53 protein-coding genes (1 of these 53 running past the window's edge) are annotated in these 57,671 nt (G+C 65.7%); 28 read left to right on the forward strand and 25 right to left on the reverse strand.

The genetic code is table 11. The annotated features are described in order from the left end of the window. Positions 1-290 precede the first annotated feature (290 nt). The 5 genes from MWU77_RS00005 to MWU77_RS00025 all read left to right on the forward strand — a co-directional run bounded on the left by MWU77_RS00005 (position 291) and on the right by MWU77_RS00025 (position 5,276). Positions 291-1,103, forward strand: a complete 813-nt coding sequence (locus MWU77_RS00005) for a MaoC/PaaZ C-terminal domain-containing protein (protein ID WP_169688144.1) — start codon at positions 291-293, stop codon at positions 1,101-1,103. 39 nt (positions 1,104-1,142) lie between these two features. Then, positions 1,143-2,816, forward strand: a complete 1,674-nt coding sequence (locus MWU77_RS00010; protein WP_169688145.1) for an AMP-binding protein — start codon at positions 1,143-1,145, stop codon at positions 2,814-2,816. Between the two features lie 176 nt (positions 2,817-2,992). Next, positions 2,993-4,174, forward strand: coding sequence for a Rieske 2Fe-2S domain-containing protein (locus MWU77_RS00015; protein ID WP_169688146.1), 1,182 nt, complete (start codon positions 2,993-2,995; stop codon positions 4,172-4,174). Continuing rightward, positions 4,155-4,424: a hypothetical protein gene (locus tag MWU77_RS00020; RefSeq protein WP_169688147.1), complete on the forward strand. Its 270-nt coding sequence runs from the start codon at positions 4,155-4,157 to the stop codon at positions 4,422-4,424. The genes MWU77_RS00015 and MWU77_RS00020 overlap by 20 nt, the downstream gene beginning before the upstream one ends. A 48-nt stretch (positions 4,425-4,472) precedes the next feature. After that, on the forward strand, positions 4,473-5,276 hold the full coding sequence (locus tag MWU77_RS00025; protein WP_169688148.1) for an SDR family oxidoreductase: 804 nt from the start codon (positions 4,473-4,475) through the stop codon (positions 5,274-5,276). Between the two features lie 72 nt (positions 5,277-5,348). Here the strand turns inward: MWU77_RS00025 and MWU77_RS00030 are convergent, their stop codons facing one another. The 3 genes from MWU77_RS00030 to MWU77_RS00040 form a co-directional block, all read right to left on the reverse strand. Then, positions 5,349-6,398, reverse strand: a complete 1,050-nt coding sequence (locus MWU77_RS00030; RefSeq protein WP_169688149.1) for a ferredoxin--NADP reductase — start codon at positions 6,396-6,398, stop codon at positions 5,349-5,351. A 134-nt stretch (positions 6,399-6,532) separates the two neighbouring features. Beyond that, a complete protein-coding gene (locus tag MWU77_RS00035; RefSeq protein WP_247272654.1) occupies positions 6,533-7,678 on the reverse strand; it encodes an NADH:flavin oxidoreductase in 1,146 nt (381 codons plus the stop codon). Continuing rightward, positions 7,675-8,586, reverse strand: coding sequence for an LLM class F420-dependent oxidoreductase (locus tag MWU77_RS00040; protein WP_247272655.1), 912 nt, complete (start codon positions 8,584-8,586; stop codon positions 7,675-7,677). Before MWU77_RS00040 ends, MWU77_RS00035 begins: the two co-directional genes overlap by 4 nt. Before the next feature lie 321 nt (positions 8,587-8,907). Here MWU77_RS00040 and MWU77_RS00045 point away from each other — a divergent pair, with 321 nt between their 5' ends. The 6 genes from MWU77_RS00045 to MWU77_RS00070 all read left to right on the forward strand — a co-directional run bounded on the left by MWU77_RS00045 (position 8,908) and on the right by MWU77_RS00070 (position 15,830). Further along, positions 8,908-9,807 (forward strand): IclR family transcriptional regulator, encoded by a 900-nt coding sequence (locus tag MWU77_RS00045; RefSeq protein ID WP_247273033.1) that lies wholly within the window; start codon positions 8,908-8,910, stop codon positions 9,805-9,807. An 85-nt stretch (positions 9,808-9,892) separates the two neighbouring features. Continuing rightward, positions 9,893-10,759, forward strand: a complete 867-nt coding sequence (locus MWU77_RS00050) for an alpha/beta fold hydrolase (protein WP_169688152.1) — start codon at positions 9,893-9,895, stop codon at positions 10,757-10,759. A gap of 169 nt (positions 10,760-10,928) precedes the next feature. Then, entirely contained in the window at positions 10,929-12,107 is a 1,179-nt protein-coding gene (locus MWU77_RS00055; RefSeq protein WP_169688153.1) for an acyl-CoA dehydrogenase family protein, read from the forward strand. 39 nt (positions 12,108-12,146) lie between these two features. Beyond that, positions 12,147-13,073: a biphenyl-2,3-diol 1,2-dioxygenase gene (gene bphC / locus MWU77_RS00060; protein WP_169688154.1), complete on the forward strand. Its 927-nt coding sequence runs from the start codon at positions 12,147-12,149 to the stop codon at positions 13,071-13,073. An 85-nt stretch (positions 13,074-13,158) separates the two neighbouring features. Further along, positions 13,159-14,325, forward strand: coding sequence for a 3-hydroxy-9,10-secoandrosta-1,3,5(10)-triene-9,17-dione monooxygenase oxygenase subunit (gene hsaA / locus MWU77_RS00065; RefSeq protein ID WP_169688155.1), 1,167 nt, complete (start codon positions 13,159-13,161; stop codon positions 14,323-14,325). Positions 14,326-14,363: 38 nt separating this feature from the next. After that, positions 14,364-15,830 (forward strand): FAD-dependent oxidoreductase, encoded by a 1,467-nt coding sequence (locus tag MWU77_RS00070; protein ID WP_247272656.1) that lies wholly within the window; start codon positions 14,364-14,366, stop codon positions 15,828-15,830. A gap of 65 nt (positions 15,831-15,895) precedes the next feature. Here MWU77_RS00070 and MWU77_RS00075 read toward each other — a convergent pair whose 3' ends face one another. After that, entirely contained in the window at positions 15,896-16,411 is a 516-nt protein-coding gene (locus MWU77_RS00075; RefSeq protein WP_247272657.1) for a flavin reductase family protein, read from the reverse strand. A gap of 238 nt (positions 16,412-16,649) precedes the next feature. Between MWU77_RS00075 and MWU77_RS00080 the strand changes: the two genes are divergently transcribed. From MWU77_RS00080 to MWU77_RS00090, 3 genes are all read left to right on the forward strand, one after another. Continuing rightward, on the forward strand, positions 16,650-17,264 hold the full coding sequence (locus MWU77_RS00080; RefSeq protein ID WP_169688158.1) for a TetR/AcrR family transcriptional regulator: 615 nt from the start codon (positions 16,650-16,652) through the stop codon (positions 17,262-17,264). A 174-nt stretch (positions 17,265-17,438) separates the two neighbouring features. Beyond that, complete coding sequence (locus MWU77_RS00085; protein WP_169688159.1) at positions 17,439-18,215, forward strand: SDR family oxidoreductase; 777 nt, start codon at positions 17,439-17,441, stop codon at positions 18,213-18,215. Further along, a complete protein-coding gene (locus MWU77_RS00090; RefSeq protein ID WP_169688160.1) occupies positions 18,212-19,126 on the forward strand; it encodes an SDR family oxidoreductase in 915 nt (304 codons plus the stop codon). Before MWU77_RS00085 ends, MWU77_RS00090 begins: the two co-directional genes overlap by 4 nt. Positions 19,127-19,176: 50 nt before the next feature. Here MWU77_RS00090 and MWU77_RS00095 read toward each other — a convergent pair whose 3' ends face one another. From MWU77_RS00095 to MWU77_RS00110, 4 genes are all read right to left on the reverse strand, one after another. Next, positions 19,177-20,370 (reverse strand): low temperature requirement protein A, encoded by a 1,194-nt coding sequence (locus tag MWU77_RS00095; RefSeq protein ID WP_247272658.1) that lies wholly within the window; start codon positions 20,368-20,370, stop codon positions 19,177-19,179. A 67-nt stretch (positions 20,371-20,437) separates the two neighbouring features. Then, on the reverse strand, positions 20,438-21,097 hold the full coding sequence (locus tag MWU77_RS00100; RefSeq protein ID WP_247272659.1) for a GNAT family N-acetyltransferase: 660 nt from the start codon (positions 21,095-21,097) through the stop codon (positions 20,438-20,440). A gap of 78 nt (positions 21,098-21,175) precedes the next feature. After that, positions 21,176-21,649, reverse strand: a complete 474-nt coding sequence (locus MWU77_RS00105) for a nitroreductase family deazaflavin-dependent oxidoreductase (protein WP_169688163.1) — start codon at positions 21,647-21,649, stop codon at positions 21,176-21,178. 2 nt (positions 21,650-21,651) lie between these two features. Then, positions 21,652-22,815: a steroid 3-ketoacyl-CoA thiolase gene (locus tag MWU77_RS00110; protein ID WP_247272660.1), complete on the reverse strand. Its 1,164-nt coding sequence runs from the start codon at positions 22,813-22,815 to the stop codon at positions 21,652-21,654. 201 nt (positions 22,816-23,016) lie between these two features. On the opposite strand from MWU77_RS00110, the gene MWU77_RS00115 reads away from it, so the two are divergent. Beyond that, the gene (locus MWU77_RS00115) at positions 23,017-24,270 is read left to right on the forward strand and encodes a cytochrome P450 (protein WP_247272661.1); all 1,254 of its coding nucleotides are present in this window, start codon (positions 23,017-23,019) and stop codon (positions 24,268-24,270) included. 67 nt (positions 24,271-24,337) lie between these two features. On the opposite strand, the gene MWU77_RS00120 is transcribed toward MWU77_RS00115, so the two are convergent. From MWU77_RS00120 to MWU77_RS00160, 9 genes are all read right to left on the reverse strand, one after another. Beyond that, positions 24,338-25,282: a DUF1214 domain-containing protein gene (locus MWU77_RS00120; RefSeq protein WP_206039901.1), complete on the reverse strand. Its 945-nt coding sequence runs from the start codon at positions 25,280-25,282 to the stop codon at positions 24,338-24,340. A 54-nt stretch (positions 25,283-25,336) separates the two neighbouring features. Further along, positions 25,337-26,023 (reverse strand): hypothetical protein, encoded by a 687-nt coding sequence (locus tag MWU77_RS00125; RefSeq protein ID WP_169688166.1) that lies wholly within the window; start codon positions 26,021-26,023, stop codon positions 25,337-25,339. Next, positions 26,007-26,618, reverse strand: coding sequence for a TetR/AcrR family transcriptional regulator (locus tag MWU77_RS00130; RefSeq protein WP_169688167.1), 612 nt, complete (start codon positions 26,616-26,618; stop codon positions 26,007-26,009). The genes MWU77_RS00125 and MWU77_RS00130 overlap by 17 nt, the downstream gene beginning before the upstream one ends. Positions 26,619-26,686: 68 nt before the next feature. After that, positions 26,687-27,259, reverse strand: a complete 573-nt coding sequence (locus MWU77_RS00135; protein WP_169688168.1) for a nucleotidyltransferase family protein — start codon at positions 27,257-27,259, stop codon at positions 26,687-26,689. A gap of 9 nt (positions 27,260-27,268) precedes the next feature. Beyond that, positions 27,269-27,682: a nuclear transport factor 2 family protein gene (locus MWU77_RS00140; RefSeq protein WP_169688169.1), complete on the reverse strand. Its 414-nt coding sequence runs from the start codon at positions 27,680-27,682 to the stop codon at positions 27,269-27,271. Beyond that, entirely contained in the window at positions 27,679-28,575 is an 897-nt protein-coding gene (locus MWU77_RS00145) for a TIGR03619 family F420-dependent LLM class oxidoreductase (RefSeq protein WP_247273034.1), read from the reverse strand. Before MWU77_RS00145 ends, MWU77_RS00140 begins: the two co-directional genes overlap by 4 nt. Positions 28,576-28,587: 12 nt before the next feature. Continuing rightward, on the reverse strand, positions 28,588-29,763 hold the full coding sequence (locus MWU77_RS00150) for a thiolase domain-containing protein (RefSeq protein WP_247272662.1): 1,176 nt from the start codon (positions 29,761-29,763) through the stop codon (positions 28,588-28,590). Continuing rightward, a complete protein-coding gene (locus MWU77_RS00155) occupies positions 29,763-30,824 on the reverse strand; it encodes a thiolase domain-containing protein (RefSeq protein ID WP_247272663.1) in 1,062 nt (353 codons plus the stop codon). The genes MWU77_RS00150 and MWU77_RS00155 overlap by 1 nt, the downstream gene beginning before the upstream one ends. Positions 30,825-30,837: 13 nt before the next feature. Continuing rightward, the gene (locus tag MWU77_RS00160) at positions 30,838-31,812 is read right to left on the reverse strand and encodes an OB-fold nucleic acid binding domain-containing protein (RefSeq protein WP_169688173.1); all 975 of its coding nucleotides are present in this window, start codon (positions 31,810-31,812) and stop codon (positions 30,838-30,840) included. Positions 31,813-31,902: 90 nt separating this feature from the next. Here MWU77_RS00160 and MWU77_RS00165 point away from each other — a divergent pair, with 90 nt between their 5' ends. Together MWU77_RS00165 and MWU77_RS00170 are read left to right on the forward strand one after the other, a co-directional pair. Beyond that, positions 31,903-32,940 (forward strand): LLM class F420-dependent oxidoreductase, encoded by a 1,038-nt coding sequence (locus tag MWU77_RS00165; RefSeq protein WP_247272664.1) that lies wholly within the window; start codon positions 31,903-31,905, stop codon positions 32,938-32,940. A gap of 87 nt (positions 32,941-33,027) precedes the next feature. Continuing rightward, the gene (locus MWU77_RS00170) at positions 33,028-33,897 is read left to right on the forward strand and encodes a class II glutamine amidotransferase (RefSeq protein ID WP_169688175.1); all 870 of its coding nucleotides are present in this window, start codon (positions 33,028-33,030) and stop codon (positions 33,895-33,897) included. Positions 33,898-33,903: 6 nt separating this feature from the next. Here MWU77_RS00170 and MWU77_RS00175 read toward each other — a convergent pair whose 3' ends face one another. Beyond that, a complete protein-coding gene (locus MWU77_RS00175) occupies positions 33,904-34,761 on the reverse strand; it encodes a crotonase/enoyl-CoA hydratase family protein (protein ID WP_169688176.1) in 858 nt (285 codons plus the stop codon). A gap of 77 nt (positions 34,762-34,838) precedes the next feature. On the opposite strand from MWU77_RS00175, the gene MWU77_RS00180 reads away from it, so the two are divergent. Together MWU77_RS00180 and MWU77_RS00185 are read left to right on the forward strand one after the other, a co-directional pair. Next, positions 34,839-36,497: an acyl-CoA synthetase gene (locus MWU77_RS00180; RefSeq protein ID WP_169688177.1), complete on the forward strand. Its 1,659-nt coding sequence runs from the start codon at positions 34,839-34,841 to the stop codon at positions 36,495-36,497. A 10-nt stretch (positions 36,498-36,507) separates the two neighbouring features. Next, complete coding sequence (locus tag MWU77_RS00185; protein WP_247272665.1) at positions 36,508-37,620, forward strand: nitronate monooxygenase family protein; 1,113 nt, start codon at positions 36,508-36,510, stop codon at positions 37,618-37,620. A 7-nt stretch (positions 37,621-37,627) separates the two neighbouring features. On the opposite strand, the gene MWU77_RS00190 is transcribed toward MWU77_RS00185, so the two are convergent. Together MWU77_RS00190 and MWU77_RS00195 are read right to left on the reverse strand one after the other, a co-directional pair. Further along, positions 37,628-40,162, reverse strand: coding sequence for a multicopper oxidase domain-containing protein (locus tag MWU77_RS00190; RefSeq protein ID WP_247273035.1), 2,535 nt, complete (start codon positions 40,160-40,162; stop codon positions 37,628-37,630). 32 nt (positions 40,163-40,194) lie between these two features. Continuing rightward, entirely contained in the window at positions 40,195-40,917 is a 723-nt protein-coding gene (locus MWU77_RS00195; RefSeq protein ID WP_247272666.1) for a metalloregulator ArsR/SmtB family transcription factor, read from the reverse strand. A 77-nt stretch (positions 40,918-40,994) separates the two neighbouring features. Here MWU77_RS00195 and MWU77_RS00200 point away from each other — a divergent pair, with 77 nt between their 5' ends. Further along, a complete protein-coding gene (locus MWU77_RS00200) occupies positions 40,995-41,777 on the forward strand; it encodes a DUF2249 domain-containing protein (protein ID WP_169688180.1) in 783 nt (260 codons plus the stop codon). Here the strand turns inward: MWU77_RS00200 and MWU77_RS00205 are convergent. Next, a complete protein-coding gene (locus tag MWU77_RS00205; RefSeq protein ID WP_247272667.1) occupies positions 41,764-42,345 on the reverse strand; it encodes a TetR/AcrR family transcriptional regulator in 582 nt (193 codons plus the stop codon). The genes MWU77_RS00200 and MWU77_RS00205 overlap by 14 nt on opposite strands. A 143-nt stretch (positions 42,346-42,488) precedes the next feature. Between MWU77_RS00205 and MWU77_RS00210 the strand changes: the two genes are divergently transcribed. The 7 genes from MWU77_RS00210 to MWU77_RS00240 are packed head-to-tail and all read left to right on the forward strand — an operon-like array spanning position 42,489 to position 51,862. Beyond that, on the forward strand, positions 42,489-44,288 hold the full coding sequence (locus tag MWU77_RS00210; RefSeq protein WP_169688450.1) for a multicopper oxidase family protein: 1,800 nt from the start codon (positions 42,489-42,491) through the stop codon (positions 44,286-44,288). Next, positions 44,285-45,445, forward strand: a complete 1,161-nt coding sequence (locus tag MWU77_RS00215) for an alpha/beta hydrolase (RefSeq protein WP_169688182.1) — start codon at positions 44,285-44,287, stop codon at positions 45,443-45,445. Before MWU77_RS00210 ends, MWU77_RS00215 begins: the two co-directional genes overlap by 4 nt. Continuing rightward, positions 45,442-46,719, forward strand: coding sequence for an oxygenase MpaB family protein (locus MWU77_RS00220; protein ID WP_247272668.1), 1,278 nt, complete (start codon positions 45,442-45,444; stop codon positions 46,717-46,719). The genes MWU77_RS00215 and MWU77_RS00220 overlap by 4 nt, the downstream gene beginning before the upstream one ends. A 24-nt stretch (positions 46,720-46,743) precedes the next feature. After that, on the forward strand, positions 46,744-47,799 hold the full coding sequence (locus MWU77_RS00225; RefSeq protein ID WP_247272669.1) for a lipocalin-like domain-containing protein: 1,056 nt from the start codon (positions 46,744-46,746) through the stop codon (positions 47,797-47,799). Next, positions 47,796-49,112, forward strand: a complete 1,317-nt coding sequence (gene hmgA / locus MWU77_RS00230; RefSeq protein ID WP_247272670.1) for a homogentisate 1,2-dioxygenase — start codon at positions 47,796-47,798, stop codon at positions 49,110-49,112. The genes MWU77_RS00225 and hmgA overlap by 4 nt, the downstream gene beginning before the upstream one ends. Beyond that, on the forward strand, positions 49,109-50,593 hold the full coding sequence (locus MWU77_RS00235; protein ID WP_247272671.1) for an aldehyde dehydrogenase family protein: 1,485 nt from the start codon (positions 49,109-49,111) through the stop codon (positions 50,591-50,593). Before hmgA ends, MWU77_RS00235 begins: the two co-directional genes overlap by 4 nt. A 21-nt stretch (positions 50,594-50,614) precedes the next feature. Then, on the forward strand, positions 50,615-51,862 hold the full coding sequence (locus MWU77_RS00240) for a CaiB/BaiF CoA transferase family protein (RefSeq protein WP_374229786.1): 1,248 nt from the start codon (positions 50,615-50,617) through the stop codon (positions 51,860-51,862). A 17-nt stretch (positions 51,863-51,879) separates the two neighbouring features. Here the strand turns inward: MWU77_RS00240 and MWU77_RS00245 are convergent, their stop codons facing one another. After that, positions 51,880-53,274, reverse strand: a complete 1,395-nt coding sequence (locus MWU77_RS00245; RefSeq protein ID WP_247272672.1) for an aldehyde dehydrogenase family protein — start codon at positions 53,272-53,274, stop codon at positions 51,880-51,882. 80 nt (positions 53,275-53,354) lie between these two features. On the opposite strand from MWU77_RS00245, the gene MWU77_RS00250 reads away from it, so the two are divergent. Further along, positions 53,355-54,488 (forward strand): nitronate monooxygenase, encoded by a 1,134-nt coding sequence (locus tag MWU77_RS00250; protein WP_247272673.1) that lies wholly within the window; start codon positions 53,355-53,357, stop codon positions 54,486-54,488. A 63-nt stretch (positions 54,489-54,551) separates the two neighbouring features. Here MWU77_RS00250 and MWU77_RS00255 read toward each other — a convergent pair whose 3' ends face one another. The 3 genes in view from MWU77_RS00255 to MWU77_RS00265 are tightly spaced (at most 33 nt apart) and all read right to left on the reverse strand, a layout consistent with a single transcriptional unit that may run on beyond the window. Then, a complete protein-coding gene (locus tag MWU77_RS00255) occupies positions 54,552-56,177 on the reverse strand; it encodes a long-chain-fatty-acid--CoA ligase (protein WP_247272674.1) in 1,626 nt (541 codons plus the stop codon). A 33-nt stretch (positions 56,178-56,210) separates the two neighbouring features. Beyond that, complete coding sequence (locus MWU77_RS00260; protein ID WP_247272675.1) at positions 56,211-57,326, reverse strand: acyl-CoA dehydrogenase family protein; 1,116 nt, start codon at positions 57,324-57,326, stop codon at positions 56,211-56,213. Between the two features lie 14 nt (positions 57,327-57,340). Next, positions 57,341-57,671 carry the 3' end of an acyl-CoA dehydrogenase family protein gene (locus MWU77_RS00265; RefSeq protein WP_169688190.1) on the reverse strand. The gene runs 848 nt beyond the window's last position, so only the last 331 of its 1,179 coding nucleotides appear in the window; its start codon lies off the right edge, out of view; it ends in the stop codon at positions 57,341-57,343.

Genomic DNA, 57,671 nt, shown 5'->3' on the forward strand with positions numbered 1-57,671 from the left:
CTGGCGGAGACACGAAATGCCTGCGGAGGTGATGTCAGACGGCACGGGTTTTCCCGTCCGCAGTCGCTGGTGAAACAGGAATTCTCGGATGTGAGTCCGAGAATCCCCGTCCTTCAGGGCGGGGAGTAGTCAAAAGAGCTCTCCCCTCCTCCTTGACGGTGGCACTTGTGTGTCGCGAAAGACTCTCACGCTCCGGACCACGACCTTCGAATGTACCGGTGAGTGAGATATCCGAGGGGGCCGGTCGCCCGTCCACATAGCCTGCTCACAGTGGAGAAAGGACCGACACGATGACCACCACCGAAGAATCGTCGGCCGCTCGCTGGCGCGGCGTCGAACTGGGTACGCGCACCGTCCGTTATGACGAGAGCGACGCGATTCTGTACGCCCTCGCGGTCGGTGCACCCGCCACCGACCTCGATCTCGTGTTCGAAGAGCGGCTCAGAGTTCTCCCGACCTTCGCACTGACGCTCGCGCAGTGGGCACCCGATGAGCTCGGTGCCCGCGGCGGGTTCGACACCCGCACCGCAGTGCACGGGTCGCAGAGCCTCGATGTGCGTGCACCGCTGCCGCGCGCGGGTGAGCTCACGTTGTCGGCCAAGGTCGGCGAGGTGTGGGACAAGGGCCGCGCCGCGGTGTTCGAGGTCCTGGTCGAATCCGAGTTCTTCGTCGCCACGTGGTCGCTGTTCGCGCCGGGCGCGGGCGGGTTCGGTGGCGAACGCGGACCGTCGGCCGAGCCGACGCCCGAAGGCGATCCCACCCGGACCGCCACCTTGAACACTCGCGAGGATCAGGCAGCGCTGTACCGGTTGACTGGTGACCGGCACCATATCCACATCGATCCCGAGGCCGCGGCCCACATCGGGCAGCCCCGCCCGATCATGCACGGACTGTGCACACTCGCCGCGGCGACGATTCCGCTGGCCCGCGCGGTCGGTGCGCATCCGGCAGACTTGACGTCGCTGTCCGGACGCTTCGCTGCTCCCGCGTTCCCCGGCGACGCCCACCAGCTCCGCATCTGGGGTGAGCGCACCGACCTGCAATTCGACGTCCGCGCCGGCGACAACGCCGTGGTGTCGGGTGCCCGTGCGACGTTCGCCTGACCGCTCTCGCACAGGACCGGAACTTTCTGGAGGAAAAAGTTGGACACGTTCGCCGAAGTAGTGCGTTCCCGCAAGGGCGACGAGAAGATCGGTCTGCGGTTCGAGGACCGGCAATGGACCTGGGACCAGGTGATCCAGGAGAGCGCCGACCGTGCGGCAGCGCTCACCGCCGCCGTCGGGGAACCGGCCGATCGTCGTCGACACATCGGCGTGCTGCTCGAGAATGTCCCGGACTTCGTGTTCTGGATCGGAGCGGGTGCGCTCGCCGGTGCCGTGGTGGTGGGCATCAACGCGAGCCGCAGCGGTCCGGAGATCGCCGACGACATCCGTCAGGCCGACGTGGACTTCGTCATCACCGAATCGCGCCTCGCGCACCTGGTCGACGGCACCGACCACGGCCTGCCCGCCGACCGGATCGTTGACATCGACTCGCCCGAGTACCTGCGCTTCCTCGAACCGCATCGCGGCGCCGACCTGCCCGACACCGTCCCCTCGCCCGACGACATCGCCCTGTTGCTGTTCAGCTCCGGGTCGACAGGCCGGCCGAAGGCGGTCATCGTTACGCAGGGCAGGCTCGGGAGACTACTCGACGTCCTCGTCGAGCGCACCCAGATGCGACGCGACTCCGTGGCGTACCTGTGCATGCCGCTCTTCCACGGCAACGCCGTCATGCTCAACCTCGGCACCGCCATGCGCGTCGGCGCGACCGTCGGCCTGATCCGGAAGTTCTCGGCCAGCCGATTCGCCGACGATATCCATCGTTACGGCGCGACCTTCGTCAACTACGTCGGGCGTGCGCTGTCGTACGTGCTCAACAAGCCCGAAGATCCGCGTGACCGCACCGGCACGCTCGAGATCGCCTTCGGCACCGAAGCATCCGAGGTCGATGTCGCCCGATTCTCGGAGCGATTCGGGTGCACGGTCATCGAGGGCTACGGCTCGAGCGAGGGCGTGTTCCGGATCAACCGCACCCCGGAGACCCCCGCCGGGTCACTGGGTGTGGCACCGGGCGGCGCCGACGTGCGGATCCTCGACGAGAACACCGGCGAGGAATGTCCGCGCGCACAGTTCGACGACGCCGGGCGGCTGCTCAACTCCGAGGCCGTGGGGCAGATCGTCGCGATCGGCGGCGCCGCAGCGTTCGAAGGTTACTACAAGAATCCGGGAGCGGCCGCCGAGCGGGTCAGGGACGGCGACTTCTGGTCCGGCGACCTCGCCTACCGCGATGCCGACGGTTTCTTCTACTTCGCCGGCCGCGCATCGGATTGGCTGCGCGTGGACAGCGAGAACTTCTCGGCCGCACCCGTCGAGCGCATCCTGGTGCGGATCCCCGGGATCCTGTCGGCACCGGTGTTCGCGGTCCCGGACCCGGCGACGGGCGACCAGGTGATGTGCGCAGTCGAGCTCGACGCAGGCGCGGCGTTCGATCCGCAGGTTTTCGGGCGGACGCTCGCCGAGCAGCCCGACATGGGTGACAAGTGGTGGCCGCGCTTCGTGCGCGTGACCGATCACCTCCCGCTCACCGGCAGCAACAAGATCGACAAGGCGCCGCTGCGCGCCGCCGCGTGGAGCACCGCCGATCCGGTTTACGTCCGGGTGGGCCGTACCCCCGAATACGTTCTGCTCGACGACGCGGGGCGCACACAGATCGAACGCGACTTCACCGAGCAGGGTCGGGCCGCGTTGCTGCCTGCTCCGCTCGCCTCTGTCTAGCCGCGGCGGGGTGGTCTCACCGAGCGGGACCTGCAGCTCGGCGGTGACATCGCTCACCTACGGTGACTTTCATACAGCCCCATGGGACTTGTCTCGCAGCCCGTGACGAGTCCGCGCCGCGAACGGAACATGCCGTTCCGCTCACTCGATCACTACTTCCGAAAGGACGGACGACCGTGAGCCTGGATACTTCTGGTGACACCGAAATCCGCGAAATCGTCGTCGGTTCCGCTCCCACCCGCTTTGCTCGCGGGTGGCATTGCCTCGGTCTGGCGGAGTCCTTCAAGGACGGCAAGCCGCATTCCATCGAGGCGTTCGGCACGAAGCTCGTCGCTTGGGCGGACAGCAACGGAGACTTGAAGGTCCTCGACGGGTACTGCCGTCACATGGGTGGCGATCTGACCCAGGGCACCGTCAAGGGCGACAACATCGCGTGCCCCTTCCACGACTGGCGATGGGGCGGCAACGGACGTTGTAAGGACATTCCGTACGCCCGTCGTGTGCCCCCGATCGCGAAGACTCGCTCGTGGCACACGCTCGAGCAGGACGGCCTGTTCTTCGTCTGGCACGATCCCCAGGGCAACGCACCGACCGACGACGCCGCGATCCCGCGGATCGAAGGCGCGACCAGTGACGAGTGGACCGACTGGGTCTGGTACACCACCGAGGTCGACACCAACTGCCGCGAGATCATCGACAACATCGTCGACATGGCGCACTTTTTCTACGTGCACTACTCGTTCCCGACGTACTTCAAGAACGTCTTCGAGGGACACGTCGCGACGCAGATCATGAAGGGTCAGGCCCGCACCGACATGCGGCCGAACACCGAGGGCCAGCCGAAGATGCTCGGCAGCCACTCCGAAGCGTCGTATTTCGGCCCGTCGTTCATGATCGACGATCTGAAGTATCAGTACGAGGGCTACGACGTCGAATCGGTTCTCCTCAACTGCCACTACCCGGTTTCCGCCGACAAGTTCGTGCTCATGTACGGGATGATCGTCAAGAAGTCGGACCGGCTGGAGGGAGACGCTGCGCTCGAGACCGCGCAGCAGTTCGGCAACTTCATCGCGCGGGGGTTCGAGCAGGACATCCAGATCTGGAAGAACAAGACTCGGATCGAGAACCCGCTGCTGTGCGAGGAGGACGGGCCGGTCTACCAGCTGCGTCGCTGGTACGAGCAGTTCTACGTCGACGTCGAGGACGTCAAGCCCGAGATGACCGACCGCTTCGAGTTCGAGATGGACACCACCCGGCCTGTCGCAGCCTGGATGAAGGAAGTCGAGGCCAACCTCGCTGCAAAGGAAGCCGAGGCAGCCGCGGGCGCGGAGCAGGAAAATGCAGCCCGTCAGGTGTAGCGACTGCATGGCGCAGGTGCTGGTGAAGAAGAACAGCTGGGAACACACCGAGATTCAGTGGGACCAGCAGGCGCGTCAGCAGTGTCACCGGTCTCGCAGTGAGTCCGGGGCCGGGACGGATCCGTCCCGGCGCCCGGGCGCGCCACGGCCGACGTGCCCGTCGATGGTCGCCACCATCACTCGCGCCGCAGCCGAGGGGCTGATCGACGTCGTCGACGACGCGCCGGTCCCGGCCCCGATCGTCCAATAGTCCCTGTGGCCGGATAGCCTGGCGCCACAACCCTTTCGAAGGAACCTGATGACCGACACCCTTTCGATCGACCGCGCTCAGTACGGACAGTGGGCGGTGATCGCCGGTGGTTCCGAGGGCGTCGGCGCCGCCTTCGCCGACGAACTCGCCCGCGCCGGATTCGACCTGCTGCTCATTGCGCGCAAGCCCGAACCCCTCGAGGCGACCGCGGAAAAGGTTCGTGTGCACGGCGGTGAAGTCCGCACGCTCTCGCTGGATCTGCTCACGGCCGACGCCGTCGAGACGATCCGGTCGGCGACCGCCGACCTCGAGGTGGGCCTGTTCATCTTCAACGCCGGAGCCAACAGCTACGGCCACGAATTCGTCACCGGCGACCTCGACGGCTTCCGCGGTGTGATCGACCTGAACGTGCACCGTCAGATCGAACTGTCGCACCTGTTCGGGTCGCGGATGAAGGAGATGGGTCGCGGCGGCATCATGCTGCTCGGGTCGCTTGCCGGCTACATGGGTTCGGAACACCAGAGCATCTACGCCGCGTCGAAGGCATTCAGCCGGGTATTCGCGGAAAGCCTGTGGATCGAACTCGAGCCGCACAACGTGCACGTGGTCGAGCTGATCCTCGGCGTCACCCGCACACCTGCGATGGAGCGTGCAGGCCTGAACTTCGATGTGCCCGGCATGTTGGTGTCCGAGCCGGAGGACGTGGCCCGCGAGGGCCTCGAGCATCTGGCGGACGGGCCGGTGTGGGTTGCCGGCGGCAACTACGATGCGGCGATCAAGCGCAGCGGCTTCCCGCGCGACAAGATGGTGCAGGGTGCGGCGAAGGCGATGCGGGCACTGCTGAACCGCTAGTTCCGGATCGAGAAAGGGCCGGCGAGGTTTTCGACCTCGCCGGCCCTTTCTGATGCCGGTGGACGATCCCGATCAGAACTCGATCTCGATGCGCTCGCTGATCGGACGCGCCTGGCACGCGAGCACGTATCCGCTCGCGATGTCCTCGTCGTCCAGGATCGCGGAGTCGGGCATGTCGACCTTACCGGACACGACAGTGCACGCACACGAACCGCATTCGCCTTCTCGGCACGAGTACGGCACGTCGAGGCCCTTGGACAGCATGACGTCGACGAGGGTCGCGGACCGCGGCCAGGTCAGTTCGTGGTCGTCGCCGTCGAGACTCACCTGCACGGACGAGGTGTCCTCGTCGTCGGACACCTCCACCGGGGTGATCTCGGCGAACGGATCGCCCGACAGTGAGGTGAACACCTCGGCCTGGATCCGGTCCGACGGCACCCCGGCCGCACCGAGGCTCTCGCGCACCGCATCCATGAACGGCTGCGGACCGCACATGTACGCGTGATGCTCGGTGTACGGCGACAGCAACGCCGTGAGCTGCCCGGTGACGGGCAGACCCTGCACGGTCTCGAGCCAGTGCAGCACGGTGAAGGCGCCGGGGTAGCGGATCGCCAATTCGCGCAGTTCCTGCGCGAAGATGACGGATTTCTCGTCGCGGTTGGCGTAGAACACGACGATGTTGCGGTTGCCCGCGGCGAGCGCCGACTTGAGGATCGACATCACCGGCGTGATTCCGCTGCCCGCTGCACACAGCAGCAGTTTCTCATCCAGGCTGCGCGGCGTGAATACGCCGGCCGGTGGCAGCACCACAAGCTCGTCACCGGTAGAAACGTTGTCGCACAGCCAGTTCGATCCGTATCCGTCGGCGGTACGCTTGACCGTGACCTTGAGCTGCTCGTCGCTCTGCGGTGAGCTCGCGAGAGAGTAGCACCGAGCCACCGAGCCCGTCCGATCGCTCGGAATGCGGAGAGTCAGGAACTGGCCGGGCTTGTAGGTGAAGCGGTCTGCGTGATCTGCGGGAATGTCGAAGACCAGGGAACACGCGTCGGCGGTCTCCTGCACGACAGCGGCCACGGTGACCGCCACCGCGCGTGTGCTCACCGGCGTCTCAACGGATGTCATCGTGGCTTCCTTAAAATGCGGGAAAAGGTGTACGGATCACGGTAACGGGAACACCGATCACGACGAACGGCTCTCCCGATGGTTGGGACACCAAGCAGGAGAGCCGAAGTCGAGAAATGATGATCCGGGTACGCTCAGATGAGGGTGCCCTCGTGCACCGATCGGTCGAACTCCGGCAGTGCAGATCCGTCGCGGAGCGTGGAAGCCAGCGCGGGATCGGCGAGATGGAGGCGGCCGATGGCGATGAGGTCGAACTCCTCGCCGGAGAGCCGACGTTCGAGCTCGGGGATGTTGTCGGCGGTGGGAGTAGCCCCCGAGGTCCTGCTCTCGCGCAGACTCGCCCCCAAACCGACACTGCCCACGGCCATCGACAATGCTCCGGTCAGCTTCTTGGCCCACCCGGCAAGCGACAGATCGCTACCGTCGAAGACGGTCGCGTCGAAGCGCCGAATGCTCGCGTCGAAGACGTCGACGCCTGCTTCGGCCAGCGCCGAGAGGATGACCTGCAGCTCCTCGGGTGTCTGAGCGATCCGTGCGTGGTAGTCCTGCTGCTTGTGCTGGGAGAAGCGGAAGAAGATCGGTGTGTCGTCGCCGACCGCGTCTCGGACGGACGCCACCACGGCGGCGGGGAATCGGGTGCGCCGTTCGAGGTCGCCGCCCCAGTGGTCGTCGCGCCGGTTGGTGGAGTCCCACAGGAACGAGTCGAGCAGATAGCCGTGGCCACCGTGCAGGGCAATGCCGTCGAACCCCACTTCCCGGGCGTTACGCGCGGCCTCCGTGTAGGCGGCGATGACGTCGGCGATGTCCTCCTCGGTCATGGCGCGGCACGGCTCACTGGCCCGCGCGACATACTCGTCGGAGTAGGAGGTCAGACCGGCCTCGCCCCACACCCCGGACGGTCGCATGGGGGTGAGGGCGGGGTCGACTGCGGAGGTCATCGCACCCCAGAGCGGTCCGACATGCCACAGCTGCGGGATGATCCGGCCGCCCTCTGCGTGTACCGCATCGACGACGCGCTGCCAGCCCTCGAGCGCGTCGTCGCCGTGCATGCGGGGCACGCGCGGGTTGTCGACGGCTGTGGGATGTCCGATGGCGGTGCCCTCGGTGATGATCAGCCCGGTACCGCCTGCTGCTCGTCGCCGGTAGTACTCGGCGACGTCGGCTCCGGGTACTCCGCCGGGGGAGTACGAGCGTGTCATCGGCGACATCACGATGCGGTTGGGCAGTTCAAGCGATCGGACCGACAGGGGACGGAACAGGGGAGACAGCGTTCGGGTCATCGGTGCGGTGCTCTTTCGTCGGTATCGGGCAGAGATGGCGTGTCGAACGCGGCGCCGATCTCGGGTGCGAGATCGCGCAGCGCATGCAACTGATCGCAGTAGTGCTCGACGTCGGTGGCGGCGACGGCCGTGCTCACGATCGTCGCTCCGGCCTGCCTGCGCCGGTCGAGTGCGCGCAGGGTCCGGTCGCGTGAGCCGAGCGGGTCGAGGGATCTGCTGGGGGAGAGCACGACCTCGAACCCTTCGGGGAGCTCTGCTTTCCGCAGCATCGTCTCGGTCTGTTCCAACGTGAGGCCGAACGGTAGCCAGCCGTCGCCGAGCGTTGTCGCGCGTCGCAAGGACCGCGCTGTGCGCCCGCCGATCCAGAACGGAACACGCGTCTGGATCGCATGCGGCTCGACGTAGACGTCGGCGAAATCGTAGTAGGTGCCGTGAAACTCGGGTGTCGGCGTCGACATGCAGGAGCGTAGAGCGGTGAGGGCTTCGTCGGCGCGTGCGCCGCGGTCGGCGAAGGGTGCACCGAGGAGGTCGAATTCTTCCTCGAGGCTTCCGACTCCCAACCCGAGGACGAGTCGGCCGCCGCTGACGGTGTCGAGCGTGCCGTACCGCTTCGCGATCTCGAGTGGGTGGTGATAGCCGAGGACGAGCACGCGGGTGTTGAACCGGATCCGTGAGGTGCGCGCGGCGAGGTAACCGAACGTCGCCAGGGGGTCCCAGTAGACGCCGCCGCGTTCGGCTGCGACGTCGGTCGGTACGGCGACGTGTTCGCTGCAGGTGAGGTGGTGGAATCCGAGGCTGTCGGCTGTCTCCGCAACACGTGCGAGTTCGATGATGCCGGCATCGCGTTCCCACTCGGCGAGGGTGGCAGGGTGGCCTATCACCACAGGTGACGTGATCCCTATGTACATCCGATCGATCACCTCGAACCGACTTGGGCGCGGCAGCGCAGGGTGGACACATGCTCGTCCTACTCGCCTTTCTACCCGGCGAACCAGGGCGGGCCACGCGATCTCCTGCTCAGTGGGATGTGCCGGGGTGGTCGTGGCGGCATCGTCGTGTGGAGCGGATTCGGTGAGTGGACGACGAGGTGCGCAGCAGTCGTACTTGTGTTATCGGCACCTGCTGGGTGATACTAGTCACGGCGGCACAAGAATGAATTTCAGTTTTGCTTGTTCGTCCAGGTAGAGGCAAGTTTCGGAGAGGAAGAAACGATGGTGCAGTCCGCAGAGATGCAGGCCGTTGCAGTGCAGAACGCGACCGTGCAGAACACCTCGGAGTCCAAGCGTGAGCTTCCGGCGTCGATGGTCGAGCGCATGACGCTGATCCTCGACGCATTCGACGGTGCCGGGTCGCGTCTGACACTCGAAGAGGTGGCCTGCCGCACCGGCCTGCCCCGCTCGACCGTCCACCGCATCCTCGACCAGATGGTCCGTCTCGAATGGGTCGACCACGCCTCCTTCGGCTACTGCCTCGGACGGCGCGCGAAGTCGCTCGGCGCAAGCGACAACGGTCACAGCCGCATCCGTGAGGCCGCGGCGCCGCTCCTCCACGAACTCCACCTGCAGACCGGCATGGTCGCGCACCTCGCCATCCTCGATCGCGGCGACTGCATCTACCTCGACAAGATCGGTGGCCAGCTCGCCGCCACCCTCACCTCCCGGGTCGGCGGCCGCGTCCCCGCGTACATCACCGCGTGCGGCAAAGCGATCCTCGCCGGACTCGAGCCCGAGCACGTCGACGCGTTCTACGGCACCCACCTCGTGCGACGCACCGAACGAACCATCCCCGATCTCGCCACCCTCCACCAGGAACTCGGCCGTATCCGGCAGCGCCACGGCCTGGCCTTCGAAACCGGCGAAGCCCAGAACGGCATGGCATGCGTCGGTGCAGCGGTGCGTAGCCCGTCCGGCCCGGTCGCGGGAATCTCCCTGTGCGGGCCCGCGCGCCCCGGCCATCTCGAGCGTGTCGCGCCGCTGGTCGCCGACGCCGCCCGCGACATCTCCCGCCTCCTGCATCCCGAACTCGGTACCCCGCGACGCGCCCGCCGCGCCGCGGCCGAGCCCACACAGTCGTGGTCGCCGCAGGCGATGGAACGCTTGGTTGCAACCCAGGCCGGGCAGTGGATGTAGGCCGAGGCCAGGAATGTAGAGAAATCGTCTCGATGAATGGGAGCCCTGGCGCAGTGTGAACGGCATCACTGGAAATGTCGAGGATATGACGACAGAACTGACGCAAGAAGGCACCGCACGCGAACTCGCGACCGATCGCGGAGTGCTTCGCTACCACGAAGCCGGCGACGGCCCGCCGCTCCTGCTGCTGCACGGTTCGGGCCCGGGCGTGACGGGGTGGCGGAACTACCGCGGTGTCCTCGCCGACTTCGCGGAGCATTACCGTTGCCTCGTCCTCGAATTCCCGGGCTTCGGCGTCAGCGATCCGTGTGAGGGCCACCCGATGGCGATGGCCAAGTTCGCCGTCAAGGACTTCCTCGATGGTCTCGGCCTGTCCGACGTCGCGATCATCGGCAATTCGATGGGCGGCATCGTCGCAACCCAGTTCGCCCTCGCCGAACCCGAGCGAGTGAACAAGCTCGTCACGATCGGCGGTGCCGGACGCTCGGTGTTCGCACCCGCGCCGGGCGAGGGTATCCGGTTGCTCATGGAGTTCACCGACGATCCGACCCGCGAGAAGCTGGTTCGCTGGCTGCGCTCGATGGTCTTCGACCCCGCGATCCTCACCGAGGAACTCATCGAGGAGCGTTGGTCGCTGGCCACCGAGCCGAAGACCCTCGAGATCGCCCGCCGCATGTACAGCACCGCGGCATTCACCGCGGGCGCACGCGCCGCTGCCGCCTCGAACGAGACGCCCTACTGGGCTCAGCTCGGCAAGATCAAGATCCCCACCCTGCTCACCTGGGGTCGCGACGACCGCGTCAGCCCGGTCGACATGGCGATGCTGCCGATGCGAGAGCTCGCACGCGGTGAATTACACGTATTCCCGAACTGCGGGCACTGGACCATGATCGAAGCGCGCGAGGCGTGGCTTGCAACTGTCCTCGCCTTCCTGAAGAGGCACGACGCCTGATCCGCCGAACGCCGCGCGGCTCACCGAACTCCCGCTGAGCGGAAAATTCCCGCGAGGCGGTCGCGGATCCTCCACGGTAGAGACCATCGCCAGGTCGAGACGGTAAGCGGCCTGACAAACATCTCGCCCGGTCAGCCTCCGGGCGTCACATCAGAAAGCTGGAGAGACAATGGGACAGGTTCTCGACTCCATCTCGCCGTTTGCCGACGAGATCCGTGCCGACGGTGCAGAAGGCGACCAGCTCATGCGCCTGACCGATCGCAGTGCCAAGCGTCTGAAGGACGCCGGTGTCATCCGGATGCTGCAGCCCAAGGAGTTCGGCGGCCTCGAAGCGCACCCGCGTGAATTCGCCGAAACCGCCATGGCGCTCGGTGCCATGGACGGCGCGACCGGCTGGGTCAGCGGCATCGTCGGTGTCCATCCGTGGGAGATGGCGTTCTTCGATCCCAAGGCGCAGCAGGAGGTCTGGGGCGAGGACCCCGACACCTGGATCGCATCTCCCTACGCCCCGATGGGGGTTGCCACGCCCGTCGACGGCGGATACATCCTCAACGGCCGCTGGTCGTTCTCCTCGGGTACCGACCACTGCCAGTGGGTGATGATCGGTGCGGCCATCGGCGACAAGGACGGCAACCGCCTCAATCCGCCGCAGTCCCTGCACGTGCTTCTCCCGCGGTCGGATTACGAGATCGACCAGGACAGTTGGAACGTGGTCGGGCTGCGCGGCACGGGCTCGAAGGACCTCATCGTCAAGGATGCCTTCCTCCCCGAATATCGCACCGTGTCGGCAGCACGCGTCATGGGTGGCGTCGCATGGAAGGACGCTGGGCGGGACGAGACGCTCTACAAGTTCCCGTTCTCGTGCATCTTCCCCCTCGGCATCACCTCGTCGCTCGTGGGCATCGCACAGGGTGCGCTCGACTGCTACATCGAGACTCAGCGTGAGCGTGTGACCGTCTCCGGCACCGCGATCAAACAGGATCCCTACGTGCTCTCTGCGCTCGGTGACGCGGCCGCCGAGATCGCGGCGTCGCGCGCAGCACTGCTCGAGACCGTGGATCGTTTCTGGGACATGACCGAGAAGGGCCAGGAGGTCACGTTCGAGCAGCGGGCGATCGGTCGACGGACCCAGACCGCCGCCGCGTGGCGTGCGGTGCGTGCCGTCGACGAGATCTTCTCTCGCGCAGGTGGCGGCGCTCTCCAGCTGAGCAACCCGTTGCAGCGCTTCTGGCGCGATGCACACGCGGGTCTCAGCCACGCCATCCACGTACCCGGATCCATCTTCCACGCAGCAACCCTCACGCAGCTCGGTGGCGAGCCCGAGGGCGCGATGCGCGGAATGATCTAGAGCCACTCGAATCCCACTACTGCGAAGGAATATTCGGACATGACGGATATCCGGGCCCTGGGCTATCTCAGGATCCAGACCACGGACATCGCTCGGTGGCGCGAGCTCGTCGTCGACGGGCTCGGTATGGCGGTCGGCAACGGGCCTGAGGAAGACGGTCTTTATCTGCGGATCGACGAACGTCGGTCGCGGCTGATCGTGCTGCCCGGAGACACCGACAAGGCACTCGCCGTGGGCTGGGAGGTGCGAGACCAGTTCGCCCTGCAGCGTGTGCGCGAGGCTGTCGAGAAGGCCGGCATCGAGGTGCAACTGCTCTCGGAAGACGAGGCGCTCTACCGCGACGCCGAACAGGTCATCGCGTTCGACGATCCGGGGGGAACCCGCGTCGAGGTCTTCTTCGGGCCGGTCCTCGACCACAGCCCGGTCGTGACTCCGCACGGCGGCCGCTTCCACACCGGCGAAGAAGGACTCGGGCACGTTGTCCTGCCGGTCGCGAACTTCGACGCGGAGTACTCCTTCTACACCGAGGTGCTCGGCTTCCTGCCGCGCGGCGCCATCCGCATCGGCGGACCGGCCGCGAAGCCGCCGTACCGCCGGGTGCGGTTCCTCGGTGTCAACCGTCGTCACCACAGCCTGGCGATGTGCCCGGCACCTCCGACCGAAGCGCCGGGACTCGTGCACATGATGCTCGAGGTCGACACTCTCGACGCCGTCGGACAGGCGCTCGACCGCGTTCGGAAGCTCGGCTTCTCGATCTCCTCGACGCTGGGTAGGCACACGAACGACAAGATGGTCTCGTTCTACGTGCGTGCTCCGGGAGGCTGGGACATCGAGTTCGGTACCGAGGGCATGCTCGTCGACGAAACCTTCTACACCGCAGAGGAAATCACCGCCGACAGCTACTGGGGCCACGACTGGTCCGAATCGGAACCGCTCGCGGCGTTCGCGCCGCCCGAGAAGAACTGATCCGGCGAGAGCCGACGCTGTACCCGACGATGCCACGACCGCTGCGCGGCGTGGCATCGTCCACTTTCACCGACAGGAGTTCGACATGGGCAGCGACGTACAGACGGCCGTGCGCGCGTTGCTTCCGGACATCGCCGAGCGAGCCGCCACGATCGACGAGACCAGGCGAGTCCCGGACGACGTGGTCGACGCACTCTCGTCGACCGGCGTGTTCCGGATGCTGCAGCCGCGCCGCTACGGCGGCACCGAGACCGACCCGGTCCGGTTCTACGAAGTGGTGCGGGAAGTATCTGCGGCGTGCGGCTCCACCGGCTGGGTCACCTCGGTGCTCGGCGTTCATCCGTGGCACCTGGCGTTGTTCGATGACCGCGCCCAGTACGACGTGTGGGGTGACGACCCCGGGACACTCGTGAGCTCGGCATACGCACCGGTCGGACAGCTGAGCCCGGTGGACGGAGGTTACGAGCTTTCCGGCACGTGGATGTTCTCCTCCGGCTGCGAATACGCCTCGTGGGCACTGCTCGGCGCTGTCGTCACCGGGCCGGAGGGACGGCCTGTCAGCTTCATGACCGCGCTCGTACCGCGCACCGACTACGGGATTCGCGACGTGTGGAATGTGGTCGGGATGCGCGGCACCTGCAGTAACGAGATCACCGTCGACCGGGTCTTCGTGCCCGAGTACCGGGTCAAGAGCAACTTCGAGACCGCGAACCTGCGCGGACCGGGTCAGAAGGTCAACACCGGCCCCCTGTACCGGCTTCCGTTCGGCGCATTGTTCGGCACGACGGTGAGTATGCCCGTCGTAGGAGTGGTCGACGGCTGTTACGAACACTATCTCGCCGCGATGCGCGAACGTGTCCGATTGAGCTTGGGCGGTGGGCGATTCGTCGACGACCCGTTCGCGCAGACCGCGGTGGGTCGTGCCGCCTCCGAGATCGACGCCGCGATCCTGCAGACCACCCGTAACCTGCGCGAACTGTGGGAGCATGCGGTCGACGGCCGGGAGATCCCGATGATGTTGCGCGCGCGTGCGCGCCGCGATCAGGTGCGGGCGACCGAACGCGCGGTCGAGGCGATCGACCTGTTGTTCAAGACGGCCGGCGGCTCGTCGCTGTTTCTGGGAAACATCGTCGAACGTGCCTGGCGGGACGCACATGCCGGAAGCGTGCACGTCGCCAACGAACCTGAGCGCGCACTGGCGCAGTACGGTCGGGCCGCGTTCGGGCTTCCGGTCGAAGACAACCTGCTCTGACTTCACCGAACTGAATTCGAACGAAAGAGAGTGTCTCCTTGAGTCATCCGGATGTCCGGCCGGTATCGGCCGACAGTATCGAATCGTGGGATCACGAAGCCGACGTCGTCATCGCCGGATTCGGCATCGCCGGTGTCGCCGCGGCGATCGGAGCGGCCGAGAGCGGAGCCGACGTCCTCGTCCTCGAGCGCACCGGCGGCGGGGGAGGCGCGGCGGCACTGTCCGGCGGCATCGTCTACCTCGGCGGCGGCACCCGTCTGCAGAAGGCGTGCGGAATAGACGACACGCCCGAGAACATGAAGACGTTCCTCGCCGCGGCCCTCGGACCGGGGGTCGACGAGAAGAAACTCGACGTCTACTGCGACGGAAGTGTCGCGCATTTCGAGTGGCTCGAAGCATGTGGCGTGCCGTACAAGGACGGGTTCTGGAACCAGCCGGGCTGGGAGATCCCGAACGACGATTCGCTGATGTACAGCGGCGGAGAGAACGCAGCGCCGTTCTCGACGCTCGCCCCGCCGGCGCCGCGCGGGCACCTCGCGCAGGTGCCGATGCCCCGCACAGGTGAGCAGGGCGCAGGCCACGTCCTGATGACGACGCTCATCGCGAAGGCCGGAGAGCTCGGCGTCCGCGTCGAAACCGATGTGCGGATGCAACGCCTCGTCACCGATGCCGACGGCAGGGTCGTGGGGCTTGTGACGACCCGGTTCGGCAAGCAGGTCACTGCGCGCGCCCGCAAAGGCGTCGTCCTCGCGACCGGATCGTTCGCCTACAACGACGAGATGATGCAGGCATACGCTCCTCGTCTGTACAAGCGGCCCGCCGCGACGGTCGAGGAGCACGACGGACGCGGAATTCTCGTCGCACAGGCCCTCGGCGCGGGTCTCGCCCACATGGATGCGTGCGAGGTCGCGTTCTTCTGCGACCCGCAACTGATGGCCCGCGGAATCCTGGTCAACGGCCGCGGCCAGCGGTACGTGCAGGAGGACACCTATCCGGGGCGGATCGGGCAGCTCACGTTGTTCGAGAACGACAATCAGGCGTTCCTCATCATCGATCAGGCGTCGTACGAGGACGGTATGGCGGCGCCCAGCTCCAGCCCTCAACTCAAACGACAGCCGACGTGGGTGTGTGAGACGATCGACGAGTTGGAAGCCGAAATAGGTCTTCCCACAGGATCTCTCACGTCGACGGTGGAGATGTACAACCGGCACGCCGTCGAGGGCTCGGATCCGGTGCTGGGCAAGAAGCCCGAGTGGGTCGCGCCGATCGGTTCACCGGTGGCGGCGATCGACCTCCGCGGAAACACGGGGGGCTTCACCCTGGGCGGGCTGCGGACGTCGGTCGACTCGGAGGTCCTGCACGTCGACGGCACTCCCATCCCGGGCCTGTACGCGGCGGGACGATGCACGTCGGGACTCTCCGCATTCGGCTACTGCAGCGGGATTTCGCTCGGTGACGGCAGCTTCTTCGGGCGTCGCGCCGGTATCCACGCCGCTGCCTCGTAGAACGCCGCTGCCTCGTAGAACCTGGTCGCAGCAGGTGCGGGCCGTCGGCGCGGCCCGCACCGTTGTCAGTCGCCGAGCCCGAACGCACCCCGGTAGAAGACCATGGGGCGATCGTCCTCGAAGCATTCGAGTTCCAGGACCCGTCCGATGACGACGTCGTGGTCGCCGGCAGTGTGCACGTCGTGGATCTCGCAGTGCGCGCGCATGAGGACACCCGGAAGCGACGGGGTGTCCCACCGCGACCTCTCCCAGTCGAGGCCGTCGAACTTCGTACCGCGTGAAGATCCGAAGCGGCCGCAGAGGTCGGACTGCTCTTCGCCGAGCACGTTGATGGCGAAGCGTCCCGTGGGGCGGATCCGCGGCCAGGCGCGACCACGATGGTCGGCGCAGAACAGGATCAGCGGCGGCTCGAGCGATACCGACGCGAACGATTGGCAGGCGAAGCCGATCGGCCCGTCCTCGTCGAGGCCGGTGACGACGGTGACGCCGGTGGCGAAGCGGCCCATCGCATTGCGCATGTCGAGCGGACCGGGGAGCTCGGGTTCTGCTGTGAGGACCTGCGTCAGGGTCTGGGTGGACATGCGCCTCAACTCCGATTCATCTCGGGTCGCCTCGTTCCGGCGACGTTCGCGTGCCATGAATGTATGGACGACCCGTGATCCGTCCACGATGGATTCTCGCTGAGCGGACTTCCGTGCCGTTGTCGTCGCGCCGCGGGTTCATCCGCGGGTTCGTCCCGGTGGGCGGGAGTGCAGGCGCGGGTGTGGTGGGAACCGCTCGATGGGACAATCGTCGATGTCACGGAAAGGAAGGTTGTCGATGCCCAGAATCGGGGTGGCGCGCGACGGTGCCGAGCCCACATCGGCCGAGCAGCGCGACCGGCACGAACGGATTCTCGATGCGGCGGCGCACATCGCGACCGAGTTCGACCTTCCTCGGGTGCAGATGACCGAGGTCGCCAAACGTGCCGGTGTCGCGATCGGCACGCTGTATCGCTATTTCCCGTCGAAAACGCACCTGTTCGTGGGGGTGATGCTCGATCGGCTCGAGCGATTCAGCGGATACACACCGGTCAGCGACCCTGATGTGCCGGTGCAGGAGGCGATCTGTGATGCGTTGATCGGGATGACCCGGGAGATGGTCGCGTATCCGACTCTTGCATTGGCGATGCTGCAGTCCAACAGCACAGCCGTGGCGGCTGCGGTGCCCGACACGGTGAAGATCGAAGCGACCTTCCAGGCAATTCTGTTGACGACCGCTGGTATCGCCGATCCGACCGAGGGCGACAAGGACCTGCTGCGGTTGCTGTCGATGCTCTGGTTCGGAGTGATCACCGCGTTCCTCAACGGCAGGTCGACCATCGCTGAGACCGAGGCGGACATCCGGCGCAGTTGCGATCTGCTCCTCGTCGAACTGAGTCCCCGCTCGAACTGAGCTCCCCTCGAACTGAGCCCCCCTCGAACTGAAGTTCCGCTCGAACAAGCCCGCCAAGGATTCGGTGCCCCGCGGGAGTGCTAACGTCGGGCCACATTCCCAAACCAAGCGATTGCTTGGTAAGTTCGGGTGAGGCTCACGACCGGAGCCGCGGGAATTCGATGCGGAGGCAGGATGGATCTCGGACTCGACGGCGCAGTAGTTCTCGTCACAGGCGGTGTGCGAGGAGTCGGCGCGGGTATCACCAGGGTGTTCCTCCGCGCGGGCGCGACCGTGGTGACGTGCGCGCGCAACGAGCCGGAGAATCCGATCGAGGTCGACGGCCGCACCGCGGAGTTCCTCTCGTGCGATGTCCGCGACGCCGACCAGGTCCACGCCATGGTGGCGTCCATCGTCGAGCGGCACGGGCGCCTCGACGCGCTCGTCAACAATGCCGGCGGTTCCCCGTTCGCCCTCGCAGCCGATGCGAGCCCGAAGTTCCACGCGAAGATCGTCGAACTCAATCTGCTCGCGCCGTTGCTCGTCGCGCAGGCTGCGAACGCGGTGATGCAGACCCAGGACAGCGGCGGCTCGATCGTCAACATCTCGAGTGTGAGCGGATCGCGGCCCTCGCCCGGTACCGCCGCGTATGGTGCGGCGAAGGCCGGAATCGACAGCCTCGGAACGTCTCTCGCGGTCGAGTGGGCACCGAGGGTGCGCATCAACTCCGTGGTGGTCGGCATGGTGAACACCGAGCAGTCGCACCTGTTCTACGGCGACGATGCCGGTATCGCCGCAGTCGGCGCGACCGTGCCCCTCGGGCGCCTGGCCAGCCCGGACGACATCGGGAACTGCGCGGCATTTCTCGCCTCACCGCTGTCGGCATACGTCAGCGGATCGACATTGACCGTCCACGGCGGCGGCGAACGCCCTGCCTACATGGCAGCGGCACAAACGAAGGAGACAAAGTGAGTGGACTGCTGGACGGACGCGTCGTCATCGTGACGGGTGCCGGTCGTGGGCTCGGACGAGCCCACGCGTTGGCCTTCGCAGCCGAGGGCGCCAAGGTCGTCGTCAATGACATCGGTGCGGGTGCCGACGGCTCTGCGACCGGGGAGACCCCCGCCGAGCAGGTCGTCGAGGAGATCCGGGCTGCCGGCGGTGAAGCCGTCGTCAACGGCGACGACGTCGCGGACTGGGCCGGTGCCGAGAACCTCGTCAAGACCGCGCTCGACAACTTCGGACGTCTCGACGTATTGGTCAACAACGCAGGTTTCCTGCGCGACCGCATGCTGGCGAACATGAGCGAGCAGGAGTGGGACGCGGTGACCCGCGTGCACCTGAAGGGCCACTTCGCTCCGATGCGGCACGCGATGACGTACTGGCGCGCGGAGTCGAAGGCCGGTAACCCGGTCGATGCCCGCATCATCAACACCAGCTCCGGCGCAGGCCTGATGGGCAGCATCGGTCAGGGCAACTACGCTGCGGCCAAGGCGGGTATCGCGACCCTGACCATCCAGGCCGCCGCCGAGTTCGGCCGGTACGGCGTCACGGTCAATGCGATCGCGCCTTCCGCGCGGACCCGCATGACCGTCGGTGCCGGTGGTGCGATGGCCGAGATGATGGCTGCACCGGAAGAAGGATTCGACGCGATGGCGCCCGAGAACGTCTCGCCGCTGGTCGTGTGGCTGGGCAGCAGCGAGTCGAAGGACGTCACCGGCCGCGTGTTCGAGGCCGAAGGCGGAAAGGTGTCGCTGGCAGACGGTTGGCGTCACGGCGAAGCCGTCGACAAGGGTGACCGCTGGGATCCCAAGGAGCTCGGACCGGTCGTCGAGAAGCTCATCGCTTCGTCGGAACCCCCGACCCCCGTATACGGCGCCTGAGAGACTCCCGCTCCCGGTCCGTGCCGGAGAACACCGGGCCGGGAGCGGGTTCACCCCTCGGAAGCGGCGGTATCAGTGTGCGCGTCGGCGGGCAGCGCATCTGACGACGTCACCACCAGCACCGCGACGAGCACCACCATGAGCACCGCCGCCACCACCAGGGACGCCGGTGCCAGCGCACTCGCGCCGATGAGCAACGACAGTCCGATCACAGCGACGTCGGCGCCCCGCGACAGGCATCCACGCATCGTCAGAAACCAAGCGCTGAGCAGGAAGATCGCCACCGGCACCGTCAGTGTTGCGGCCGCCGCCGTCGCCTCGAGCCCGGTCGTGTGGGTGTCGTGGTCGATTGCGACCTCGATACCCGCCGAGAACGCGCCCGCCGCTGCGAACACCACGTAGTGCCCGTATCCGAACACGAGCGCCGACGACATGCCGGTCAGCATTCGACTGTGTTCGGTGTGGAAGTACACCCACCACATGCCGCCGGCGAGCACCAGTCCGCACACGGCGATCAAGACGAGCGAACCGACATTTTCGGTGTGGTCGAGGGCGTCGACGATCGCGTTCGCCGACGCAAGGATCGATTCACCGAGGACGATGAGGGTGAAGAGGCTGTAGCGCTCGGCGATGTGCTCGGGATGCCACGGGGTGATCCGTGCACGCTCCGCTACGACCGGAACCGAAAGTTCTGCCACGACGAGCACGAGGAACGAGACGGTGCCCCACCCGTCCGGCAGGCCCAGCCGGAGCACCCACAGGATCTGCACGAGCGTTATGCCGATCGCGTACCGCATCGCGGTCTGCCGGAGCACGGGATCGGAACGGGCGGCGCGCAGCCATTGAGGCACCAGTGCCAGCCGCATCATCACATAACCGAGGGTGACGAGAGCGAAATCGCCGTCGGTCATCGCAGGTACGGTGCCTGCCGCGAGCACGAGCACGCCGCTCATCTGAAGCAGCGTGAGGACCCGGTAGAGCCAGTCATCGGTGTCGAATGCGCTCGCGAACCACGTGAAATTCATCCACGCCCACCAGATCGCGAAGAACACCATCAGGTAGGTGCCGACCCCCGAGACGATGTGCTGGGAGGTCTCGCTCTGATGCAGTTGTGCCGACGCGAACGACACAGCGACGACGAATACGAGGTCGAAGAACAATTCGAGAGGCGTTGCGACGCGATGTTCCTCGTCGCGCCGTCGCGGCACCATCCGCCGCAAACCCAGAAACGATCCCTCGGGCATTCGAGCCCCTTCCGCCGTGCGCGTTGTCCTCGTCACCGGACAACGCGCACGGGCTGCGCAGTCTCGCTTACGCCGGGGTGCGGATGATCAGCGTCGAGCCGGGGAAGTAGGCCGCGAGTTCGGTACGGGCCGCCTTGAGTGTGGCGGTACCGTAGCCCTGCTTCCGGGCCTCGGGGCGAACCCAGATCCGCACTTCCACCTCGTTGCCGGTGAGTTCACCGAATGCGAAACCGATCTTCTTCGGCTCGTCACCGGAGAGATCTTCCGCGACGAGCCACATGCCCGACTCGTCGTCCATGAGCGCAGCACCCTTCTGACGCTCGGTCTCCACCGCTGCGTCGCTGCCGTCGCCGAGCTGTTCGGCACAGCGTGCCTTGAGCAGCTCGATGTCGGCCCGGTCGTCGCTGATCTGGCGCAGTCGGAAGTGCTCACCGGTCGCGTAAGGGCGCGAATCCGTAGTCCACTTCACCACCGCGTCGAGATCGTCCAGCTCGGTGCGGATCTTCTTGCGTTCCGCCTTCGTGAGGCGTCCCAGTGGAAGGGCGAGGACGGCCTCTGCGCAGAAATCGGTGGTGCCGAGCAGTGACCCGATGGCGGCGATGGCGCTGTCCCGGTCATCGCTCTCGACGATGGCGTCGAGCACCTCGTGGCGTTGCTCGAGCGCACGCAGCAGGGCGGCCGCGATCTCGCGGCGGTCGAGTACCTGGTCGTGATTCGTGGTTGCCATCGGGTGACGTCCCCTCTCGAAAGCATGAACAATGCGCCTACCAGTATTGCTGTTCGAGGCGCCGTGCGTCAGGTGACCTCACTCGCAGATGACTACGGGTATGACGCGATCGGTCCACGACTGATAGTTGTCGAAATCCGGATACATCGCAGTCAGTTTCGGCCAGTACTGTGCGCGTTCCGTATCCGTGGCGACACGAGCCTTCATTCGACGGATGTCCGACCGGATCTGGACGGTCACCTCGGGATTCGCCAGGATGTTGCGGAACCACAGCGGATGCTTCGGCAGCCCGCCCTGGGACGCGACGAGAAGCACCTTGCCGTCGGCCTCGAGGAACAACAGGGGAGCGGTCCGTGGCTGCCCGGTCTTCCTGCCGGTGGTGGTGAGCAGGCACACCGGGATTCCCCACGGAAATGCGCTGCCCACCCGCCATTTTCCACCGAGGCGGCCACCGGTGGCCCGGTACAGGGCCACGTTCACACGCGACATCCACTTGATGATCGAGGTCGTCGCCTTCGAATCGAGCCCCTTGGGGGCCGCCTCGGTGCCCATGATCAGATGCGTTCGATGATGGTGCCCGTGGCGAGCGCGCCACCTGCACACATCGTGATCAGGGCCGTCGATGCGTCCCGCCGTTCGAGTTCGTGGAGCGCAGTCGTGATCAACCGCGACCCCGTCGACCCGACCGGGTGACCCAGCGCGATCGCCCCGCCGTTGACGTTGACCTTGTCCATGTCGGGCCCGTGGACCCGGGCCCACGACAGCAGCACCGACGCGAAAGCCTCGTTGACCTCGAACAGGTCGAGGTCGCCGATGCTCATGCCGGATTTCTCGAGCACTTTCGCGGTTGCCTGGACAGGGCCGTCGAGGTGGAATTCGGGCTCGGCGCCGACCAGGGCCTGCGAGACGATCCGCGCGCGTGGCTTCAGGCCCAATGCCTTCGCTTTGTCCTCATCCATCAGAAGCACCGCGGCCGCACCGTCGGAGATCTGCGACGAGGTGCCTGCGGTATGGATGCCGCCGTCGAGGACGGGCTTCAACTTGGCCAACGACTCGGCGGACGTGTCCCGCAGCCCCTGGTCGCGGGTGACGGTCTGCTTCTCGCCGGTGTGATTGCCTTCCTTGTCGACGACAGGGGCGACGACCTGCAGGACCTCGCGTTCGAAGCGGCCTTCGTCCCATGCCTGCTTCGCGAGCTGCTGGGAGCGCACACCGAGGGCATCGACGTCATCGCGGGTGATACCGCGGCGCCGAGCGATTCGTTCGGCGGCCTCGAACTGGTTCGGCATGTCGATGTTCCACGACTCGGGTCGGCGGGGTCCGGCCTGGTCTCCGACGTTCGCGCCGAGCGGAACCTGCGTCATCGCTTCGATACCGCACGCGATCCCGGCCTCGATGGCACCGGTTGCGATGAGACCTGCGATGAGGTGGTTCGCCTGCTGCGCCGACCCGCACTGGCAGTCGATCGTGGTGGCGCCGACCTGCCACGGCAGTCCGGCATTCAGCCAGGCCGTGCGGGTGATGTTGTTGGACTGGGCGCCGGCCTGGGTGACGCAGCCGCCGATGACCTGTTCGACGAGTGCCGGGTCGATCCCGGACCGCTCGATCAGCCCGCTCTGCGCTGCACCGAGGATCTCGGCGGCGTGGAGGCCGGAAAGCCATCCACCTCGTTTGCCGATCGGGGTGCGTGCGGCCTCGACGATGACGGGTGTGCCCACAGCGGGCTCCTTTCTGTGTGCCCCTCGGGGCAGCGTTCCTACCTCGGAAAATAGAACGGGTTATCGAGTGGTGCAAGGGGTGGTCTCGCCGTTCGGAACCATGGTTTCCTTGGCGAGCCGCGTGTGCTGTGCTTCAATGATTCTAGAACGTGTTCCACATTACAGCGCGGGTATCCGCGCAAGGGCAGGAGAGGTTCAGTGGTGGCACAGCCCAGCATCCCCGAAGGCATCGACTTCACAGATCCCGATCTTTTTGCGGAGCGCATGCCGTTCGAAGAATTTGCCGAACTGCGCAGGACGGCACCGGTCTGGTGGAACAAGAAGTCGCCGGATGTCAGCGGCTTCCACGACGAAGGCTTCTGGGTCGTGTCCCGCCACGAAGAGGTCCGCGAAGTCTCCCGGCGAAGCGATGTGTTCTCCAACTGGGAGAACACCGCGATCCCGCGCTTCAACGACGACATGCCGCGAGAGGCCATCGAGCTTCAGCGTCACGTCCTGCTCAACAAGGACGCGCCCGAGCACACCAAGCTGCGTAAGCTGGTCGCACGTGGATTCACACCCCGCGCGATCAACGGTCTGCGCGACGAATTGAACTCGCGGGCAAAGAAGATCGTCGCCGAGGCCTGCCAGGAGGGCGGCGGCGACTTCGTCACCCAGATCGCTGCCGAGCTGCCGCTGCAGGCCATCGCCGACCTCATCGGGGTGCCCCAGGATGATCGCGCGAAGATCTTCGAGTGGTCCAATCAGATGACCGGGTACGACGATCCGGACAACACCGCCGATCCGGCAGCGGCCTCGATGGAGGTCCTCGGCTACGCGTACCAGATGGCTGCCGAGCGTAAAGCGAATCCGGCGGACGACATCGTCACCACCCTCATCGAAGCCGACATCGACGGCGACGAACTCGCGCCCGAGGAATTCGGATTCTTCTTCATCGTGCTCGCCGTCGCGGGTAACGAGACCACCCGCAATGCCATCTCCCACGGCATGGCGGCCTTCCTCGACAACCCAGAGCAGTGGGAAATCTTCAAGCGCGACCGTCCGAAGACGGCTGCCGACGAGATCATCCGCTGGGCCACACCGGTCATCTCGTTCCAGCGCACCGCACTCGAGGACACCGAGCTCGGCGGTCAGGCGATCAAGAAGGGCGACCGCGTCGTGATGCTGTACGCGTCGGCCAACAACGACGAAGAAGTCTTCGAGAACCCGCGCGAGTTCAATATCCTCCGGGATCCCAACCCGCACCTCGCATTCGGTGGAACCGGAGCGCACTACTGCCTCGGTGCCAACCTGGCTCGCATGGAGATCGACCTGATCTTCAACGCGATCGCAGACCATATTCCGGACATCACCAAGATCTCCGATCCGCATCGGCTGCGGTCCGGCTGGCTCAACGGGATCAAGGAATTCCAGGTCGACTACAAGACGCAGGGTGGGTGCCCGGTCAAGCACTGACACGGGCGGTCACGCGGAACCCTCGCTCCTTCGGGTGCGGGGGTCCGTGCGTCTTCGCGATCCCGGTTCAGGTTTGCGCGGTGATGGTGGGGGGCGTCCAGCGGCCGTCCAGGACTTCCGCGCGTGGACGGTACAGGCGCACAAGGTAGTTCCACCCATCAGTGATAGGAATTGCATTGTTCTGCTTCGGATCACCGCCGAACCGGATGGTGAGCGAACCGTCGTCGTCGGTGACACCGGTGATGTTGTTGACGCTGTAGGCGTGACTTTCGTTCGGCTCGAAGAATCCCTCGGCGTTGTAGACCGAGATCGACCAGAACCCGTCGACGGGCACATCGCGCATCGTCAGTTCGTACTCGCCGACCGGCAGCCCGGGGTCCACCCCGATATACACCGCTTCCGCGGTGGGAAGACCACCCCAGCCTGCAGCCGTACCGATCAGGTGTCGTACCTCGTCGACATCGGCTTTCGTGCCGAACATGCGGTCGAAGTCCGTAAGATTTCGCGCCAGCGCGAGCAGGGCGTCACGTGTGTCGTCCATGCTTTTCCGGTCGTAGTTCGGGGCGACGAACGGTGTCGACGATCCTGCGACGATGCGGAAGCGATCCTGTAGTTCGGCAACTTCGCGTACGTCGTCCGGATCGGCCGGATCCACCAGGATCCGGACTGCAACAGCCACGTACGGTGTCGGGTAGTCCTCGGCAGTGAGTCGGTACTCGTCCGGTTCGTGGAATATCCGGTCGACGTGGTGATCCTCGTCGACCACCATCACCGACACATAACGCTCCCCGGACTCGGGTACGGTGACACTCGCCCCACCCGACACATCGACGATCGCGAAACTGTAGAGGGTGTCGCGATTCATCCGGATGACAGTCTGATGTTCGACCGCCGCTGGCGTTCGATGGTGCAGGAGAGTATTGATCCCTCCGGCATCGCGTTGGAGATCGGCGAACATCCGATCGGTCTCTGCGCGGACGAAATTATCGACATTCACCCGAACCGGAGTCATCTCGGCAGCGTAGTGGTCCGACGGTGTGGCGCGCTTCGTTTTCCGCATCTCGGGTCATCGGACCCGGCGGTATTCCTGACGTTTGTTGCGATCGCGCACGACGATGCCGCCGGCCTGCAGTGCGTCGTGCAATTTCTGTGCAGTGCCTGCCTCCTGGCGGGAGAGCGCGGTACGTCGTTCGCGGAGCAGCGTGTGCGTCTCGTCGTCGAGAGCGGGGTCGCCGTCGACCCACCGGGAGAATTCGTCCGCGTGGAGGGCCTTGTCTGTCCACGGGTAGCCGTGCTCGGTGAATGCGTGGGCGACAGCGGTCTTGTCGAGATCGTCGCGATTGCGCCGGGCCAGTTCGCGCCCCGCGGTGTCCGTCAGGACCAGGTCCTTGTCGTCGAGATGGACCCCGGCGACCTTGGACCGCGGCACATACAGTTCGTCGTCGTCCTGATCGAGCAGCACGCCATCGGAATCGACGGTGACAGTGAGAGATTCCCCGACGGTCATCATGGCGAGAGCGGTACCCGCGACGATCCCGAGCACGGTCAGGATCGGCAGCGACCACGCGGTGGTGAGCTCCGAGAGGAGCTCGACCGGTCCGGGAACCGTCGGCAGAGTGTCGACGGCCCAGCGGCAGAACGGGGGAGCGGCGAACCCGAGCCCGACGCCGACCAGGGTGCACGCCACGGCAACCGCGGCGGGGATGGCCCAGGAGATCGAAACCTTTGTCGCATCGTCACGCATTTTTGTCATGGCGCTCTCCTCTGTGTCCGGTCAGATAGCGGTGAACGACCGTCCGCATGGTGTCGACGGGTGCTGTGGCGGCCGGGTTGTCTGCGTAGAGGAATGCCGAGTCGGTGATCGCCCGGATCCAGGTGGCGGTCGCGTCCGGATCGAGCGAGGGGTCGATCCGGTCGTGCGCGCGACGGAGGAGATCGCTGAGTCCTCGGTTCACAACGGCGTCCGTCTCGTCGAGGACGACGGCAAGTTGCGGGTCGTGGGTCACCTGCCGCATCACCTCGACCACGAGGCCCGCCGCGAGCGGATCCGAAGCGGGTTCGACCAGCTCGGCGACGATGTCGAGAACAGCCGCGAGGGGGTCTGCGGCGTCTTGATAGCGCTCGATCATCGACCGGGATTCGGGCAGGTCGCGCTCGAAGATTGCCCGGAAGACGCCGCGTTTGTCGCTGAAGTAGTGGAAGACGGTGCCAGAGCTGACGCCCGCGGCTTTCGCGATCGCGGTGATGGGTGTTGCGTCGTAGCCGCGCTCGGCGAAGAGCACGGCGGCAGCGTCGGTGATGGCGTCGCGGCGGCGGGCTTGGAGTTCTGGGTCTGCGGAGCGGGCCATGAACACAGCGTAATAATTGATTGACTGGTAAGTCAATGAATTGCTCGCTGGCCGCGGCCGGCTCGGACTCAATCCAGCCGGTGCAGGTCCTCGACGGTGTCAATATCGCCGGGGTCCGCAAGCCCCGCGCAGTCCAGCCGCCGTACCCGGTCGCGATTGCGGTGGAGGAACGACCTGGCACCCTCGTCTCCGGTCGCCTGCGACGCCGCTGCGACAGCATCCACCACGTCGAATACGACAGGATGGCCCGGGCGGTCACCGAACTTGGGCAGCGTCACAGTGCCGGTTTCGTGCGCTCCCAGAACTGCGCGCACGAGATCGGCGTTGATTCCGGGGAAATCCACCACCGTCAGCGCGATCACATCGGCACCTGCGGCCGCGTCGACCCCGCGCTGAAGCGAGGTCGACATGCCGATCTCCCATCGCGGGTTGTACACCAGGGTTGCCCCGGGTGGGCACACTGCAGTCACCTCGTCGGCATACGCGCCGGTCACGACAATCACCTCGTCACACCCCCCTTGCCCGAGAGCGTCGACGACGGAATGCAGCAGGGGACGGCCCCGGTGGGGTAGCAGGGCTTTCGCCCGTCCACCCAACCGCGAGCCGTCCCCCGCAGCGAGAACGATTCCGGCAGTGACCACGGTCCGACTCTACTGGGCCGGACGCACCGTCTTCATTGCTCGATCGACCTCCCAGAAGGCGCGCAGCGACGCGATCCTGCCTTCGTCGTTCACTCGGTAGACGAACACGCCCTCGGCGTCGATGATGTTGCCTGCCATCGTCGTGCGAATGGTGCCGATGTTGACGCACTCGTCGCCGCACACCAGGACGTCGTCGACGAGGAATTCGAGCGAATCGGTGTTCGCGATCGTCATGTCGTAGAACTTCGCGATCGCCTCTGCCCCGTGATGGCCCTTGCCTTCCGGGTCGAACCCCGACGGTCCGACAGGATCTTCGACATATCCGTCGTCGGCGAACAGCGCCAGCCATTCGTCCTTGCGCTTGCCGCTCGCGGCCGCCTGGGACGAGCGTGCCGCGACGCGTGCGGGATGTTCCTCGCTCATGCTGTGCCTCTCTCGTGGATGGAGCCATTCGCGTGGATGAACTTCTCGGCGAACTTCCGCAACGATTCCTGCTTTGCCTCGAGCGGGGAGTCGAATCCGTGACCGTCGAATATCCATGGCACGACGATGATGTCGGTGACCCCGGCGTCTTCGAGTTCGGCGTAACCGGACGAGCCGAACTTGTCGATACACACCGTCTGGATCTCGAAGGGAGTGTCGGTCCGGCCGTATTCGCTGCGCAAGGTGCGCAGGCGGCCGATCACGGTGACGAGATCGTCGAACTTGATCATTGCCGAGGTCCAGCCGTCGCCGACCCGCGCTGCCCGGCGCAACGCCACGTCGGTGTGACCACCGACGTACAACGGCACCGGTTTACTGGGGGCCGGGCTCATCTGCAGGCGATCGAAATCGTAGAACTCGCCGTGGTGCTCGACCATGCCACCGCCGAGGATCAGCTTCAGTACCTCGACCATCTCGTCGACACGTTTTCCACGTCGCGCGTAGGGAACGCCGCACCACTCGAACTCTTCTGGTGCCCAGCCGATTCCGACACCGAGGCCGAAACGGTTGTTCGTGAGGTTCGCGACCGAACCGACCTGGCGGGCGAGCAGTACCGGATTGCGGGAACCGAGTTTGAGGACCTGGGTGTAGAACTCGATCGTCGACGTAGCTGCCCCCATCGCAGCTGCGGCGATGAGTGGGTCCACCCAGGGTGTATCCGCCGTCCACATCCGCGACCCGTCCGGTGTGTAGGGATAGTCGACGGTCTGCTTCTCCATGTAGAACAGCGAATCCGGCAATGCGATCGACGAAAAGCCGCATTCCTCGGCGGTCTTCGCGATCCCCGCGAGCTGATCCAGTGGCGTCATCGCAACGCCGACGGTGAACTTCACCATGGCATACCCCTAGTTCGCCGGCTTATCGGACCCGACGACCCACATCGAGAAGTACTGCGAGCCACCACCGTATGCATGACCGAGTGCCTTGCGCGCGCCTTCCACCTGATGGTCGCCGGCCTTACCCATGACCTGGATCGCCGCCTCGGCGAAGCGGATCATGCCCGACGCACCGATCGGGTTCGACGACAGGACACCCCCGGACATATTGACCGGAAGTTGTCCCCCGATTGCAGTTTCTCCTGCCTCGGTGAGTTTCCACCCACCGCCTTCCGGGGCGAACCCGAGGTTTTCGAGCCACATCGGTTCGAACCACGAGAACGGAACGTAGATCTCGGCGCAGTCGATTTCGGTGAGGGGGTCGGTGATTCCCGCCTGCTTCCACAGTGCAGCCGCTGCGATCCTGCCTGCCTCGGGATTGACCTGGTCTCGGCCGGCGTAGGTCGTGGGCTCGGTGCGCATAGCGGTCGCATGGATCCACGCGACGGTCCGGCCGTCCGCCTCGGCTGCGGCAGCGCTGTCCGCGTCGCCGAGCACCACGGCGCACGCCCCGTCGGACGACGGGCACGTCTCGTCGTAGCGGATGGGATCCCACAACATCTGCGACGCCTGCACCTTCTCCAAGGTGATGTCGGGCTGCTTGAGGTGGGCGTACGGGTTCTTCGCGCCGTTGAGGCGGTCTTTCACGGCGACCATCGAACCGATGTGCTCGGGCGCCCCGGACCGACGGATGTACGAGCGGACGTGGGGTGCGAAGTAGCCACCCGCACCTGCGCCGACCGGCATCGTGAACGGCACCGGCGTAGACAGCGCCCACATCGCATTGGATTCGGACTGTTTCTCCCACGCGACCGCAAGTACGCGACGGTGGACCCCCGCCTGGACGAGGCTCGTGGCCACGTTTGCGGTCGAACCACCGACGGACCCGGCGGTGTGAACACGGAGGAGAGGTTTGCCGGTGGCGCCGATCGCGTCGGCCATCGCCAATTCCGGCATCATCGCGCCTTCGAACAGGTCGGGGGCCTTGCCGATCACGACGGCGTCGATGTCGTCCCAGCCGACATGGGCGTCGGTCATGGCACGGTCGATCGCTTCACGGACGAGTCCCGCCATCGAGACATCGTGCCGCTTCGCGACGTAGTGGGTCTGTCCCGTTCCGAGGACAGCTGCGGGTTGCTTCGCCATCAGTTTCGTCCCTCCAGAACGGCTACCAGATTCTGTTGCAGCACAGCGCCACCCGTGGCGTGGGCGAGTGCTCGGCCGGCTTTCCCGTCCATGATCGCCTGGGCGGCGAAACCGATACGCTCGAGCCCGCCGGAGAACATCGGGTTGCCGGTCAGCGGACCACCCGACGGATTGATGGCAGTGTTGCCGTTCAATCCGATCTCCTCACGCAGGATCAACTCCTGGTGAGTGAACGGTGCGTGCAGCTCGGCGAGGTCGAAGGAGTTGTCACCGCCGGTGACAGCCGCAGCGGCAGCGCGCGCGGAGGGCGCGGACGTCAGATTGGCGGCTCCGAAATTCGGGGAGTCGATGCGATGCTCGATCCCGGTGATCCACGCGGGGTTCTCACACAGTTCTCGTGCGCGGTCGCCGGACGCCAGGATGATCGCGGCGGCGCCGTCGGTGACGGGGGCGCAATCGTGGCGGCGCAACGGGTCGGCGACGTACGGGGTCGCGAGCAATTCCTCGACGGTGACATCGCCGCTGACCTGGGCATCGGGCCTGCTCTTCGCCGCGGCGCGGGCCTGCACGGCGACCTCGGCCATCTGCTCCGCGGTCCACTTTCCGGAGTCGAGTCCGATGCGCGCTTGCAGGCCTGCGAGCGACACGGCGTCGAGACCGAGTGGTGCGACGAGATACGGATCGAGCTGCAGCGACAGGGTGCGCCGCAGCGTACCGGCCGACGATTTGCCGAACCCGTACACGAGCGCGGTGTCGACCTCACCGGTGATGAGCTTGACCCAGGCCTCGTAGAGGGCCCACGCTGCGTCCATCTCGACGTGCGACTCGTTGATCGGAGGAACTGCACCGATCGCGTCGATGGCCGAGATGAACGAGAACGAACGACCGGCAAGATAGTCGGACGAACCGGAGCACCAGAAACCGATGTCGGACTTGGTGATTCCGAGCTCGTCGTAGAGCTTCTGGAAGCAGGGCACGAGCATTTCGACACCGTTGGTGGTGCCGTGTGTTTCGCGGACGTGTGGAGCGTGCGCGAAGCCGACGACTGCAATGTCTGTCATGATTCCGCGGCTCCTAGAGGTGGTGTTTGAAAGTGTCGAAGTCGGCGTCGGGTTCGCCGGTGGGACGGAAGTATTCGATGTTCCTGAGGGTGTAGTCCCATTCCTCCTGCGGTCGCCATTTCGCTTCGACGCGCATACCCATACGGACTTCTGCGGCATCGCACTCGAGGATCAGGTGCAGGAAGGGAATGTCGGCGCCGTCGAGCAACACATATGCCGCGACGTACGGCGGCTTGATCTGCTGGCCCATGAACGGCACGTTGACGATGCAGAACGTGGTGACGATGCCCTTGTCGGACAACTCGACGTGTTCCTTGGTCGGAACGCCGTCGGTGGGGCTTGCGCCGCGCGGCGGGACGTATACCTTGCCGCCCGGCCCGGTGCGTCCACCGACGAGTTTGCCTTCCTTCAATCCACGCAGATACCACGACTCCTCGGGGGACGCCGTGTGCGTGTAGTGCAGATCGAGCGGAGTGGTGATGATGGTGACCGGTTCGGTGCCGGTGCCTGCAGCCGGTACATCCTCGGCCTCGCCCGGCTCGAACGCGACGATGTCGTGGATGTCGCCCACCCGCTCGTCCGCCCATCGGACGCGCACCCGCATGCCGGTGCTCATGTCGTCGGGAGAAGGGACATCGACGGCGTGCAGCAGCGACGAGTCTGCACCGTCGAGCCGGATCAGAGCCCACGCGAACGGGTGATCGAACGGTTGCCCGGGCAGAGGCTCGGGATTCCACGTCCAGCTCACCACGGTGCCGGTCTGCCCCGCTTCGACGAAATCGACGAGCGGCTCGTGGGTGATCGCGTCGTATTCCGGGGGAGGGACGAGCACTCGACCGTCCGAACCGCGTGCGCCGACGATCCGTCCGTCGCGCAAACCGGTGACGAATGCGCCGACAGCAGGCCCGGTGGACCGGGTGTAGTCGAACTGAAGATTCAACGGGGCTCTCAGTGGCGGTTCGACGACCGCGCTCTTTCCCAGACTCACATCTTCGAGTAGAACAGGTTCTAATGTCGCTGGCAAGAGTAGCGTGTGAACAGGGCGGCATCGCCAGTCGTCCGACCAGAAAGGCGTGCAATGGAACTGGGACTTCAATTGGGATACTGGGGCGCGCAGCCTCCGGCCAACGGACCGGAACTCGTTACTGCCGCTGAGGCGGCAGGGTTCGACGCGGTCTTCGCGGCCGAATCGTGGGGGTCGGATGCGTTCACGCCGCTCTCATGGTGGGGGTCGGCGACCGAGCGGGTACGGCTCGGGACCTCTGTTGTGCAGATCTCCGGACGAACCCCGACGAATTGCGCCATGCACGCACTCACGCTCGACCACCTCTCCGGCGGCCGGCACATCCTCGGCCTGGGTGTGTCCGGACCGCAGGTCGTCGAAGGCTGGTACGGGCAACCGTTCGCAAAGCCGCTGGCCCGGACCCGCGAGTACGTGTCGATCATCCGTGATGTCCTCGCGCGGAAGGAACCCGTCACCAGCGCGGGTCCGCACTATCCGTTGCCGTACTCGGGTGAGGGCGCGACCGGGCTCGGTAAACCACTCAAGCCCATCACGCATCCGCTCCGGTCGGACATCCCGATCTGGCTCGGAGCCGAAGGACCGAAGAACGTCGCGCTCACCGCCGAGATCGCCGACGGCTGGCTCGCGATCTACTACTCCCCGCGCCTCGCCCCGATGTACAACGAATGGCTCGACGAAGGATTCGCCCGTCCGGGAGCGCGTCGCACTCGTGAGGACTTCGAGATCGCGGCGACCTGCCAGGTGGTGGTGACCGACGACAAGGCCGCGACGATCGCCGGAATGAAACCGGTCACCGCGCTCTACGTCGGCGGAATGGGTGCACCGGAGTTGAACTTCCACGCGCAGGTCTACCGCCGGATGGGATATGGCGAAGTGGTCGACGAGGTCACCGAACTGTTCCGCTCCGGACGTAAGGACGAGGCGGCCGCGGCGATTCCCGACGAGATGGTCACCGAGACGATGATCGTGGGCAACCACGACGAGGTACGCGCGGGTGTCAAGCGGTGGGAAGACGCGGGAGTGACCATGCTCCTGGTGTCGTGCCGCGACGCCGAGCACGTGCAGTCGCTGGCCGACGTTGTGCTGGGCTGACTCCCGCTGCATCCGTTTCCGTCTCGCGGCACGCGGGTCCGACCTATCCTCGAGTCATCCGGAGTTCCGTGGTGAGGTGGGGTCCGCATGTGCCGACTGTTCGCGCTCAGTGCTGCACCGCACCGAGTGCACGCGACCTTCTGGTTGCTCGACGCTTCCGATTCTCTTGCTCGCCAGAGCCGTCGCGAGCCGGACGGCACGGGTCTCGGCACGTTCACCGACAGCGACGTACCTCTCGTGGAGAAGCAACCGGTGGCCGCGTACGAGGATCGAGCATTCGCCACGGAAGCCCGAGAGCGGTCGTCGCGGACGTTTCTCGCTCATATCCGGTACGCGTCCACGGGCGGGCTCGCCCCGCGCAACACACATCCCTTCGAGCAGAACGGACGGTTGTTCGCGCACAACGGCGTTCTCGGCGATCTCGACCGGCTGGATGCGGAGCTCGGCTCATACAGAGATCTTGTGCAGGGTGAGACGGATTCGGAGCGGTTCTTCGCGCTCGCCACCAGGCGCATAGACGAGCACGACGGGGACGTGACGGCCGGCCTCACTGCCGCCGCCCAGTGGGCCGCCGAGAACCTCCGGATCTTCGCTCTCAACGTCATCCTGACGACGGCCACCGAGCTCTGGGCGTTGCGGTACCCGGATACCCACGAACTGTGGGTGCTCGAACGTCCGGGCGGAGGCGCCCAGGGGGATCGTCGCCTCGACCACGGCGGCACTGCAGGCACCGTGCGTGTGCAGGCGGGGCATCTGGCACAGTATCCGGCCGTGGTGGTTGCCAGCGAGAGAATGGACGAAGACCCGCACTGGTCGGCGCTGAACTCCGGCGAGCTACTGCACGTCGACGATCACCTGAGCACGGTCCGCAGCGTTGTGCTCGATGCCCCTCCGGCACATCCGATCACGCTGGCCGAACTCGACGAGCGCGCCGCGGCTTCACAGCGCGGCAGGTGAATCTCGTCAGGCACCGGTGAATTTCGGCGCTCGCTTCTCGGTGAAGGCGCGAGGCCCTTCTTTCGCGTCGGCGCTCTTGAAAACGGCAGCACCGAGTTCGGCGTCGATGCGGAAGGCTTCTTCTTCGTGGAGTCCTTCGGACCGGCGGATGGTTTCGAGGATTGCCTGAACTGCGACAGGTCCGTTGGCGGAGATCGTGTCGGCGATCTCGAGCGCCTTATCGAGAGCCTGGCCGTCCTCGACGACGTGCCCGATGAGCCCGATCTCCTTGGCTTCGGGTGCCAACAGATGCCGACCGGTGAGCAGGATGTCTGCGGCGATCGTGTACGGGATCTGACGGACGAGGCGCACCGCCGAACCGCCGAGCGGGAACAGGCCCCACTTGGCCTCGGACACGCCGAACTTCGCGCTCGAACCGGCGACGCGAATGTCGGTGGCCTGAAGGATCTCGGTGCCGCCTGCGATGGCGGGGCCCTCGACCGCCGCGATGAGGGGTTTTGTCAGTCTCCGTCCCTTGAGCAGAGCAGGCAGGCGAGACAGGTCCCAGGCACCCTTCCCGTCGCCTCGCTCGCCCTGCTCGAATTTGTCGCCGGGTGCAGACTTGTTCATGTCCTTGAGGTCGGCGCCCGCGCAGAATGCCCCACCCGCGCCGGTGAGGATCGCGACACGGATCTCGGGATCGCTGTCGACCCGGTCCCACGCCTCGGTCATGATCGCCATCATCTCGCCCGACAGGGCGTTTCGTGCTTCCGGCCGATTCATCGTGACGATCAGGGTGTGTCCGCGTTGCTCGACGAGGCAGTGCGGAGCACGCTCCGAAATGTCCGAATTATCGGCGGTGCCGGTGGGGGCGGTAGGGGACACTGGAACTCCTGAAGTGTTGTGAACTGGATCTCAATCCCGGTCTTGTCAGAAACGATAACACGTTCTATTTTGATGGCGTGGCCCTTAATATCGCAGATCTCGTAGAGCACGCCATCGACCTCGTCCCCGACCGTGTCGCACTCGCGTCGGACGGTCGCGAACTCACCTATGCGCAGCTGGAGGAGCGGACCAACCGCCTCGGGCACTACCTGCAGGAACAGGGTGTCGTGCCCGGCGACAAGGTGGGCGTCTACTCGCGCAACACCATCGAGGCCGTCGAGGCGATGATCGCGGTGTTCAAGATCCGGGCGGTAGTGGTCAACATCAACTTCCGGTACGTCGAGAACGAGTTGCAGCACATCTTCGAGGATTCGGACATGGTGGCACTCATCCACGAGCGCAGGTACGCCGACAAGGTCGCGAACGTGCTGCCGACGACGCCACTGGTGAAGACGTCGCTCGTCGTCGACGACGAAACCGGGCTCGACTACTCCGGCTACGGGGGAGTCGACTACGAGCAGGCGCTCGCGCAGAGTTCCCCGGAGCGCGATTTCGGCGAGCGTAGCCCCGACGACCTGTACATGCTCTACACCGGCGGCACCACCGGTAAGCCGAAAGGTGTGATGTGGCGGCAGGAAGACGTGTGGCGCGTCCTCGGCGGCGGTATCAATTTCCTCACCGGTGAGTACGTAGCTGACGAGTGGGAACTGGCGAAGACCGGCGCCGCCAACCCCGTGATGGTGCGCTTCCCGATCCCGCCGATGATCCACGGCGGTGCGCAGTGGGCGTTGTTGCAGGCGTTGTTCGGCGGCGGCAAGCTGATCATGCACCCCGAGTTCGACGGCCACGACACATTGCGCGTCATCGAGGAACACAAGGTCAACGTCATCTTCATCACCGGCGACGCAATGGGCCGCCCCATGATCGATGCGCTCGACGAGGGGAACCCGAAAACCGGTAAGCCATATGATCTCTCGTCCATGTACTTCATGGGGTCCAGTGCGGCGCTGTTCTCTCCTGCACTCAAGGAACGATTCCTCGAACTGCTCCCGAACTGTATGATCTCCGACTCCATCGGCTCCTCCGAGACGGGGTTCTCGGGCATCGGCGTCGTCGCGAAGGGGCAGGCCCATACCGGTGCCCCCACCGTGAAGATCGACGCGGCGACCTCGGTGCTGGACGAGGACGGAACCCCGCTGCAGCCCGGCGACGGCAAGGTCGGTCTGCTCGCCCGCAAGGGACACATCCCGCTCGGGTACTACAACGATGAGGCGAAGACCGCAGCGACGTTCCGCGAGTACAACGGCGTGCGGTACTCGATCCCGGGTGACTACGCACAGATCGAACCCGACGGCACGGTCACGATGCTCGGCCGAGGCTCATCGTCGATCAACAGCGGCGGCGAGAAGATCTATCCGGAAGAGGTGGAGGCCGCGCTCAAGGCCCACCCGGACGTCTTCGACGTGCTCGTGATCGGTGTCCCCGACGAGCGGTTCGGGCAGCGTGTTGCGGCAGTCGTTGCGACACGGGCTGGAAGTCGGCCCCCACTGGCCGATCTCGTGGAATCGGCGCGCGCGTCGATTGCCGGCTACAAGGTGCCACGCAGTGTCTGGTTCACCGACGAGATCAAGCGGTCGCCTGCCGGTAAGCCCGACTATCGCTGGGCGAAAGAGCAGGCCGAATCTCGTCCTGCAGACGAGATGTACAGCAGCAGCGGCGTCGTCGCGGCGAAGTAGAAGGACACACATGCAGACCGATCTCAGTAAGAAGTTCGGTATCGAGTATCCGATCTTCGGATTCACGCCGTCCGAACACGTCGCAGCGGCGATCAGCAGGGCCGGGGGCCTCGGCGTGCTGGGTTGCGTTCGGTTCAACGACCCCGAAGAACTCGACGCGGTCCTCACCTGGATGGACGAGAACACCGACGGCAAGCCGTACGGTGTCGACATCGTGATGCCCGCCAAGGTGCCCACGGAAGGTACCGCCGTCGATCTCGACAGCCTCATCCCGGCAGAGCACCGTGCGTTCGTCGACCGCACACTCACGGAGCTGGGTGTTCCACCGCTCAACGACGACGCCGAACACGCCACCGGAGTGCTGGGCTGGCTGCATTCGGTCGCGCGCTCCCATGTCGACGTGGCGCTCGGACATCGACCCGCACTCATCGCCAACGCTCTCGGTTCACCACCGAAGGACGTCATCGATCTCGCACACGAGAAAGGTGTGCCCGTCGCTGCGTTGGCCGGTGCCGTCGAACACGCGAAACGACATGTCGAGAACGGCGTCGACATCGTCATCGCCCAAGGCTACGAGGCAGGCGGCCACACCGGTGAAGTCGCGTCGATGGTGTTGTGGCCGGAGCTCGTCGATGCCATCGGCGATTCCGCTGCGGTTCTCGCAGCGGGTGGTGTCGGGTCGGGCCGTCAGGTCGCTGCAGCGCTCGCGCTCGGCGCGTCCGGCGTGTGGATGGGTTCGTACTGGCTTACCACCTCCGAATACAAGCTCGGTTCGGCCGCGCAGGGGCCGTCGTCGATCCAGCGTGCCCTGCTCGGCGCGAGTTCGTCCGATACCGTGCGGTCACGTATCTACTCCGGCAAACCGGCCAGGCTCCTCAAGACCAAGTGGACCGAGGCGTGGTCGCAGCCCGATGCGCCGTCACCGCTTCCCATGCCTTTGCAGAACATCCTGGTCAGCGAAGCGCACCAGCGTATCTCGGCGGGGAACGATCCCGAGGTCGTGGCGATGCCGGTCGGGCAGATCGTCGGACGGATGAACGAGATCCGGCCCGTCGCGGAGATCATGGCCGAACTCGTCGACGGCTACGACCGGGCGGTCGAGCGGCTGAATCGGGCGCGGTAGCCGAGAGTCATTCTCGGACTTCGACGATTCCGTGCGCGCCGCGCTCGGCATCGACCATCGAGTGCGACACGAACGGGTAGTGTCCCGGTTCCGGGAACTCGAGTTCGACGAATCCTCCCTGGGCCGGGAACAATCCGAGTGTCTGGCTACCTCCCGTATCCGGCCGCAGGCGGTAGTCGCCCTCCGCGAAGACGGTGTCGAACTGCCCGCCCACGACATGGAACGACGTACCGCGGTTCGGTCCTGCGGCGAGCACCCAGATCCGGACCCGCTCACCCACCCGGGCCTGCAGCGGCCTGTGGTCGTACTGGTTCGCATAGCCGTTGAACACCACCAGGTCAGGGTCCTCCGCAGTGATCTTGTCGGAGTCGGCCTCGCCTCCCTCGGCTCCCAGATACAGCTCCGACTGCACCAGGACGTATTCACGGGCGACGGGCACGAGGTCTGGCGGGTCGATGATGACCGCACCGAACATCCCGTTGGCGATATGCAGCGACATCGGCATGGTCGAGCAGTGATACAGCCAGATCCCCGAGCGGGTCGCGGTGAACCGGTAGACGAGCGACTCACCGGGTTCGATGGTGCGCATCGGTTCGTCCGGAGACAGCGAACCCGCGTGGAAGTCGATCGAGTGGCCGATACTTCCGTCGTTGACGAGGGTGATCTCGAAGACGTCGCCGACGCGGCCGCGCAGGACAGGCCCGGGGGCGGTGCCACCGAATGTCCACAGGCGCTGCGTGATCCCGGGTGCGACCTCACGTTGCTCGTCGGTTGCAGCCAGGGTGATCCGGTGATCGGCCGCCGGCGCCGGCGCGACCGGATCGTGTGCGACGAATCCCGCCGCGGGGTCTGCGCCGAGACTGCGCGACACGTCCGATGAGGTGAGAGACCCCGCTTCCGCCTCGGACCCGTGGTCGGTGTGTTCGAGGTCGTCGCCCGCACCGGTCGGTTCCACGGTGAGTGTCATTCCCATCTGGCGATGCCCGGCGACCGAGCACCATCCGTCCATCTGCCCGCCGACGAGTCCGGCGTCGAGCGTCGCCGTCTCACCCGGACCGATACGAGCGGTGCGGGTACCGTTGGCGAGAACCAGATCGTGACGATCGGTACCGGTATTCACCAGCGTGACCACCAGACGATCCCCCACAGGCACTTCGAGGACGTCGGGAACGAACCGCATACCCTCGATCTGCACCTCGACTTCGGTGGTGTACCCACTCGCCCTCACGTTCGAAGCATCGACGGTGGAGAGACCTGCGGCAGCCGGATCGGCCGCGATACCGGCTGCCGCGCCGAGGACGACGATGCCCAGCCCTGCTGCGGCGGACCGGATGCGCTTGCGTGCGGGAACAGGTTCGGGGCGGCCCGGTTTCGACGCTGTCCCACGCATGCGCCGGGCAACCAGAACCGCGCGCACGGCCAACGGCAGGAACGACGCGAACGCCACCAGGACGAGCACCGAACACAGCACTCGCACGAGGCTCGGTATCGGCAGTACACACACCAGCAGACCGGCATTGGCGACCGACAGGCGCCACGACGCGCCGCGCTCGAGTTCGGTCATCGCTCCCTGCACGGCAGCACGGCCGCCGATGACGACGGGAATGAGATACGTGAGGGCGCCGAGCAACACCTGGACGAGGAAACCGGCGAGCAGTGCCGCGGTGACGGACCCGGCCGCCGCGGCCGCTTCCAGTGGAGTCGATGCGGTCGCCAGTGCCACCGTGAGGTAGATCAGTGAACCGAGCAGCCACACGATACCGGCGAGCACCGACAGCGTCGCGAAATCGGCGGGATGTTTTCGGCGGATCTCATCGAGGTGTGGTTCGAGGACATAGAGCGCGGCTGCGAGATATCCGAGCGTTCCCGCTGCGGTGACGAGGGGAATACCCGCGAGGGCACCGGCGACTCCCACCGCGAGAGCGAGAATCAACGCCGGGAGTCCGCGTCGCGCTGCGGTCTCGACGCGCTGCGCCATCCGGGTTCGGAGCATCGTCGGCCACAGGGTCACGAGTGTGCCCAGCACCGTCAACCCCACCCAGCCCAGGACGTTGACGGCTGCGTGCCCGAGCACGAGGCGCTCGTGAAGTTCCCCGGGCAGGCCGGAATTGGCCATGGCGATACCGAACCCCGCACCGACCGGCAACATCGTTGCTGCAGCGATGTAGTAGCGCACGGTGTGCCCGAACCGGGATGGCAGCGCCGCCCGCAGTCGCCGCAGCAGCGTAATGCCGTGCCATCCGGCAACACCGGCGACGACGCACCCACCGACCAGTACGACGGGCCACCACCCGCCGACCATTCCTGCGACCAGGACTACGGCGCCGGTGTTGAACGCGATGAGTCGCGCCGTGTCGGGACGTCGAGCTCCCGTGGCGGAACGGCGGAGCAGGGCATCGGTGAAATGCCCGCTCCAGATCAGGATCGCGTTGCTCGCAGCACCTATACCGAGCAGATGCACAAGGAGCCAACCGGATTGCGGAATCCACCGGTGGGCGACGGCCACTACGACCAGCGCCGTGAACCACGCGGCAACCACCATCCCGGCCCGAAGATGCCAGTTGCCCCGTTCGTTCACGATTCGCCCCGCGGACAGCAGCACACTTCGGGAGTCGTGGGTTCGGGCATGAAGAGCCGACACCCGCCGGGTTCGGCGAAGGGCAGGAGGTCGAGTCCGGGGCCGATCGGTGCGCCGACTTCTTCGAGTGCGCCCTCGACGATGCCGAGATGAACCTGGCACACGACGTTCGGGTAGCGTCGCGCGGCGTCGAGCAGGGGACACATCGGCAGTGCGACGCCGAGCGCGGGGCCACGGTCGTGGGGCGCGAATCCGAGCCGTGTGAGCAGGTCGAGGACGAAGGCATGTGGATCTGCGGTGTCGTAGTCGGATTCGCGTGCGAGGTCGCATCCCCACTCTCGCCCCGCGGCGCGTGCGTCGCCTTCTGGATCGGCGCTGGTACGAGCGATGTGTCCGGCGAGGGCGGTCGCGAGTCCGGCGTAGTCGCGGCCGGCCAGGGTGGGGTCTGCGGCGGGCATGGGCCGATACACCTTGGCGGGGCGTCCGCGTCCGCGGGCCGGTTCGGTGGTGTGGTCGACGAGGCCGTGGCCGACCAGCGCGTCGAGGTGTTCGCGCACCGTGTTGGCGTGGAGACCGAGCCGCTCGGCGATGTCGTTGATGCGCGCCGGGCCATGGGCCCGGACATCGTCGAGGACGGTGATCCGCTGGGGCGACAGCGCGAGGTGCGACTCCGGGACCGGTGTCGCGCGCGGTCCGGGACGAAGTTCCCTATTTTCCACGGAAATAACTGTAGTAAATTGGTCCGCGAAAGGCCACCTTGCCGCGCACCACCGCGGCGCCACGGAAGGAGCGGTCCATGAGTGCCGACCAGATCGTCGTTGCCACCACCGCGGAGGACGCGCGTGCCGTCGATGCCGTCAAGAGTCACCACAGTGAGCTCGCGGGACATATCGCGATCCTCAGTGAGGCATTGCTCGACGCTGCGGCCACCGGGAAGGATGTCGACGTGCATCGTCGTGCGATGGTCGACTTCCTCACCGGTTCCTTGCTGCCACACGCCACCGCAGAAGAGCGCGTGCTCTACCCCGCGGCGGCCGGGCGCGGCGACGCGAAGTTGCTCGTCGAGTCCATGATCGCCGTGCACCGCCTTATTGCGGCTCTCGTCGACCGGATTGCGAAGGAACCCGATCCGGTCCGTGCGGCTGCAGCTGCCCACGCCTTACGAGTGGTGTTCGACCTGCACCTCGTCGACGAGAACGACCGAATCCTTCCGCTCGTCGCCGCAGATCCGGATGTCTCACTCGCCGGCATTCTGGAAGGTATGCACGAACTACTGGGCGGGGATGCGCAGCCGGAGCACGACGGCCACGTGTGCGCGTGCGGCGAACGCGACGAGCCCTCTCCGGTGCTCGATGTGCGGGAGATCCCGCACGCAATTCGCCACGCCACGGTGTTCGGTGCGTTCGATGCGGTGCCTGAACGCGGCACGCTCCTGCTCGTAGCGCCCCACGACCCGATCCCGCTGCTCCGCCAGCTCACCGACCGGGTGGACGGGCGGCTCGGCGTCGACTACGAGGAGCGCGGACCGGAGGCGTGGCGCGTGCGCCTGACGCGAATCCCGGACACTACATCCGCGTGAGAAGCGCGACGAGGTCCTGGATCTCGTCGACAGTCGGTGTGGTGAGGTTGTCGCGACCGTAGACGAAGCCGATGCCCGCATACACCAGGGTGCCGGCTCGGATGCGCGCTTCGCGATCGTCGAAACCCAGTTCGTGAAATGCGTTCTCCACCACCGACATGATGCGCTGGTCGAGGGCGCGCACGGATTCCGCCACCTGCGGGTCGGTGCGCGCCCAGTCGCGGATCGCCACCTCGGTGGCCCAGGCTCGATCCTCGACGAGGGTCGCGCCCATGTGCGCGAGACGGTCGCGGACCGGCATCTCTTCGATGCTCGTCAGTCCGCGCAGTGTGTCGTTGTCGTGTGAGCAGTAACGGGTGGCGATGGCATGCATCAGCTCGTCGATGTCGGCGAAGTGCCAGTAGAAGCTGCCCTTGGTGACGCCGAGTTCGGTGCACAGCCGTGCGATCTTCACCGCGTTGCGGCCCTCGGCGACAAGTAGTTGCAGACCCGCGTCGGTCCAGTCGTCGAGCGAGAGCCGCGGCCGGCGGGTGGAAGTGGGTTTCTTCTTCTCCGATTGCCGAATCACGACCATCTCTCCTTGTTGAGCGCTGATGCGAGGTTACACGTCGACGCCGCCGCTTGACCAAACCATACCGTATGGTACTGTGAGGGTCGTCACGATCCGTCGTGTTCTTGTCAATCGGGGTGGGATCGACGCGAAAGCGCATGATGAAAAAACTCAGTCGCAGACAACTTCTCGCGGGGGCGACGCTGGGCGTCGGTGGAGGAGCGTCGCTGCTGTTCGGCGCCGGCCGCGCGGTCGCGGACGGCCCGCGCATCTCGAGTCCGTTGCTCTTCCACTCGCCTCCGCTCGAACCGTTCGTCGACGAACTCCCCGTTCTGCCGCGCATCGATGCCGCGACGGTGACGATCGATGCGGTGAGCGCGACGCACAGCTTCCATCGCGACCTCGCTCCCGGCGCGACCCTCGCCTACGGCGACCGCACCTACCTCGGCCCGGTCATCGTTGCGCGGCAGGGGCGTGAAACCACGGTCGAGTACCGCAATCGGATCACGTCCCATCCGTTCGCAGCCGATTTCGACACGTCACTGCACGGACTCGGCGAGCACGACCGCACCGCGGTGCCCACCTCGATGCACCTGCACGGGGGAGTCACACCACCGGAATTCGACGGCCACCCGAAGCAGATCTCACGCCCGGGTCAGGGCTACACCTACCGTTTCCCGAACCGGCAGGAAGCCACGACGATGTGGTATCACGACCACGCGATGGCCGTGACCCGACTCAATGTCTACGCCGGTCTCGCCGGGCTGTATCTGTTGCGGGACGACTACGACACCGGCGATCCCGGAAATCCACTCGGCCTTCCTACGGGCGCGTACGAACTCGACCTCGTGCTACAGGAAAAGATCGTGAACAGCGATGGCACACAGAGCATTCGCTCGACCCCCATTGTTCCGCAGGGGCGCTGGGAAGGCGGAGCCGTCGGTGACGTAGGCGTCGTCAACGGCAAGATCTGGCCGCAAGCCCGTGTCGACCGCGGCCTGTACCGGATGAGGTTGCTCAATGCGGCCTCGTTCAGCATCTGGGATCTGCACTTCTCCGACGGCATGCAATTCTGGGTGCTCGGGATGGAAGGCGGCCTGATGGACGCCCCCGTCCGCACCGATCGCGTGCGGCTCTCGCCTGGCGAACGCGTCGACATCCTCGTCGACTTCGGTGCTCTCGAACCTGATTCGACGGTCGAATTGCGCAACAGCGAACCCGCCGCGCCGCAGGCCGCGCAGATCGGCGCGGTGCTGATGCCGGTGTTCATGCGCTTTCGCGTCGGGACCGAACGGGGATTCACCGGCCCCGTCCCGGAGACCCTGCGCGGCGGGCAGGGGCAACCCCCGGTGGTAGGCCCGATTCCGGTACCGCAGACGGTACGCAACGTGTCGCTGAGTCAGCCGTCGGATGTCCGGCTGCCTCCGTCGATCATGTCGCTCAACAATCTCACCTTCGACAGCGACGACATCGAAACACCGAGACAAGGTGCGATCGAGCAGTGGAACATCGTCAACGCCACCCCCGACCCACACCCGATCCATCTGCATCTGGTCACCTTCCGTGTGCTCGGGCGGCAGGCGATCGACACCCTTGCGATGTGTGCGCGTCAGCCACAGGGCCCTCTGGGTATCAAGTGGACTCCGGACGCCGACCCGTTCGTTGTCGAGCCGCTTCGCGGACCCGAGCCCTGGGAGACTGCTTTCAAGGACACAGTGATCTGCGACCCGAACTCCGTTACGCGCATCGTGGTGCGCTTCCCGACGGCCGACGAACTCGGCTTCGACCCTGACGCGACCTTCTCCCCGGCGGTGCACACGTTCGACGACCACGCGCATGTGATGCCGCACCACGGTGACGACGATCTGCATGGCAGTGAACTCCAAGGCTATGTGTGGCACTGCCACATCCTCGACCATGAAGACCACGACATGATGCTCGAATATCGGACGGTGCAATGACTTACGACGTAGCAGACCACTTCCAGCGCATTCCCTACGAACCCGCCTCCGACGGCCGCGTCGAAATGCACTCAGGACTGAGCAGGCACTATCCGACCCTCCACGGAAATCTGGTTGCCGCACCGGGATATTCACGCAAAGTGGGCGTGATCATGTGTCATCCCGCCTCGAACTTCCTGAGCCACTTCCTGCTCCGCGCGATCGCCGGGGCAGGCATTCCGGCCATGGGCCTGAACACCCGGTACGCGTCGAACGAACCGGCTCTGATCATGGAGCGCGCGGCATTCGATCTCGGCACTGGCGTGCGCTGGATGGCCGAGGAGCTGGGCTTCGAGAAGGTTGTGCTGCTCGGCTTCAGCGGTGGCGGCTCGCTGGCGTCGTTCTATCAGTCGCAGGCGGAGAACCCCACTGTCGTCGAGACACCCGCAGGCGACCCGGCGTCCTTCCCCGACGCGAAGCTGCGTCCCGCCGACGCGGTGATGCTCGTCGGCGCACACCCCGGACGCGCACGAGTCCTGAGGCACTGGATCGATGGCGCCGTCCTGGACGAGGCCGACCCATATCGCGTCGACCCGGAACTCGATCTCTACGCATCCGGCCGAACCGCACCGCTCGACCGCGACTGGGTTACCCGCTACCGCGACGCGCAGCTCACCCGCATGCGCCGCATCGATGCGTGGGCCCTCGACCAGCTCGACGAAATGAACCGCACCGGTGCATCCGACCGAGGATTCGTCGTGCACCGCACGGTCGCCGACCCCCGCTTCGTCGACCTCACCCTCGATCCCAGCGACCGCGAGCTCGGCAGCATGTACGGCGACCCGGCCGCCGCGAACACCGCAGCGGGTGGTCTCGCCAGATTCGTGACGGTGCGCAGCTGGCTCAGTACGTGGAGCTCCGACCTCACCAACGCTGACGCCTTCGAAGACCTGTTGCACGTCGCCGCGCCGGCAATGGTGATGAGCCTGCTCGGCGACCAGGCTGCGTTCGCGGAGGATTCGCGCCTGATTCACCAGGCGCTGGGCGGCGAGACCGAACTGATCGAGATGCGCGGACTCAATCACTACCTGGTGGACCAGCCGGGTGGCCTCGACGACGTCGTCGGGCGTATCACCGGCTGGATCCGCCGCACCGTCCTCGAGGAGGCAACGCCATGACCGGGACACTCGGTGCGAAGGCGACGCCGCCGGCACAGGACCGCTGTCCGAGTCGATTTCCCTACTGGCAGGCCGTCGAGCGCCCAGGCGTCGCGCGGGTCCGGAACCTCATCCGCAAGGTCACAGGTTTCGACATCCTGCACGACGACGAGACTGCCCGTGCCCTGTGCAACGATCTGTTCAGCGGCGACCCCACCACGGAACGTTTCGTCGGCGAGGTCTACCACGGTGACCTCGGACCGGTGAAAACCCGGGAACTGCTCGACACCGCCCTCACCGACGGAATCGACAGCGTGCCGGACGCACCCGAGGCAATGAAGGCGCTGTTCGAGGAGTTCGAGATCGTCCCCGATTGGGTGCAGCCCGAACTTGTCGAAGAAGGCGCGAAGATCTGGCGACGCTGGGGCACCATGCTGTTCAGTTTCGCGGGTGCCGAAACCCTCGAGATCTACACGGAATCCGCTGTGGCGACCCCGTTGTCGTTGGCCGGTGGGTATGCCGGAGACAACGCGCTGCGTCGCTACCTCGAAACCTGCCGGTTCTGGTGCGATGTCTCCGAACCCGGTGCTCTGCTCACCCCGGGATCGACCGGACGCGCCACCGCCCTCAAGGTCCGCGTGATGCATGTATCGGTACGCGACCGGGTCGCGAAGCATCCCGAATGGGACGAACAGAAGTGGGGACTGCCGATCAGCCAGACCTACATGCTCCTCACCCTGATCGCAGGCAGTCTCACCCCTGGCCTTGCCCTGTGGACTCTCGGGTACCAAACCACACCGCGGGAGATCCGCGCTCTCATCCACTTCCAGAAGTACATGGGATACCTGCTCGGTGTCCGCATCGACTGGTATCCGGAGACGATCGGCGACAGCATCCGCACGCTGCTCACCACCGTGGTGTCCCGGTCGTACGACTCGGGCGAGCACGGCAAGGAATTGATCGAGTCGTACCCGAAGGCGTTCGCGCCCCGCGACGGCCAGCTAGGATTCGAGCGGCTACGGGCGGCATACAACTTCCGGATCAACGCGGTCTACTCGGCAATGTTCATGGGGCCGGGCACCCGTCGCAAATACTCGATGCCGACCGTCATCCCCTGGATGATCATCCCGATCGTCCGATTCCCGTTCATCACCGCGATGGAACTCGCCCGTCGTCTTCCCGGGATCTCCGGAGTGCACGAAAAGATCATGGTCGCTCACCGTGAGAACTGGTACCGAGCCCAAATGAACGGACGAGAAGCACAATTCGACGCAAGCGGCGCCCTGCGGCGCTGAACCCCCACCTACACCGGAGGAACTATGGCGGCACTGCAGATCGTCGAGGCATGGAATGGCCCCGGCCGGCGCGACGGTGACATCACGCAAGTCGTCCCGAGCGACAACGGTGCTCATCCGTCGACCGACAAGCACGCATTCGAACACTGGTACTTCGACGCCCATCTCGACGACGGCCGCATCGTCGTCGCGATGCTGCAGACGCGAGAGTTGGTGCACCGCAAGCCCGGCGTCGAGATCCACGTCTACAGCGCCGACGGCGAGCGCCGCGAGGCCATCAAGCAGTACTCCGACGCAGAGCTCACCGTGTCGGCGGAGCGGTGCGACGTCCAGGTCGGCCGCAGCTTCGCCAAGGTGACCGGCGAGGAAGACGGGTTACCCGTCTACCACGTGTCGGTGGCAGAAGACGACCTCGCGTTCGATCTCACGTTCACCGCCGAAGTGCCGCCGTGGATGCCGGCACGCGGGCAGACCAGCTACAACGATCGCGAGTTCTTCGCGTGGGTGGTCGGCGCACCCCGAGCACGTGTCGCAGGAACGGTGACCGTCGACGGGGTCACCACAGAGGTCGCCGGGCGTGGTTACCACGACCACAACTGGGGCGTCGGCGACATGAAACGCATCATCTCGAAGTGGTACTGGGGCCGTCTCTACACCGACGATTTCTCGCTGGTCTACGCGATGGTGCAGACGCAGAAGAAATACGGCGAGCACTGGTCACAGCCGGTGATGATCGCTATGGGACGTGAGGTGGTGCTCAGCAACGGCGAGGTCGAGACGACGGAGGGCCCGGCGGTCTACGACGCCGTCGCCGATCGCACCTACCCGTCGTGGTTACGGATACAGGCTGCCGATTCCCTGGATCTGACATTGACGGTGCGCGAAATCGTCCACGCTCACAATCTCCTCGAAGACATCCCGATCGCGTCGAGCAAGCTCGTCAAGCCAATCGTGAACTGGCTGGTCGGCCGGCCGGGCTACTTCCGTTTCCGGTCCGATTTCACGATGACCGTGACCATCGACGGTGAACAATACGATCGTTCGGGGACGACATTGCACGAGATGGTCGCCTTGACGTGACGGTGGACCTCGAGTACCTGAACGGGTTCGGTAACGAGCACCACAGCGAGGCGGTCGCGGGTGCGCTGCCGTGGGGGCAGAACTCGCCGCAGCGAGCCCCGTACGGGCTGTACGCCGAGCAGCATTCTGCGACCGCATTCACCGAACCGCGTGAAATCAACACGAGGAGTTGGACGTACCGGATCATGCCGTCGGCCGCGCACCGGCCGTTCGAACGCACCGACGATCGTGGATGGGTGTCTGCACCATCGACGGCGACGGTACTGACGCCGAACAGGCTGCGGTGGGATCCGCAGCCCGCGTCTGCGGCCGGGGTGGATTTCATCGACGGCATCACGACCTACGCCGTGAACGGCGACGTACACGCCTGTACGGGTATCGGCTTACACATGTATGCGGCCTCGGCATCCATGACCGACCGGTACTTCGTCGACGCCGACGGTGAACTGCTGTTCGTCCCGCAAGCGGGCGCTCTGCTTCTGTGCACCGAGTTCGGGAGGCTCGCGGTCTCGCCGGGGGAGATCGCCGTCGTCGGACGGGGTGTGCGGTTCCGGGTGGAACTGCTCGACGTCGCAGCAACCGGGTACGTCTGTGAAAACTACGGAGCCGCCTACCGACTCCCGGAACTCGGTCCGATCGGCGCCAACGGTCTCGCTCATGCGCGCGACTTCCTCTATCCCACAGCGTGGTACGAGGATCGTGTCGGGCCGGTCGAGCTGGTTCAGAAGTTCGGCGGTCACCTGTGGGCCACCGAACTCGACCATTCGCCGCTCGACGTCGTCGCGTGGCACGGGACGCACGGCGCCTACAAGTACGATCTGTCGCGATTCAACGCGATGACCACCGCAGGCTGGGATCATCCCGACCCGTCGATATTCACCGTCCTCACCTCGCCGACCTCGGTCGCAGGGCAGGCCAACGTCGACTTCTGTGTTTTTCCCGACCGCTGGGTGGTCGGCGAACACACCTTCCGGCCACCGCATTTCCATCGCAACGTGATGACCGAGTTCATGGGTCTGATCCGTGGGCGACACGATTCGAAAGCCGAAGGGTTCGTGCCGGGAGGGGCATCGCTGCACAACCAGTGGGGTGCGCACGGGCCCGACCGGGAGACCTTCGATCTGGCGTCCGCCGCGGAGCTTTCACCGATGAAGCTCGAGAACACGATGTCGTTCATGTTCGAAACCCGACTCGCCCTCGCCGTCACCGAAAGGGCGCTGTCTGCATCCCATCGTCAACCCGACTACGACTCGTCGTGGGCCGGACTGGAACGTCGCGTTTCACCTCACCCTCGAAATAGGAGCATTCCATGACCGACACTGCAGCTCCCGTCACTCCAGCTCCGGTTGTTCTGCCGGAACCGCTGCTGCGCATCGGCGGCCGGGCGGTCTCCGCTCGGTCCGGAGCGCAGTTCTCGTCGATCAACCCGGCGAACGAAGAAGTTGTCGCCGAGATCGCATGCGGCGGCACCGACGACATCGATGCCGCCGTCGATGCTGCCCGCGACACGTTCGACTCGGGTGCGTGGTCGCGGATGGCGGGCGCCGAGCGTGGCAGGATCCTCTCCCGCGCAGCCGATCTCATCGAGCAGCACGCGCCGGAGCTGTCGGCGCTCGAGACCGCGGAGATGGGCAAGCTATACGCCGATACCGTCGCAGGCGATATTCCCGCCGCCGCCGCCTCGTTCCGGCACTACGCGGGCTGGGCCGACAAGATCGCCGGTGAGGCGATGATCCTCCCTGATGTCGGACCGCAACACCGCTTCGGCTTCACCCTCCGCCAGCCACTCGGGGTGGTCGGTGCGATCACGCCGTGGAACAACCCGACCGTGGTGGCGGCGTGGAAGATCGCACCGGCACTCGCGGCGGGCTGTTCCGTCGTGGTCAAGCCCGCCGAGGATGCGTCCCTCGCGGTGCTGAAACTGGCCGACCTGCTCGCGGAGGCCGGAGTGCCCGATGGGGCGTTCAACGTCGTCCCCGGTCTGGGGCCGGAGGCCGGAGCTGCACTTGCTGCGCACCAGGGCATCGACAAGATCACCTTCACCGGGAGCCCCGCCGTCGGCAAGACCATCACCTCGCTTGCGGGTGAGAAGTTCCGCAAGGTCACCCTGGAACTGGGCGGAAAGGCCCCGCAGCTGATCTTCCCCGATGCAGACCTCGAAGCCTCGCTGCCGTGGATCGCGATGGGCAATTTCTACCACCAGGGACAGGTGTGCGCCGCGGGCACCCGCGTGATCGTGCACGAATCCATCGCCGACCAGGTCATCGAAGGCCTCGTCGAATTCGCACGTGCCGCAGTCATCGGCGATCCGTTCGATGCGGGAACCACCCAGGGCACGATCGTCAACCGCAAGCAGCTCGACCGCATTCTCGGGTACATCGAGAAGGGCAAGAGTGAAGGTGCCGATCTGCTCACCGGCGGGGCCCGCGTCGGCGACAAGGGCTTTTTCGTGCAGCCCACCGTATTCCGTGGCACCAACGATCTGACGATCGCGAGAGAGGAGATCTTCGGACCCGTCGCCACCGTCATCACCTTCAAGACCACGGAAGAAGCGGTCCGGCTCGCGAACGCGACGCAGTACGGTCTCAATGCCTTCATCTTCAGCCAGAGCCTCTCGACGGTGCACGGCGTGATTCCGCAGCTGAGGGTCGGCACCGTGTGGGTCAATGGCTGGGGTGTACCCGACCCGGCACTACCCTGGGGTGGTCGCGACGCGAGCGGCATCGGGCGCGAGCTCGGGCGCAGCGGCCTCGAGGCGTTCACCGAGGAGAAGACGGTTCACCTCGGCTACTGACCGGAAAGAAATGGACACTCAGTGACGACGGATACCGCAGGCACACCGACCGAGCCGACAGAGCAGACCGCAGCCGGTGCGCTCGGAGAGATCAGGGTACTCGAACTGGGCACACTGATCGCCGGTCCGTTCGCCGGGCGGTTGCTCGGCGATATGGGTGCCGACGTCATCAAGATCGAGGATCCGAAGCGTCCCGACCCGCTGCGCACCTGGGGGCAGGGGGAGCGTGATGGCCACCGTTTCTTCTGGACCGTGCACGCGCGCAACAAACGGTGCATCACCCTCGATCTGCGGTCGGCCGACGGTCAGGACCTCTTCCGCCGGCTGGTCGCCGAATCCGACGTCGTCGTCGAGAACTTCCGGCCCGGCACACTCGAGAAATGGGGCCTCGGCTACGACGTGCTCTCCGAGGTCAACCCGGGCATCGTGCTTGCGCGCGTGTCCGGATACGGACAGACCGGCCCCAGAGCCGGGCACGCAGGATACGCCTCGGTCGCGGAGGCGGAAAGCGGTCTCCGGCACCTGAACGGCTACCCCGGGCAGGCGCCGCCGCGTCTCGCGCTGTCACTCGGCGACACCCTCGGCGGCATGTTCGCCGTCCAAGGAGTGCTTGCTGCGCTGCTGAGCCGCGAGCGGACGGGACGTGGGCAGATCGTCGACGTGGCGCTGACCGAAGCGTGCCTGGCCGTCCAGGAGTCGGTCATTCCCGACTACGACGCTGCCGGGGTGGTTCGCGGCCCGTCCGGTACGCGGCTCGAGGGCATCGCGCCGTCGAATCTGTATCGCACCGCCGACGACATGTGGATTGTCATCGCGGCCAATCAGGACACCGTCTTCCGGCGCCTGTGCGTGGCAATGGATCGCCCGGAACTGGCCGACGATGCGAAGTTCGCCGACCACCTTGCGCGTGGTGTCAATCAGGACGACCTCGACGATCTCATCGGCGCGTGGGCCGCGACATGGCCCCTCACCGAGCTGCTCGAACACCTGTCGGCCGCGGGTGTCGTTGCAGGGCCCGTCAATACGGTGGCCGAAGTGGTCGCCGACGACCAGTTCCAGGCGCGCGACATGCTGCTCTCCCATCATGACGAACGCACCGGCCTCGATGTTCTCGGACCGGGGGTGGTGCCACGTTTGGCGGACACCCCCGGTTCGGTGCGTCGTGCAGGCCCGCCGATCGCCGGCTACGACAACGCCGCTGTCTACGGCGACCTGCTGGGCGTGACCGAAGGCGAGCGTGCCGATCTGCGCGAGCGCGGCGTCATCTGAGGGCAGTCGGTTCTCGTTCAGCCGGGCAGTCCGATCGTCTTGATTTCGAGGTACTCTTCGAAACCCTGCGTGCCGTTGCGTCGGCCGAGACCGCTCTGTTTGGTACCGCCGAACGGACTCGTGATCCCGAAGAAGGACTTTCCGTTGACGGTGACACTGCCGGTGCGCATGCGCTGCGCGACGGCCAGCGCCCGATCGTTGTCGGCGCTGCTCACCTCACCGGACAAGCCGTAGATCGAATTATTCGCGATCGCAATGGCGTCGTCCTCGGTGTCGTAGGCGGTGCCGGTCAGTACCGGGCCGAAGATCTCTTCCTGCGCCACGCGGGAATCGGGATCGACGTCGCCCAGCAGAGTCGGTTGGGTGTAGTAACCCGTCGGCAGGTCCTCCGGAATGCCGCCGCCGGTGATGAGGGTCGCGCCCGATTCGACACCGTCGGTGATCAGGCCGAGCACCTTCTGACGCTGGGTCTCGCTGATCTGCGGTCCCTGCATGTTGCCGGGAACCCACGGATCGCCCACCGGGAAGGATTCCATCGTGGCCTTCAGCACCGCGATGCCTTCGTCGTAGCGGCTGCGAGGTAACAGGATCCGGCTCGGCAGAATGCAACTCTGCCCCGACATCACACACGCCATCACCGCCGCCATGGGAAGCGACGCGCCGAGGTCGGCGTCGTCGAGCACGATATGAGCGGATTTGCCGCCGAGTTCGAGCATCGTCTTCTTGACCGTGGGTGCGGCGGCGGCCAGAATGGCTCGTCCGGTCGCGGTCGAACCGGTGAAGGTGATCATGTCGACCCGCGGATCCGACGACAGTGCCGCGCCCACTTCGTTGGCGTTCGACAGTACGACGTTGAAGACGCCGGCCGGAATATCGGTTTCTTCGGCGACGATGCGTCCCAGTTCGCTGCCAGACCACGGGGTGAGCTGTGCAGGCTTGAGGACGACGGTGTTTCCGGCCATCAGCGCCGGCATCGTCTCGGCGACATTGAGATAGAACGGCACGTTCCAGGGCGTGATCGCGCCGACGACCCCGACCGGGTCGAAGTGCAGGAGTCTGCGCGCCGGACCCATCACCGTGGGGTGCATTCCCGTGTCCTGCAGATAGTCGAAGCTGCGGCCGTACTCGGCCCAGTGCTTCACCTCGTCGATCGGCTCTTCGATCTGACTTCTGGTCACGCCGATGGGGCAGCCGACCTCGGTCACCACTATCCGGCGCAGACGCTCCATGTTTCTGGTCAGCGCTTCGTGGAGCTGGCTGAGGCAGTGGTAGCGGAATTCGACGTCGCGTGACCAGTCGGTGGTGTCGAATGCGCGGCGGGCGGCGCCGACGGCGCGTTTGTTGTGGAGTAGCCAATTCGAGTGTGCAGTCGTTGTCGCGACACGCCGGGCGGTTTCGGAAAAACTGCACACTCGACATGTTCATTCGGGCACGCTGGCCCTATGGTGGAACTTGTTTCAGTTATTCACCGTCTCTTCTCGAGGAGTGCCGAATGCACACACCCCTATGCGACCAACTCGGCATCGAGTTCCCGATCTTCGCATTCACTCACTGCCGTGACGTTGTCGTCGCTGTGGCCAAGGCGGGTGGTTTCGGCGTCCTCGGCGCCGTCGGTTTCACGCCTGAAGAGCTCGAAATCGAGTTGAACTGGATCGATGAGCACATCGGCGACCGGCCTTACGGTGTCGACATCGTCATTCCGGGCAAGTACGAGGGCATGGATGCCAACCTGTCCGCCGACGAGCTGACGAAGATGCTGCAGTCGATGGTTCCGCAGGAGACGCTCGAATTCGCCCGTGGAATCCTCAGCGATCACGGTGTCCCAGTACCCAAGGACGGGGACGATAACGCGTTGCAGCTGCTGGGCTGGACCGAAGCCACCGCCACCCCGCAGGTGGAGGTCGCGCTGCAGCATCCGAAAGTCACGCTCATCGCCAACGCACTCGGCACGCCGCCGGCCGACATGATCGCACACATCCACGACTCCGGACGTAAGGTCGCGGCGCTGTGCGGTTCTCCGTACCAGGCCCGCAAGCATGCGGATGCAGGCGTCGACATCATCATTGCTCAGGGCGGCGAAGGCGGCGGACACTGCGGCGAGGTCGGCTCGATCGTGTTGTGGCCACAGGTTGTCAAGGAAGTCGCGCCCGTTCCGGTGCTGGCTGCAGGCGGTATCGGCAGCGGTGAGCAGATCGCTGCCGCTCTTGCCCTCGGCACGCAGGGCGTCTGGTCGGGTTCGCAGTGGCTCATGGTCGAGGAAGCCGAGAATACGGCGGTCCAGCAGGATGCCTACATCAAGGCCGGCAGCCGCGACACCGTGCGCAGCCGCTCGTTCACCGGCAAGCCCTGCCGCATGCTGCGCAACGACTGGACCGAGGCGTGGGAGCAGGAGGGGAACCCCGAGCCCCTCGGTATGCCCTTGCAGTACATGGTCTCCGGTATGGCTGTCGCCGCTACGCACAAGTACCCGGACGAATCCGTCGACGTCGCTTTCAACCCGGTGGGTCAGGTCGTCGGTCAGTTCACGAAGGTGGAGAAGACTTCCGCGGTCATCGAGCGCTGGGTACAGGAATACCTCGACGCGACCGGCACCTTGGAGCGGTTGAACGAGGCTGCGAACGCATAGCGCTCCGCGCGCGTGCGTGGTTCTGGTAGCGGGGGCTACCGGAACCACACACCGGCGGAGTTCTTATGCGGGCACAGAGGGATCCCGGTCGAGAAGCTGTGCGAGTTCTGCTGTCAACAGGCGGAATTCGCTTTCGCCCTTCTCTCGCACCCAAACAGGGTCCGTGCAGTGCCATCGTTCGGCCGAGAGTGTGCGCGTGAGAATCTTGAACGTTGCCGTTTGGGGGAGGCTCCGGGCGACCCTGACGAACGTCGGGAGCTGCTTCGGACCGAGATCCGCTCGAGTATCGAGGAATTCGGCGAAGGCAGCCGGATCGAACTCGTCATCGACAGCGGGGACGACCGCGATCATCACCTGGTCGCCCACGAAACGGTCGGGCACGGCGTACACCGACACCTGTGAGAACCCCGGGTATCGTGACAGTACCCGTTCGATGGGTGCAGCACCGAGGTTTTCACCGTCCACGCGTAGCCATCCCGAACTGCGACCCGCAAAGTACACGAACCCGTCGGCGTCACGGTATGCGAGATCGCCACTGTGGTAGCGACCGTTCCTCAGGCGCTCGGCATCGGCCTCGGGGTCGTTGTAGTACCCCGCGAACGCGCCTGCGCCATCCGAGTTGACCAGTTCCCCGGTGGCCTCGTCGGCATTGACGATCCGCCCGTCGTCGTCGAACACTGCCGGCGGACACGGGAGCCCGGTTTCGGTGTCGAGGATCTCGATGCCGTCGGGAAGCAGTCCCAGCGACCCGGCAGGCCTGCCGGCGGTCGCGCGGATTGCGATGCCGCCTTCGGTGGAACCGAATCCGTCCACGACGGTCGCGCCGAATCGGCGACCGAATTCGGCGACCGCGGGCGCACTGCCCTCGTTGCCGTACATGATGCGCAGTGGATTGTCGGCGTCGTCGGGCCGTTCGGGTGTGGCGACGACGTAGGACAACGGCTTTCCCACGTAGTTCGCGTACGTGACTCCGAATTTCCGCAGGTCGGGCAGGAACCCGGATGCGGAGAACCGGCGACGCAGAGCGACACTGCTCCGGGCGGCCAGTGCGACGCCCCAGCCGGCCATCATGGCGTTCGAATGGAACATCGGCATCGAGAGATAGACCGTGTCGGCCGGGCCGAGACCGAACCTCTCGGCGAGCATGCTCCCGGGGTCGGCGATCTTCGCGTGCGTGCATCGCACGGCCTTCGGGTCTCCGCTGGTGCCGGAGGTGAAGATCAACATGAAGGGATCGTCGGACGCGATGTCGTCGACGATCTGCTCGGAGCCCTCGTACGGGGCGATCGTGGCGCGCCACTCCTCGGAATCGATGTCGATCACCCGCACACCGGGTAGATCGAGTCCGGCGAGAAGTCCGATGTGTGCGGTCTCGGTGAACACCACCTGACAATCCGCGAGCAGGATGTCGCGGGCGAGCGCCTCACCGCGTCTGGTGGTGTTCAGACCCGCCACCACCGATCCCGAGAACGCGGCAGCCCCGAGCAGGAACGAGAACTCCGGCACGTTGTCGAGCAGCACACCGATGTGCCGTGGGCGCGACGGATCGAGAATGTCGCGCAAGAGCGCCGCCCGATCGTGGGAGAGCGCGGCGTGGTCGCGCCACGAGACGAAGGAGTCCTCGAACAGCACGCCCCGGTCGTCGACCGTGTCGAGGCGCCGGAGCAGTGTGGTAACCGTGTCGAGCATGATGACTTCCTCCGAACGTCGGGCAGGGGAGCGTCAGGCGGGAGCGTCGGCGAGTTCCCGGCCGAGTGCACGCAACTGCGTCGTGGCCGATCCCAGCAAGAACTCGTGATGCTTCGCAACGAGGAAGTACCGGTGAACGGGATGATCCTCGTCGAGCCCGACACCGCCGTGGACGTGTACGACGGTATGCGCGACCCGATGCCCGGCATCGGCTGCCCAGAATGCGGCGGTGCGCAGTTCCTGCTCGTGAGGATCGCCCTCGGCGATGCGGAAGGCTGCCTGCCACAGCGTCAGTCGCACGCCCCTGACGTCGATGTACGCGTCAGCCAGGCGTTGAGCGACGGCCTGGAAGCTGCCGATGGGACGGTCGAACTGGACCCGTTCGCGTGCATACTCGGCGGTGAGTTCGAGACCTCGGTCCAACGCTCCGCACTGGTATGCAGCCGACCCGAGGAGGAACCGGTCGCGGAGCCACGCCGCGACGGTGGCACCGTCAGTGCCGAGAACGCGATCCGGTCCGAGCTCGACCCCGCCCAGCGTCACGATGCCCGCGGATCCGAAACTCGTGGTCTGCTGCGGTGTGACGCTCACGCCGGGATCGTCGGCGCGCACCAGGAACACCGCGACCCCGTCGTCCGTAGTGGCGGGCACGAGGAAGCCGTCGGCGACAGGTGCGGTGTCGACCACGATCTTGGTGCCGGTCAGTATGTGGCCGGAACCTGATGTGGTGGCCGAGGTAACGGGGTGGAGCGGATCGTCGTTGACCTCCTCGGTCAGCGCGGCGGTGAGGATCTTCTCGCCGGATCCAGCGGGTTCACCCCACTCCTCGATCTGTTCCTTCGTCCCGAATTCGGCTATTGCGGAAGCGGATACGACGATCGACGTGAGATAAGGGACCGTCGCAGCGGCGCGTCCGAGTTCGATGAGGATGCTGGCCTGTTCGAGGGGGCCGAATCCGTCGCCGCCGACCGAATCCGGCAGTGCCGCGCCGAGAACCCCCGACGACGCAAGTGCGTCCCACAGGATGTGATCGGTGCGGTCCTCTGCGGCATCGAGGCCGCGCTGATGTTCGTTGGTGACGATGTCGGTGACGATGCTGCGCGTGAGTTCCGAGAGGTCCTGTTGCGCTTCAGTGAGAGTGAAATCCACGATGGATGTCCTTTCTAGCGCTTGGAGGGCGGCAGGCCGAGTGCGGTCATCGCGATGATGTCGCGCTGCACTTCGTTGGTGCCGCCGCCGAAGGTGAGGATCAGCGAACTGCGATGCATCCGCTCGATGCGTCCGCGCAGCAGTGCGCCGGGCGAGTTCTGCCGTACGGTCGCCGCGGGGCCGAGAATCTCCATGAGCAGGCGATACGCCTCGGTGGCGAACTCCGTTCCGAAGACCTTGTTGGCAGAGGCCGGGGCAGGTCCGAGCGGACCGGTGCCGGAGGCGATGTCCCAGTTCATGAGCTGGAGGTACTCGGCCTTGGCGTGCACACGCGCCAGGTTGATC

This window comes from Rhodococcus sp. F64268, assembly GCF_023015605.1.
GTDB lineage: Bacteria > Actinomycetota > Actinomycetes > Mycobacteriales > Mycobacteriaceae > Rhodococcus.

Bases quoted from the DNA above. Each gene is read 5' to 3' on its own strand.
- MWU77_RS00165 (WP_247272664.1), top strand. From the start codon at position 31,903: ATGGAACTGGGACTTCAATTGGGATACTGGGGCGCGCAGCCTCCGGCC.
- MWU77_RS00215 (WP_169688182.1), top strand. From the start codon at position 44,285: ATGACTTACGACGTAGCAGACCACTTCCAGCGCATTCCCTACGAACCC.
- MWU77_RS00170 (WP_169688175.1), top strand. From the start codon at position 33,028: ATGTGCCGACTGTTCGCGCTCAGTGCTGCACCGCACCGAGTGCACGCG.
- MWU77_RS00095 (WP_247272658.1), bottom strand. From the start codon at position 20,370: ATGCCCGAGGGATCGTTTCTGGGTTTGCGGCGGATGGTGCCGCGACGG.
- MWU77_RS00005 (WP_169688144.1), top strand. From the start codon at position 291: ATGACCACCACCGAAGAATCGTCGGCCGCTCGCTGGCGCGGCGTCGAA.
- MWU77_RS00040 (WP_247272655.1), bottom strand. From the start codon at position 8,586: ATGTACATAGGGATCACGTCACCTGTGGTGATAGGCCACCCTGCCACC.
- MWU77_RS00020 (WP_169688147.1), top strand. From the start codon at position 4,155: ATGCAGCCCGTCAGGTGTAGCGACTGCATGGCGCAGGTGCTGGTGAAG.
- MWU77_RS00185 (WP_247272665.1), top strand. From the start codon at position 36,508: ATGCAGACCGATCTCAGTAAGAAGTTCGGTATCGAGTATCCGATCTTC.
- MWU77_RS00130 (WP_169688167.1), bottom strand. From the start codon at position 26,618: ATGGCCCGCTCCGCAGACCCAGAACTCCAAGCCCGCCGCCGCGACGCC.
- MWU77_RS00085 (WP_169688159.1), top strand. From the start codon at position 17,439: ATGGATCTCGGACTCGACGGCGCAGTAGTTCTCGTCACAGGCGGTGTG.
- MWU77_RS00080 (WP_169688158.1), top strand. From the start codon at position 16,650: ATGCCCAGAATCGGGGTGGCGCGCGACGGTGCCGAGCCCACATCGGCC.
- MWU77_RS00150 (WP_247272662.1), bottom strand. From the start codon at position 29,763: ATGGCGAAGCAACCCGCAGCTGTCCTCGGAACGGGACAGACCCACTAC.
- MWU77_RS00025 (WP_169688148.1), top strand. From the start codon at position 4,473: ATGACCGACACCCTTTCGATCGACCGCGCTCAGTACGGACAGTGGGCG.
- MWU77_RS00190 (WP_247273035.1), bottom strand. From the start codon at position 40,162: ATGGTGGTTGCCGCGTGGTTCACGGCGCTGGTCGTAGTGGCCGTCGCC.
- MWU77_RS00030 (WP_169688149.1), bottom strand. From the start codon at position 6,398: ATGACATCCGTTGAGACGCCGGTGAGCACACGCGCGGTGGCGGTCACC.
- MWU77_RS00120 (WP_206039901.1), bottom strand. From the start codon at position 25,282: ATGACTCCGGTTCGGGTGAATGTCGATAATTTCGTCCGCGCAGAGACC.
- MWU77_RS00235 (WP_247272671.1), top strand. From the start codon at position 49,109: ATGACCGACACTGCAGCTCCCGTCACTCCAGCTCCGGTTGTTCTGCCG.
- MWU77_RS00250 (WP_247272673.1), top strand. From the start codon at position 53,355: ATGCACACACCCCTATGCGACCAACTCGGCATCGAGTTCCCGATCTTC.
- MWU77_RS00220 (WP_247272668.1), top strand. From the start codon at position 45,442: ATGACCGGGACACTCGGTGCGAAGGCGACGCCGCCGGCACAGGACCGC.
- MWU77_RS00225 (WP_247272669.1), top strand. From the start codon at position 46,744: ATGGCGGCACTGCAGATCGTCGAGGCATGGAATGGCCCCGGCCGGCGC.
- MWU77_RS00100 (WP_247272659.1), bottom strand. From the start codon at position 21,097: ATGGCAACCACGAATCACGACCAGGTACTCGACCGCCGCGAGATCGCG.
- MWU77_RS00105 (WP_169688163.1), bottom strand. From the start codon at position 21,649: ATGGGCACCGAGGCGGCCCCCAAGGGGCTCGATTCGAAGGCGACGACC.
- bphC (WP_169688154.1), top strand. From the start codon at position 12,147: ATGACGGATATCCGGGCCCTGGGCTATCTCAGGATCCAGACCACGGAC.
- MWU77_RS00050 (WP_169688152.1), top strand. From the start codon at position 9,893: ATGACGACAGAACTGACGCAAGAAGGCACCGCACGCGAACTCGCGACC.
- MWU77_RS00035 (WP_247272654.1), bottom strand. From the start codon at position 7,678: ATGACCCGAACGCTGTCTCCCCTGTTCCGTCCCCTGTCGGTCCGATCG.
- MWU77_RS00140 (WP_169688169.1), bottom strand. From the start codon at position 27,682: ATGAGCGAGGAACATCCCGCACGCGTCGCGGCACGCTCGTCCCAGGCG.
- MWU77_RS00155 (WP_247272663.1), bottom strand. From the start codon at position 30,824: ATGACAGACATTGCAGTCGTCGGCTTCGCGCACGCTCCACACGTCCGC.
- MWU77_RS00255 (WP_247272674.1), bottom strand. From the start codon at position 56,177: ATGCTCGACACGGTTACCACACTGCTCCGGCGCCTCGACACGGTCGAC.
- MWU77_RS00125 (WP_169688166.1), bottom strand. From the start codon at position 26,023: ATGACAAAAATGCGTGACGATGCGACAAAGGTTTCGATCTCCTGGGCC.
- MWU77_RS00200 (WP_169688180.1), top strand. From the start codon at position 40,995: ATGAGTGCCGACCAGATCGTCGTTGCCACCACCGCGGAGGACGCGCGT.
- MWU77_RS00055 (WP_169688153.1), top strand. From the start codon at position 10,929: ATGGGACAGGTTCTCGACTCCATCTCGCCGTTTGCCGACGAGATCCGT.
- hsaA (WP_169688155.1), top strand. From the start codon at position 13,159: ATGGGCAGCGACGTACAGACGGCCGTGCGCGCGTTGCTTCCGGACATC.
- MWU77_RS00075 (WP_247272657.1), bottom strand. From the start codon at position 16,411: ATGTCCACCCAGACCCTGACGCAGGTCCTCACAGCAGAACCCGAGCTC.
- MWU77_RS00045 (WP_247273033.1), top strand. From the start codon at position 8,908: ATGCAGGCCGTTGCAGTGCAGAACGCGACCGTGCAGAACACCTCGGAG.
- MWU77_RS00210 (WP_169688450.1), top strand. From the start codon at position 42,489: ATGAAAAAACTCAGTCGCAGACAACTTCTCGCGGGGGCGACGCTGGGC.